The sequence below is a fragment of the Prochlorococcus marinus str. MIT 9201 genome (assembly GCF_000759955.1).
GTDB classification, from domain to species: Bacteria; Cyanobacteriota; Cyanobacteriia; order PCC-6307; family Cyanobiaceae; genus Prochlorococcus_A; species Prochlorococcus_A marinus_G.
In genome coordinates, this window is the sequence record NZ_JNAL01000016.1 from 1 (window position 1) to 57,671 (window position 57,671).

Below are 57,671 nucleotides of genomic sequence, written 5' to 3' on the forward strand. Positions count from 1 at the left end.
ATTTGGATGGTTCGCTGGTTTAACATTCGATGAAGTTGGTCCTGGATCATTAAGTCTTGGAATGGGTACCACAGCTAACTTCACTGATGATGATGACGAATACTACGTTTACGAAGCATCTTATGCTTATCCAATAAATGATGGCATGACTATCACACCTGGTATCTACACTGCAGAATCTTCTGCTGGTGATACAACTGGTGTAATTGTAAAAACATCATTTAGCTTCTAATAAAGTTAATTAGAAATTAAAACCTACACACACAAAAAAGACCTGTTTTATGCAGGTCTTTTTTTTTAAATTAAAATAATTTTATGGATATTTTTTAATTTGATATTTCAAATCACAGGTTATGCCACCAATTTTTAAGTGTTTAATTTGCAGGAAAGATATAGAAAGGTCAACTAAAACATTTTGGAAGAAGAAAGGACATTTATTATGTTCTACTTGCTTGGATGAGATAGAAAAAAAATCGAGTACAAAAAGAGATTAGTTTTAATGAGTGAAGACAAATGAGATTAAAGATTTGCTTGACAATAAAAAACCCTGCTATGTAGCAGGGCTTTAAAGTTCAAGCGAGTTTAAAAACTTGTTTTTAAAACCAACCAGGAATGATTTGACCTGTTGTTACATATGCACCAACAGCTGCTACGAAACCAAGCATAGCTGCCCAACCATTAAAACGTTCTGCTTCAGGAGTCATGATTTAATTGAATAATTTATATTAATGATTGTAACAGTAAATATGAAGGTTTGTAAAGCATTTTTTATTTTTTATTTGATCGTAATGAAAATCTAGGCTCTACGTAGAAATTAATTGCAGAAAGTGTTACATATTTGTATTAATGCTGGGTCTTAATTAATCATAAAACAATATTTTATTTTAATTATTGGGTTTTGAATGCAGTACTATAATTTTCAACAGATATTTAGAAGATTATTTGTTTCTTATATATTTTAAATTTTGCAGAAGGTGATATTGAGAATTATTTAAGTTATTTGAGCGATATATTTTAATTGTACCCTTACTAATTTTTCTAATTAACTCTTATTTGGTTAATTTATTAAATTGAGAAAACTAATTTCACAGATTTTTAAATAATTTATAGGTCATGAAATCTATGGATCAGTAGGATTTGTGTTTATAAAAAATTAGATATTTTGATTAAGAGATTTTAAAAATTGAACTCAATCTAAGGAATGTGGGTCGCCTGAGATTCGAACTCAGGACCAGCCGGTTAAAAGCCGGATGCTCTACCGCTGAGCTAGCGACCCATTTTGTAAAATTGAGTACATATGAAATTATCCCTTTTAAAGGAAAAAAAAACAACTTTTTATTATAAGTTGAACAATAGAAAAATAATTCTTAACTTATGAAATAAAAAATTAAAAATTCTCTCTATATATTCATTTGGAAGGTAAGATATTTGTTATTAAACATGAATTTTTAAAATGCTTAGAACTATCGTTGTATTCGCGCCAATAATAGCCGCTTTAGCTTGGGTTGTATTTAACATCCAAAAACCAGCGAGAGAGCAATTCAATAGAGATTTTTTGGGTAAGGATTAATCCAATTTGATAGATAAAGAAGTAATTGTAATAGGAGCAGGTCTTGCAGGCTCTGAAGCAGCTTGGCAAGTAGCAAATTCTGGAGTGCCTGTTAAGCTTGTTGAAATGCGGCCCTACAAATCAACTCCAGCTCATCACACCAGCGAATTTGGTGAATTGGTTTGTAGTAACAGTTTTGGGGCGCTATCTTCAGATAGAGCTGCAGGTCTATTACAAAAAGAACTAAGATCCTTCAATTCTTTGATCGTTCAAACAGCAGATAAATTTGCTGTTCCAGCTGGAGGTGCATTGGCGGTTGATAGATCTAAATTTAGTAACGCTTTGACTAAAACTTTATCTGAACATCCCTTAATCGAAATTAAGAGATTTGAACAACTGGATCTCCCAAGTAGGGAAAATATTACTATCCTTGCAACTGGTCCATTAACTGCAGATGAGTTATTTAATAAAATCCAAGATTTTACAGGTATAGATGCCTGTCATTTCTTTGATGCCGCTAGTCCAATAATTTATGGTGATAGTATTGATCACGAGATAGTCTTTAAGGCTAGCAGATATGATAAAGGAGATCCGGCATACCTTAATTGCCCTATGAATAAAAATGAGTACCTCGATTTAAGAAACGAATTAATAGAAGGAGAACAAGCTAATTTAAAAGACTTTGAAAAAGAATCTGCTAATTTCTTTGAGGCTTGTTTACCAATAGAAGAAATCGCTAGAAGAGGAGTTGACACAATGAGGTATGGCCCCTTGAAATCCATCGGGTTGTGGGATCCAAAATGGGGAGATTTATTTGATAGGGAAAATAGATTAAAAAAAAGACCTCATGCAATTGTTCAACTAAGAAAAGAAGATTTAGAAGGTAAATTACTAAATATGGTAGGTTTTCAAACTAATCTGAAATGGTCAGAGCAAAAAAGAATATTTAGGATGATTCCTGGTTTGGAAAAAGCTGAATTTGTACGTTTTGGAGTTATGCATAGAAATACTTTTTTAGAGTCTCCCAAATTACTTAAGCCGACATTGCAATTTATGAAAAGAGAAAATCTTTTCGCTGCTGGTCAAATTACAGGTACGGAAGGTTATGCTGCAGCTACCGCAGGGGGGTTGCTTGCAGGAATAAATGCATCTTTGTTAGCTCTGGGTAAAAAACCAGTAAGTTTCCCAGCTGAATCAATGATTGGTTCTTTAATGAATTTCATAAGTAATAGAAATCAAATATTGTCTAATCAGAAAAAAAATAAATTCCAACCAATGCCTGCTTCATTTGGTTTAGTTCCAGAACTAACTTATAAAATAAATGATAAGAAATTAAGGTACAAAGCTTATCAAGAAAGATCTACAGTAGCCTTGAATAGTTTTAAAAAACTATTAAATGCTTGTTTTCAAAAAGATCGATTACTTATCAAAATTAACTAAAATAAATTATTAATAGATTTAAAAATGAAATTTAATAAAGGAAATTTCGATGCAATTATTATTGGCTCAGGGATAGGAGGATTAGTAACAGCATCACAATTAGCTTCTAAGGGGGCTAGAGTTTTAGTGCTTGAGAAGTATATTATCCCAGGAGGAAGCGGGGGGTCGTTTAAGAGAAAGGGTTATACTTTCGATGTAGGTGCTTCAATGATATTTGGATTCGGAGATAAAGGTTATACCAATTTGTTAACTCGAGCATTAAAAGATGTAAATGAAAAATGCGAAACTATCCCTGATCCGGTGCAACTGGAATATCACCTCCCTAATAATTTTAATATTTCTGTTGATAAAAATTATGAGCAATTTATAAGTAAGTTATCAGCTAGTTTTCCAAAAGAAAAGAAAGGGATTAAGAAATTCTACGATACTTGTGCAAGTGTGTTTAAATGTTTAGATTCAATGCCTCTTTTATCAATAGAAGATCCAAGTTATCTTTTTAAAGTTTTTTTAAAATCTCCATTATCATGTTTAGGGTTAGCCAGATGGTTGCCAGTAAATGTAGGAGATGTAGCCAGAAAGTTCATAAAAGACCCAGAACTTTTGAATTTTATAGATATCGAATGTTTTTGTTGGTCAGTAATGCCAGCTCTTAAAACTCCTATGATTAATGCTGGAATGGTTTTCACAGATAGACATGTTGGCGGTATTAATTATCCAAAAGGTGGAGTGGGAACCATCGCAGAGAAATTAGTTTCCGGTATCGAAAAATTAGGAAGCAAAGTCCGTTACAAAGCCAATGTGAAAGAAATACTTTTAAAAGATAAGAAAGCAGTAGGAGTAAAGCTTTCAAATGGGGAAGAAATTCATTCAGATATTATTATATCTAATTCCACTAGATGGGATACATTTGGGCTCAAAGATAAAAATAAAGGTTTAATCGCAAATCAAAAAGTACCAAAGAGTGAATACAAGTGGTCAGAGACATATAAACCTTCTCCTTCATTTGTTTCGATTCACCTTGGCGTAGAAAAAAACCTAATAAGTAATAACTTCAATTGTCATCATATAATTGTTGAAAATTGGGATAAATTAGAAAATGAGAAGGGGGTGATTTTCGTCTCTATACCTACGTTGCTTGATCCCTCCTTAGCTCCAGAAGGTAAACATATCTTACATGCCTTTACCCCTTCTTCAATGAGTGAATGGGAAGGTCTATCAAGACAAGAATATCTACAAAAAAAAGAAAAATACTTTTCATTTCTAGTTGAAAAGATTTCAGTTATTTTGCCTAATCTTAAACAAAATATTGATCATAAAGAAATTGGTACTCCAAAAACTCATAAAAAGTTTCTAGGAAGATATGAAGGTAGTTATGGACCAATTCCTAGTCAAAAGTTGCTTGGGCTTTTGCCAATGCCTTTTAATACTACAAAAATTAAGAACCTTTACTGCGTAGGGGATTCATGCTTCCCAGGGCAAGGTCTTAATGCCGTAGCCTTTAGTGGATACGCTTGTGCTCATAAAATAGGTGCAAAGTTAAATATAAATAGTCCTAAATTACCAGAATAAAAAAGGTTTTTTATAGATGATAGGAAAATTTAAAACTATGTTTTTTGTAAAAAGTTCCTTAATCTCGTTATATCTTGCGCTTACAATTCCATTACCGTTTATATCAATTGATAAATTACTAATTCCTTCTATAGTTTTATTTATTTTAGGTCTTTACTTAATTATCAATTTCACAAATGACTATGTTGAAACTTGCAAAGATAAAATTTCATATAGAACTAGCTTTATTTCTAAAATACTAGGCAGAAAAAATTGGGAGGTTCCTTGGAATGATATTAAGCTAATTAAATCTTTACCCACTAGTCAAGGGAGCAAAGTTTATTACTTTAATACTATTGCAGGTGATAATTTTCTTTTGCCACAGAGGCTAGAAAATTTTGAAAAATTTTTATTAATTATTTCCAAAAATACTGGAATTAATGTTGATGAAATTTCATATATATCACCTCTTTGGACCTATAAGTTATTGACTTTACTTTCAACAATGATGATTATTTGTGAACTTTTTGCTTTTCTAATTTAAATATTATCAATGCTAAATCTATAGCCTTGTTGTCTAACAGTAGTTATACCTCCACCTTCTCCTAAGCCTGCCTGTTCTAATTTTCTTCGTAATGTTAAGACCTGAGTATCGACAGATCTTGGTCCTCCACTAAAAGGAGGCCAGGCCATCCTTAGAAGCTCTTGTCGACTTCTTACCATGCCAGGAGGCATCAAAAGAGCACAAAGCAAAGCAAACTCTCTTGGGCTTAGTTCTACGGGCTTTTCACTAAGAGTTACTTGTCTTAGAAGAAGATGCACCTCTAGAGGTCCTACCTCAACCTTTTCCTGTAATCCTATCCTTCCCCTTTTTAAGAGAGTCCTACATCTTGCGGCTAGTTCTTCAAGTCCAAATGGTTTTCTTAGAACATCATCAGCTCCTTCGTCTAATAAATTTACTAAAGCCTCAACACCTGATCTTGCTGTAAGAACAATGACTGAAGACCCTAATTGCTGAGCTAATCTCATAGCAGTATTTTGATCCAAGATTTCTGCACTTACTAAAAGGTCAGGTGATTGTTCTCTACACAAATCAACTGCCTCTGCAGCTGATCCAACAGCTGCTGCAAGGTGACCATCTTGACGAAGTCTTTGTACAAGGACGGTTCTAAGTGTTGGGTGAGGTTCAACAACAAGAACTCTTGAAGGAGTTTGAGAGTTCGTTGGCAATTGTGAACTGCCAGGAGTTGAAGCTAAGATTTGCTCAGTTGATTGCATTCTTAATTACTGTTTGGCCAGGCAATTTTTTGTCATCCTTAATAAGGTATAACAAATGCAAAAAAAAAATCAGAATCTATCGAATTATGACATCATTTGAAAATCCTAATGCGATTCGCCATTTCCAATCAATTTGCGATAGTTGCCAAGACCTTGTAACTCGTTTTCATACGCCTTCTGATCTTAAATTATATAGTGATGGTTATCTCCAAGCCTTAAGGAATTGCAATAGTTTAGAGCAAAGAGATCAGCAGAAATTAGAGAGCTTAATAGAAAGATGGATCTTGGATCCATCAAGTTTTATTGATCCGGAAGGTGAAGGGAAAAAGGGTTTTTTTGATAAAAAAAGGATTTAAAATATTAATTTTTATTAACTAAATCAGTATTTATACTTACTAAATGTTTTAAGACGCTAATTCAATATCTATTTTTTCTTTTAATGATCCAGAATTGTACATTTCTATAAGAATGTCTGATCCACCAAGAAATTCACCTTTTAAATAAACTTGAGGAATAGTTGGCCAATCTGAATATTCTTTGATACCTTCTCGAACTTCAAAATCGCTTAAAACGTCAAAAGAACCAAATTGTACCCCTAAGGAATTAAGTATTTGAACTACATTGTTCGAGAAACCGCATTGAGGCATCAATTTAGTCCCCTTCATAAATACCATAACTGGATTGGAGTCAATCAGTTTTTGTATTTTGTCTTTTGTAAAGTTGTCCATAATTTAATCTGGGGTTCCTGTTTTTAATGCAAGAGCATGAATGGCCTCTGAGGCTAATTCCTCCTTTAATGCGGAGTAAACTAATTGATGTTGTTTAACTAATGATAATCCATTGAATTCGGATGCGATTACAGTTACTTGTAAATGATCGTTACCTTTAAGGTTTTCTACTGAAACTTGGGAACTGGGTAATTTTTTAGTAATTAAATTAATAACTTCTTTCTTTGTAATCATAATTTATTTTTATTAACCTTTATAAGTTGTTTCAACAAATCCTAGTTCTATTAATGTCTTATAAGCTTCTTTCCCTTCAGGACTACTAGGAGACATTATTCTAATGATTTCGATAAGTAAAGGTACAGCTACCTCAGGCTTTTTATTTTTGACATAAAGAGAGGCTAATCTTTCATTTGATTCTGCCAAAATTTGCAATGTCTCCTTACCTTTTTTTTGCATCTCATTTGGAATTCTTGCATCAACTCCTTTGAAGGCTGTATTTAAATCAGCATAAAACGATGCAAGTTGCTTTGCTAATTTTCTTGCATCAAGATAAGAATCTTTGGCTTTGTCAAAGTCGCCATTTTTTATAAAGAGATCTCCTTGACTTAAATAGTACTTTACGTTTGTTATTGAAAGATTTTTCCCGTTAGTTGTGAGTACTTTATATTCTTCTGGATTTTTAACTTCAGCATGAACTAAATTTTTATAAGGAAAATTTCCAAAAAATATATAAATGATTGGAATTAATTTTAAGAATTTCATATTCATATTAAATTTATTAAAAATAATACTAACTTATTGAGGATTCATCTACCCACATTATTTAAGGCTATCTTTTCCTCTTGGTTCATTTTTTTATTTAGTAATCGATTAAATTCCTTAACGTTGATGTCCAAATAATCATTCATCACTATAGGTTTGCCAAAAGATAAACAAAATTCATCTCTAAATTTTGGAGATATTTTGCTATACGCAATTCCAATTGGAATTACGATAATTGAGTCTGTTTTTTTTGCAGCTAATCTCGCTAATCTATATAACCCTTCTTTGAGAACTAATTTTTTTCCATATTTATTAATTTTCCCTTCGGGAAAAACAACCAATTGTTCTCCTTTTTCTATTAGATCAATCGCATATTTCATAGTTGAAAGAGATGGAGATAATTGATTTATTGAAAAACATCCCAGCCTTTTTAAAAACCAACCTTGTATCCCCTTCATTTCCGATTTAGTAACCATAAATCTACAATCCTTTTTGGTTACCCTCCTACCCATTGCCATTGTGAGTACTAAGCCATCCCACCTTGATCTATGAGTTGGAGCCAAAATAATGGAGGAATTTATGGGAATGGAAAAATCTTTATATAAAATTTTCTTTTTACTAAAAAAAAATCTTAAAACAATGTCCTGTGTAACAAACATTGCAATTAATCCCAATAAAGGATTAATTGTGTAGCAAATATCAACCGATTTGTTCTTCAAATTTTATTATCTATATATTAATAATTTAAGTGTTTGTAATTTTTTATTAGCTATTATTGGGCGGTTACTAGATTGTCTAGAAAGTAAGATTTTGAAATCATGACTACTTTAGGAGTTAACATTGATCATATTGCCAATGTAAGGCAAGCAAGAAAAACTATAGAGCCAGATCCTGTACAATTTGCTTTCTTAGCAGAATTAGGAGGAGCGGACTCTATTACAGTTCATTTAAGGGAAGATAGAAGACATATACAAGATAGAGATGTATTCCTTTTGAAAGAAACTATAAAAACAAAACTCAATCTAGAGATGGCTGCAACACCAGAAATGTTAGAAATTGCTAAAAAACTTCTTCCAGATTATGTTACTCTCGTCCCTGAGAAACGAGAGGAAGTTACTACTGAAGGTGGGTTAGATGTGAAAAATAATGTTGAATTTCTTAAGGATTTTGTTGAGAATTTAGGTGATTCGAATATAGAAGTAAGTGCATTTATTGATCCCCTTAGTGATATGATCAATTATTCCAAAGAAATTGGGTTTAAATTTATAGAATTACATACTGGTAAATATGCTGAATTATCTGGTAATGATCAATATAAAGAGCTGCAAAGGATTAAAGAGTCTACACATTTAGCAAATGACCTTGGATTAGTTGTTAATGCTGGTCACGGACTTAATTACAATAATGTTAAAAAAATTGCATCAATTAACAATATGAACGAGTTAAACATAGGTCATAGTATTGTTGCAAGGGCTTTAGCAATAGGATTAGAAAAGTCTGTACGTGAAATGAAGTCCCTTATTACATCAAATTAAATCACAAATGACTACATATTTTTTTATCGCGGCAAGTGAAAAGTTTTTAACAGTTGAAGAACCAATTGAGGAAATTTTGAAAGAGAGGATGAGAAACTATAAAGAAAATAATAAAGAAATAGATTTCTGGCTTTTAAAAAATCCGTTATTTTTGCAAACCACCCAATTTGTTGATCTAAAAGCAAAGATTCCATCCCCACCAGCAGCTATTTTATCGACGGATAAAAAATTTATAACTTTCTTGAAGCTGCGTTTAGAATTTGTTGCTGTTGGGGAATTCGAATTTCCTAATGCAGAAATAACTGATCCATTTAAAGTTGAGTAATATAACCAACAAGTAAATTGCTCAATCTATATAAGTCCAACAAAATTGAAGTAATTAGTGGGCTATTGGCAGAAGAATTGAAAATATCTCCTCCTCTCATAACTGAGAATTTAGAAATAGCTGTTCCTAATTATTTTTTGGGCAAGTGGTTGAATGAACAAGTAACTATAAAAAATGAAATAAGTGCTCTTTATGAATTTAAGACTATATCAAGTTACACCGAATCATTATTGACAAATTTTTTCCCAGGAATTGATATGGGTCTATGGAATTTTGAGTCAATTAAATGGGGCATTATTGATTCATTAGAAGAATTAAATAGCTTTAAAGAATCATTTCCGCTTAGAAATTGGCTTAATAAATATTTGGATAATAAAAAGACAATTGATGGAGACCTATATAATCTGACAAAAAAGATCACGAATAATTTTATTAATTATTTAATTTTTAGACCTGAAATGATTTCTGAATGGAATAGATCTGAAATTAATTCACGAAATCTATTTAAGAATTTAAATTCAGATCAGTTTTGGCAACCTATTTTATATAAATTATTAGAAAAAAAGATATCTGAAAAGCCTTCATGTTTATACATGATTGAAGTAATAAAGAATTTAAGAAAAATTAAAAACCTTCAAATTAAATTACCAAATCAAATTTATATTATTTCAGATAATAATTTATCCAAACTGCATATTAATTTTTATTCAGAACTTTCAAAATTTACTAAGGTAAATTTATACTTATTATCTGCAGGAGATGATTTTTGGAATAGAGTTAATTGTCTTGAAGGCGAGTTGGAATTTGATAATTATGAAAGTAAATCTAATTCAAACAATTTAAAAATAGAGAATATATTTGGCAAATTTGGAGCAAATTTTCAGAAATTAATTGAGGAAAATATTTATAAAGAAGGTATAAATTTAAAAAATAATTTAATATATATTGATCCAACAATTAATTTTCATGAGAAGAAAGATATTCCTCTTCTTAATCAAATACAAAAAAGACTAATTGATAATAATAACAATGATTTTATAATAAATAAAAGTGATGATTCAATATTACTTTGTGAGCATTTTAATCAGAATAGTCAATTAGAATACATAAGAAATAAAATTATAGAAATAATAAATTCGTGCGAGAATATTAAATATAGTGATATTGCTGTTTTATCTCCACAAACTAATCAAATCAAGCCTTATCTAAGGTATATCTTTAATAATGAATTAATTAATGGTGAGAAGATACCTTATTTTTTTATTGATAATAATAATTATGATTCTCCAGACATTTATAAATTTTTAATTGATATTACTGAAATAGCAAATGAGAAAATTACACTTGAAAAAATAGATTATATTCTTTCAAAAAAAGTAACTCAGAATATTTTTGATTTTGATAGTTCTGAGAAGGATGAAATTATTTTTTTACTTACCCAAGTAGGTTTTCATTGGGGATTAGATGCTAATGAAAGATTAGGCGAAGAAAAAAATACTTTGGAGTGGTGTATAAATAGAATTACTTTAGGCCTGATTTATGAAAAAGAAGTCAATTTGGGTACTTTTAATTTAAAACCATTTAGCTTAAAAAATATAAGTTTAGATTTGAATAAATGGGTTAAATTATTACTTGATTTTAAAAAATATATTAATTTGCTAAGAGGATCTTTTTCTTACGCAAGTTGGGTTGAAAAGATAAAGTTTATATTAAAAAGCATTGCTGATTCTAATGCAAATTTTAATTTAGAGATAAGTGAAATAAATAGAATTCTTGATAATCACTTAATATCTTTAATACCTGATGATCTTATTTTGTTAAATGTTTTTAGAGAGATATTAATTTCTTGCATAAATAAAGCTAGATATCAAAGTAAATCACGTATCAACAAGATCCTTGTAAGTGATATTGAAAATTCCAGACATATTCCACATAAGGTTATCTTCTTAATAGATATGAATAGTGTTTATTATCCAAAATTATCAAAGAATGAAAATATTAATTTATTAAATAATAAATATCATCTTGGCGATCCATCAGTTTTTGAAAGAGAGAAATATATATTTCTTGAGTTGTTAATTTCTTGTAGAGATAAATTTATAGTTACTTGGGTAAAGAATGATAAAAACAATAAAAAATTAGATGTTTCTTTCCCTATAAAAGAGTTAATTTCTTTTTTTGATAGTTTTTTAAAACAAGCCGAAAGAGATCTAATAATTAAATATTTTGATTTAAATAAAAAAGAAATAATTGATCTTGATAGCTCTGAGATAATTAAAAGTAATTATTCTTTAGTAGAAGATATAGATTGGCATCAAAAAAAATCTGATATTAAAAATTTTAAATTATCAGAACTGATTTATTGGTTCAAGACTCCACAAAAATATTGGCTAAATAAAAAAAATATTTCTCCTAAGGAAATATTTATTCATCATCCAGATGAGGAGTATGTAAGTAATCTTCAGAAGTCGCAACTTATTACAAAAATAATGCAGGAATTAGAGATTGATAACCATAATGTTATTGATGATTTAAAAAATTTGAATATTAATGCTCAGTTGATTGAAAATGGTATTATTATGCCCAAAAATAGTATTTTTATAAAAGAAAAAGAAATCAAAGATTTATTAGAAAGTCTATCTATAAGTTTGAGTCAATATAAAAAGATTAATAGAATTTATGTTAAATCAAATGCAAATAAAGAAGAATATTTCATCGCTGATGACACAGTAATTGAATTAATTCATTCGAAACTAAGTTTAAGTCGTTTGACAGAGGCATGGATAAAATCACTCTTCATTTCTTCTTTAAAACAAAATATAAAAAAGACTAAAGTAATTTTTAGAACAGAAAATTATTATAAATCGCAAATTATTCAATCACCCGGATCAATTGCTTCAAAATTAATTTTGGAGGAATACATAAATATTTTTAATAATTATTCTGAAAAATGTTTTCCTCTTCCTCCAGAAAGTGCTTATAAATATGTAGAAGCAAAAATAAAATCAAAAAATGAGAAAAAAGCTTTTATGGATAGATGGATTGGCAATAAATCTTTTTCGAAAGGTGAAAGAGATAATATCGAGATGAAATTATGTTTTGGAAATGAAAAAGAACCAGATTTCTTTTTGAGAAATAATAATTTTGATAAATTATCTTTCAGATTATATGGTCCTCTTATTAATGCATTAAAGAAATAAATAATGAATAAATTTCAGTTAAAAATTTTTTTAAAGGCTGTTTATGAAATAATTCTTGTTTTTTTACAGTTCTTTATTATTTTTCTACATTTTTTTCAATGGGAATTTATTCCACAAAAACAAATAATTCAAGTTAGTACTTTATCTTATTTAGTAGGTTTTTTAATTATCATAATGGCTTTCATAATATTGTTAGTTGCAATTAAAGACTTAGGTACAAATTTATCCCCTTTCCCAAGACCTATAAATAATAGCAATCTTGTAACTTCAGGTATTTATCGATTTACACGACATCCTATGTACTATTCTTTAATATTAATTTCCTTTGGAGTTTTTATAACCAAGCTATCTATTTATTATTTATTTTTATCAATAAGTCTGGTTTTAATAATTAAATTTAAGATTGTTTTAGAAGAGAAATATTTAAACAATAAATTTAAGAATTACTTACTTTATAAAAATAAGGTCAAAAATTAATTCAATAAAGATATGGATATTAATCAAATTAATTTAGATAACAAATTTAAATTAGTAGAAGCAAGTGCCGGAACTGGCAAAAGTTTCACTTTGGCTCACCTAGTTTTAAGAAATGTTTTGGAGAAAAAAATTAAACCAGATGAGATACTCTTATTAAGTTTTACAAAAAATACGTGTTCTGAATTAAGAGATAAAATAATTTTGAGATTTCAAGATTTAAAATTATATTTGCAAAATAATGATGAAAGTAAGATAGATAATACCCTTAAGGATTGGTATCTAAAATTTGAGGAAAATGAAAAATCTAAGAAAAAAATTATATCCGAAATTGATAATTTTGTTAATGAAATTTACAAGTTACAAGTAACTACATTCCATTCTTTTTGCAAAAATATTATTGATGAATATAGTATTGAAATAGGTGTAACTCAAGATCCATATATTGAGAATAATATAGATAGTTTATATAAAGATGTAATAGATAATTTGTGGATTGATGATTTTCTGAATCTTAATCATGAGATTATTTCTGCAGTTAATAAAAAAAAAATAAGTTCTAGATTTGGAAGTAGGATCAATAAGTCATTTTTTGTTGAAATATTAAAAAATATAGATCAAGAAAATATCTGTAAATTTCAAATAAATAATAAATATAAGATTATTGATTTAAATAATTATTTTAATGAATTTTTTTATTTAAATTGGAACGAATTTTGTGATGAATGGAATAAGAAAGGTGAGGAATTATTTCTACAACTCATAGAGTTGGGAAAATTAATTAAGATGAATGGTGGCAAAAGTCAAATATATGCAGCAAATCCAAGAAATAATAAGTTTAATCAAATAATTTGTTGGATTGAAGAGATTAATAAAAGGCTTAATTCTAAAAATATGATTGATTTTATATATGATATTTCTAAAGATGATCTTCTATCTAAATATTTTTACAATGAAAATATATCTAAAGAAATTAATAAACATAATCTAAAATTAGATTTTAGTAAATTTAATTTATTACAAGATAAAATTTATAATATAAAAGAAGGTTTTTATACCGAATTTGTAAGAATATTTACTCAATTAGCTTATATAAAATTAATTGACTTAAAGAAAAGTTTTTCTATTTTCAACTTCAATGATCTTATAAAGACAGTAGAAAATACATTTTTAGATTCAGAAATTAGTAATAGTATTACTCTATCTAAAATTCAAAAAAGATTTAAATGTGTCCTAGTAGATGAGTTTCAAGATACAGATTATACTCAGTGGAATTTAATAAAAAAGTTCTTTAATACAAAAAATCATTTTTTACTTTGTGTAGGTGATCCAAAACAAGCGATCTACAAATTTAGAGGTGGAGATATTGAAACTTACTTAGATGCAAGATCTAATGCAATCGATGTTTTTAGTCTTACAGATAACTATAGATCCTCAAAAAAGTTAATCGATGTTCTTAATGAACTTTATAAGAATGGACTTAAACAATCAAACCTAAACTATAGGAAATTAAGATCTAGAATTAATGAAGATATTAATACTAAATTTAAATTTAAAAATGTATTTGAAATTGTAGAATTTTCAAAAAAAGAGACTGATATAGAAGATCTGGTAACTCATTATATAGTTAACTTTATTTTAAATAATAAAGAAATTGCTATTAATAAAATTGCGATTCTTACATTAAATAATTCGCAATGCTTAGATTTTAAAAAAAAATTAAATCAGTTTAACCTGCCATGCAAAATTCAAAATAAACAAAATATTTTTGATACAGAAGCAAGTTATCTACTATTTTTATTCATTGAATGTTTATTAAATCCGAGGTTTTTAAAAAATATAACTTTGCTTGCTACTTCAAAGTTTATAGAAATAGAATTAGAAGAATTATGTGATGATGGTATAAGTAATAATTTAGAAATCTTAATTAATAAATGCATTACTTGGTCACAGGAACTAAGAGAAAAAGGTTTCTTAAACATTGTTAATGAACTCCTTATAAATTACAAGTCATCCTCGATTATTCAAGATTCAGATTTAAATTCAAATTTATTCCAACTTTCAGAAATTGTTGAAATAGAATTAATAAATAATGATTATAATATCAATAAAGTTTTCAACTGGTATAAAAATCAGCTAGATCATATTTTAAGAATTTGTACTGGAGAAGAATTTTTAACGAAAGATTATAATCTTCAAAATGGAATAAATCTTTCTACCATTCATAGTAGTAAGGGCCTCGAATTTGATGTTGTACTATGTCCATATCTCTCAACTATTTCGAATAAGTCAAACAAAATTAAAGGACCTATTTGGAAATCAAATATTGATAGAAACATATATATTAATATTTCGAATAATTACGCAAAGGTTGAAAAATTTAAATTAATAGAAGAGGAAGATTTATTTAAAGAGAGTGAGAGGTTAATTTATGTAGCACTTACAAGGAGCAAATATAAACTTATTGTTTTTAATGATTTAGAAGATACAAATAATATTTTAAATAATGATTTACTAAATAATTTAGAAAATATCAATATTTATAAGTCTACTTTTGAAGTCAGAATAGAAAAAGAGAAAATAAAAGAAATTTTTGCTAAGTTCCAAATCAACCGATTGAATAATAAGCTTTGGATAATTGATAACTTTAATAAAAAAATATCTAAAGAATTTAATTCTGATCAATTTATTTCTTATTCAAGTTATTCTTCTTGGATAAGTAAAGATAAAAATATTGATCTAGTCATTAATCAATATAAGGATTATGAAGATAATATATCAATTATCGAAGAGTCTAATCTTAGGAAATCAGAGAATTATCCTAATTATTTTTCTTATCCAAATCCCTTAAGTGAATTTCCTAAAGGAACTATTGCCGGGACTTGCCTGCACAAAATAATAGAAAGATTTAAATTTGGAAACGACAATAGTCAAGAATTAATTGATTTAATTATTGAGGAATTGAACTTTCATCAAATCGATACTTCTTTAGCTTTTAAAGTAAAAGATGCGATTTTAAGAATTATAAATATACCTTTAGGAAGTGAATTAAAAAATAAGAAACTAGTTGATATTCCAAATGAAAACTTAATTAAGGAGCTTAAATATGATTTAACTCTATCTTATGAAGGTAGAAATATTAATTCTAATGATATATCAAAATGCTTTTTTTTAGATCAGGAATATGAATTTGGTGAAGAATATGCAGACAAAATAAATGATCTTCAAATTTTGAATAAAGGCTTTCATTCAGGATGTATTGATTGTGTTTTCCCTTTAGGTAATAAATTAGAAGATAGTAAATGGTGGGTAATTGATTGGAAAAGTAATTTTATTTCTGGCAGTGATAATAGTGATTGTTTACCAAGAAACTATAACTATGAAAATATGAGAAATGAAATGATTAAACATCATTATCCATTGCAATCTCATCTTTATTTATTAGCATTGCATAGATTATTAAAGTGGCGACTTAAAAATTATCAACCACATAAACATCTAGGAGGATATATTTATTTTTTTTTAAAGGGATTGCCAGATTTTGAATTATTTGAAAAATCTAAGTCAAAAGATATATCTCCAGGTATTTTTGTTGGCAAAGCACCTTTAAAGAGAATTAATTATTTGGATAACCTTTTTTAAAATGACTAAAACCACTACTGATATTCAAAAGTTCCAATATGATCATGTATTTACTTTAATCTTAGATATTTTCAAATTCAACAAAAAAAAATATGGAAATTTCGTAAAAGATGTAATAAGAATTTTATTAGAGTTTGAAAAAAATGGTGAAACTATTATTGATGTTGATAATAGTTTAATAATCTTTGAATTATTAGAAGATGGCTGGCCCAATAAACATATAGATGTTCTTAAAAAAATAGGCTTGATAGGTTCCCTTAATTCGCCATTCGTATTAGTAAATAGAAAACTATCCCTATCAAAATGGTCAAAAAAGATAGAGAAAGTTGTTAATTCATTTTTAAAAAAAATAGATACCGATAATTTAATGAACTCTATAATTTATAAAGATGATAATAAAATTAATCATATTAAAAATATATTTAAATATTCAAATTTAGTTTTCCTTCAAGGAGGACCAGGCACGGGTAAAACTACTTTAATAATAAAATTAGTTCTAGAACTTCTTCGAATTGATAACTTTTTAAATATTGGGTTGTCTGCTCCAACAGGTAAAGCTACAGCTCGTCTAAAAGAAGCTCTTAATGATAAAAAAAATATTTCCTTTAGCAAATTTCTAGATCAAATAGAATTTCAAACTTTACATAGATGGATTTTAAATTCTCAAAATAAATCTCTTAAGTTGAAATTTAAACTAAAAGAGCTTGATATTTTCATAATTGATGAAATGTCAATGGTTAATATAGATTTGATTGAATCAGTTTTAAATTTGCTACCAAAGGATTGTAAAATCATTTTAGTTGGTGATAAAAATCAATTGTCTCCAGTAAATAACTGTTCTATCTGGAATTATTTGTTTGAATATGGTGAAAATAGTTCAATTAAATCTTGTGTAGTAAATTTAGAAAAAACTTATAGAAATATTGGAGATATAGCGTTAATTAGTAGCTTAATATTTAATAATGATTATTCTATACTTAATCAAAAGATAAAAGAATTAGAAAAAGATAATAATTCAAAAGAAATTACTATTTCAAAAAGTAGAGAAAAAGATATTCCAAAAGATCTATTTTTATCAATTACAAGTCATCTAGAACAGTTAAATCTTTCAACTTCAAATTTAAGTAAAAAAAAATATATATTTAATGAGGGTATTGATAATTTATTGCTTAATGAAAAAGATTTAGTAGATAAGATATTTCTGGATTTACAAAGCCACTTGATTTTATGCGAAAAAAATTCCGGAATATGGAGTGTTGAATATTTGAATGAAATTGTTTTTGGTCAAAAAAAACCATATGACCTTAAAACTCTTAACGAGGGTGTTCCGATTATGTGTACAAAAAATAATAATGAACTTGGATTGTCAAATGGGGATATCGGAGTACTTATAGGTTTCAAAAATAAAAGAAAATATCTTTTTAGAAAATTTAATGATAATAACGAAGAAATTGTCGTATTAATTGATCCATCTAATTTAGAAAATGTTGTGCCAGCAATAGCCATTACTATTCATAAATCTCAAGGAAGCGAATCTGAAAAAGTAAGCATTTTGTGGTCACAAAAGTATAGAAGAAATCAATACGCTTTAAAAGAAAAAAAAGATAATGAAAATATCTTTTGCAGAGATAATTTTGAAAGAAGGTTATTTTATACTGCTGTTACAAGAGCGAAAAAATTTCTAGATATTTATTATTTAAATTAAATTTTTTTTTGAGAAATTAGTAAGATCTTGACCACAAGATGTTAGATTAATAACTCGGCTCTGTAAGGCTAGTCAACAATTTAAGTCAATTTAGATATTTGTTGAATGCCTAATCAGAAGATTATTAGGCATTTAAAATGGCTTTAAAAAAAGATAGAAACTCGCTTGATAGTGAGCAGGAAAAATCTCAGAATGAAGATAACTCCCCGCTTGAGTTAAAAAACTTAGAGAATAAAAAAGAAATTGAATCTAAACCATTGCAAGTATCAAAAGGTAATGATAATGCGAATGGATTTCTTGATTTTGGATTTAATCAATCAATCTTAAATTCATTAAGAAATAAAGGATATAAGAATCCAACTCCCATACAAAAAGCTGCAATTCCTGAACTAATGTTAGGCAGAGATTTACTAGGCCAAGCCCAAACAGGAACAGGAAAGACTGCAGCTTTCGCATTACCATTAATAGAAAAACTTGCAGATAATAAAGAATTAAATGCCAAGGTTTTAGTTATGACTCCTACAAGAGAATTAGCAACTCAAGTGGCAGAATCTTTTAAAAGTTATAGTTCTGAATCTAGTAATTTTAAGACGGTTGCAATATATGGAGGAACCGACTATAGAAATCAAATTTCTGCATTGAAAAGAAAAGTTGACGTAGTAGTTGGGACCCCTGGCCGAATAATGGATCATATAAGACAGGGGACTTTTAAAATTAAAGATATAAATTGTCTTGTTTTAGATGAGGCAGATGAAATGTTAAATATGGGTTTTCTTGAAGATATTGAATGGATAATAGATCAACTTCCGGAAAATAAGCAGATGGTATTGTTTTCAGCAACAATACCTAGTGAGATAAGAAATATAGCAAAAAAATATCTAAATGATCCCGCCGAAATATTAATCAAAAGTGTCAAAAAAGAAACCCAATTAATTTCGCAGAAATTTCTGTATGTACAAAGGCATCATAAGTTAGATGCTTTAAAAAGAATATTAGAACTTAATAACGAGGGAGTAATTATTTTTGTGAGGACAAAACTACTTACTACTTCAATAGCTGAAGCTTTAGAGAATTCTGGTCATACTGTGGCAGTACTTAATGGAGATATACCTCAAAATCAAAGAGAAAATACTGTAGATAGATTAAAAAAAGGATTTATTAATATCCTTGTTGCTACCGATGTCGCAGCTAGAGGATTAGATGTTGAGAGGATAAAACTTGTTGTTAATTACGATTTTCCTTTTGATAAGGAAACATATACTCATAGAATTGGAAGAACTGGAAGGGCAGGCAGATCAGGAGAAGCAATTTTATTCGTTAATCAAAGAGAAAAACATTTTCTGCGGAATTTAGAAAACTCAACAAGAACTAAGATTGAAGAAATTAACATACCAAGTAATGAAATAATAAACAATAAGAGGATGGACAAACTTATAGAGAATGTTAATGAGAGTTCTTTAGCTAAAGATGAAAATGAAGAAAATAAAGCTTTGATTGTTGATGTACTAGATAATTTAAAAGAAAAATACTCTATGGACGACTCAAATATTGCAATGGCGGCGATAAATTTAGTTATAGGTAATAAATCATTTTTTGTAAATGAAGATGATTCTTGGATTAATAAACAAAATCATACTGATCGAATTAGATCAAATAGAAATAGTAATAATCGTATGAGAAATTCAAATAGAAGAAATAATTATCAAAATGATTCTTTTGAAACCTACAAATTTAACTTTGGTAAATTTGATGGGGTTAGAGTTGCAAATATTATATCCTCAATCTGTAATTCAACTAATATAAATGGAAGATCCATAGGTAAGATACAGATTTTTAATGATTACAGTTTGGTAGATTTACCTAGAGATCTGCATAGAGAAACTAAGAATAAATTAAAAAAAATTAAAGTCAGAAACTAGGTATAGATAATGAAAGCTAGCAAATATAAATTCTTTATTTTTGTGAATCTGATAATCTTATTCAACTCTTTTAATAGTTATTTTTTAGCTCAAACGAAACAAAATTCAATTATAAAATTATTTTGTCTCCAGAGTGTCAAAGAGGAGATGATTAGAGCAGAAATGGTATATAGTGAAGAAATTGCGAATGAAACTTGTGATTGTTACTACGAAGAATTTACACAAACTGCAAGTCATCAAGACGCAAAAACAAAATGTAAATTAGAAACTAAAGAAAATTTAAATAATAATAGAAAAATTTAATTGTTATTCTATGAGGTCTAAGAACAATCAAAATCCAATAATTAGACTTTATTTAAATCTTATTGAAGAAAGAAGGTTACTATTTTTTGCTTTTCTTAGTTCCATAATTAATAAAATATTAGATTTAGCTCCTCCTGTAATAATTGGTCTTGCAGTTGATATCGTTGTAAATGAACAGAATTCATGGATTGCTGGTTTTGGGATTAAAGAAGTTCCAGCACAATTAATTTTTCTTGCATTTGCTTCAGGAATAGTTTGGTCTGGTGAATCCTCCTTTGAATATCTGTATTCGATTTTATGGAGAAATTTGGCTCAGCTATCGCAACATAAATTAAGAATAAGAGCTTATGAGCATATCCAGGAATTAGATATGGATTTTTTTGAAAATGATAATACTGGAAGGCTATTATCTATTTTGAATGATGATATAAATCAACTCGAGAGATTTTTAGACCAAGGGGCTAATCAGATTATTCAGTTATTTATAACGGTCTTAATGATTGGGGGCACTATGATTTTTGTCGCTCCTAAAATTGCTTTATTTGCATTCTTTCCTATTCCAATCATATTTTTAGGGTCAATTAAATTTCAAAGGAAGCTTGCTCCAAAATATAGAGATGTTAGAAATAAAGCTGGACTTCTGGCATCAAGACTTAATAATAATTTAAGTGGAATTCTAACGATAAAAAGTTTTACTAAAGAAAAATGGGAACTAAATAGATTAAATAAAGAAAGTCTCGATTATCAAAAAAGTAATAAGGCTGCAATAAAATTATCTTCTGCTTTTATCCCTCTTATAAGATTTGCAATCTTATTTGCATTTATAGCGATTCTATTAATTGGTGGTTTCCAAACTTGGAATAAGACGCTTGATGTAGGAACTTATAGTTTTTTAGTCTTTATTACTCAAAGACTATTATGGCCTTTAACTACTTTGGGGCATGTTTTAGATGATTTTCAGAGATCTATGGCTTCAATTGATAGAGTAATTGATCTAATAGATACGCCTATAAAAATAAAAGATGGAAAAATAAAAATTGAACCTAAAGATATCAAAGGAGAGATTATTTTTAATAATATAAATTTTAATTATCCTGGACGAGATTTAACTTTAAAAAACATAAATTTTAAAATTGAAAACAACTCAACATTAGGAATTGTTGGTTTAACAGGTTCTGGGAAAAGTACAATAATAAAACTACTCCTTAGGATTTATGACAGTAAAAATGGGTCAATAACCTTGGATGGAATTTCTATTAAAGAAATAAATTTGAGAGATTTAAGAAAGTGTATATCTTTAGTAAGTCAAGAAACTTATTTATTTCATGGTAGTGTACAAGAAAATATTGCTTATGGATCAATTAACCCTAGTTTAAAAAACATCATTAAAGCTTCAAAGATTGCGGAAGCTCATAAATTCATTGAACAATTACCAGATGGCTATAAAACTATAGTAGGTGAAAGGGGGCAAAGGCTTTCAGGCGGTCAACGTCAAAGAATTGCTTTAGCTCGAGCCGTTTTAAAGGATGCTCCAATATTGATATTAGATGAGGCTACAGCCTCAGTCGATAATGAAACAGAGGCTTTAATTCAAAAATCATTATCTAAAATCACAAAAGAAAGAACCACTATAGTGATAGCTCATAGATTAAGCACTATAAAAAATGCGGATAATATCATAGTTATTGATAAGGGTAAAATGGTTGAAAGTGGAAAACATGAAAATCTATTGGTTCAGAACGGAATATATGCAGAATTATGGAATGTTCAAGTAGGTATTTAGTATGAAATTTATAAAACTATATTAGGAAGTTAAATGATTCAATTACATTACTAAAAATTCCATCAACTTTATTCCATCTCTCTTCATTTGTTCCTACAGCAAAAGTATAAAGTGTTCCTCTATCAATTACGACAGTAGCTAGTTCGTGTCTGGCCTGTTCATTTAAATTTAGTTGGTACTCTAAATCATAAAAAATATGATTAGATGCCTCCCTCTTATTAGAATTTATAAGTTTTACATCTCTGCCTGAACCTTTGGGAGCAATGACTTTATCAATTAATGTTTGACCTACTTCACTTGGGCTTCCCAGTTGCTCTAGTTGAACTTCTTTATTTACATCAGAAATTACTAAACTTAATGTCTCATTACTATTGATTAAATCATGATAAATAATTTCAGGTCCTCCATCGACTTTTACTCTGGTCCATCCTGTTGGATATAAAAAGGCATATCTTCCATCAGGGCTTTGATAAGCTTCTAATCCTGCATTGAGACCTCCACTACAAGCGCTAAGTGTTAAACATAAAAAAATCAAAAATAAATATTTAAAAGGATTAAATTTGATATTTTTCATTTTGTTTGAAATTACTAACTAAAAACATAATAAGACATTAAAAGCAAACAATTATGGCAATTCAGGATTTTGCGTCTAAATTATTTCTAGAAATAGTTTAATTTTGATTACCTTTACAAAACCGCTTTCAAAATTAATTGGTCATTTTGAGAAATTCCCAGGGATTGGTCCAAGAACTGCTCAAAGGTTAGCTTTATTTATTTTAAAACAACCTGAAAGCACAATAAGGGATTTTTCAAAGGCTCTGTTAGAAGCTCACAGTAATGTTGGCCGTTGTAAAAAATGCTTCAATTTGACTTCAGAAGATGAATGTGAAATTTGTAGAAATACTGAAAGAAATCAAAATCTAATCTGCGTAGTAGCAGAAACCAAAGATTTGCTTGCTTTGGAGCGCGCCAGAGAATTTAAAGGTGTTTACCATGTTATTGGCGGTTTAATATCCCCAATGGATTCTGTTGGCCCCGAACTCTTAGAAATAAGAAGCTTGGTAGAAAGAGTTAGTAAGTCTGAAATAGATGAGATCATATTGGCATTAACCCCAAGTGTTGAAGGAGATACAACAAGTCTTTATATTGGAAAATTGTTAGCCCCTTTTACTAAAGTCACGAGGATTGCATATGGGCTCCCAATGGGCAGTGAACTTGAATATGTGGATGAAGTTACACTCGCAAGGGCCTTAGAAGGCAGAACAAAACTAAATTAGACAATGCGAGACAATAATCTAATCAAGAAAGAAAAAATCTTAAGACTTCCCTCTTGGATCAAATTTCCTATTAGTAAAGCTTCAGAATTCGAAAAAATACAGACACTCATCAAAAAATCAAATATTCATACTATTTGTGAAGAAGCAAGATGTCCAAATAGAGCAGAATGTTATGCCTCAGGAACAGCCACCTTCTTACTGGGTGGATCAATATGTTCTCGTTCATGTGCTTTTTGTCAGGTAAATAAAGGTAGACCTAGTTCTATCAATATTGATGAATGTACTCAAGTCGCTGAAGCAGTAAAAGTACTAAATTTGAAATATGTTGTTTTGACATCTGTAGCTAGAGACGATCTCCCTGATCATGGTGCAAATTTATTTATATCTACAATTGATGAGATTAGAAAAATTGATTCAACAATTAAAATTGAAGTTTTAACTCCTGATTTATGGGGTGGAGGCAAAAATCTTGATGAAACAAATAACCTTCAGACTGAGAGATTGAAGATGATTTTAGAAAAAGATCCAATATGCTTTAATCATAATCTTGAAACTGTTGAAAGACTGCAAAAAGAAGTAAGGAGGGGTGCAAATTACAAAAAATCCCTTAGTTTACTAAAAAAGTCAAAGGATATTGCCCCTCATATTCAAACTAAATCAGGCATTATGTTAGGACTTGGGGAAACATTAGATGAAATAAAAAATACAATTTTTGATCTTAAAAAAATAGATTGTGATCAAATTACAATTGGCCAATATTTAAGGCCTTCATTCAATCATTTAGCAGTTAAGAAATATTGGGATCCATCAGAGTTTGAATATTTATATCGCTTCTCTAAGGAATTAGGATTCAAAAAAGTATCTTCTGGGCCTTTAGTTAGAAGTAGTTATCACGCGGGTTAACTTTCTTCAATAAAAGAGAGTTTTTTTTCAAGTTTTTTCAATATGGAAATACATTCCCCGTTCATAAGTGTACCTGCACCTCCCCAAACCAATCTTAATAAAAGATCTACTGGGCTAGAACCAACTTCTTTAACAATTTTGAATCCTATTAACTTGAAATATCTTACAAGTTTTTTACTATATCCTTCACTATCAAAAATAGCTAAAAGTCTTACTTTGTTGCTTGATTTTTTTTCAATTGCCCAAGCCATAGTTGTTGCCCATATTAATTCCGAAACAAAAGCAGGAGATTTACTAAGGATTCTTAATGTATCAAGCTGAATACCTTGTTTATGTAAATAAGTCCAACCTTTCAATTCGGCCCAAATTTTAATTATGTTATCTTTTTGTTCTGCTATAACGATTCTAAAGAAACATAATCCGAGAGTTTCTCTGACTTGAATTTTAATTAATAATCCAATGGTAACCGCTAATTTTTCTAATTCTTCAACTTTCATGATTTTGAAAATTAGTCCTTATAAATTTTATGATTTTCCACTTTTAATCTATCGATTTGTTTTTGTCTTTCTTCAAACCTTTTTCTATCATCATCACTGAATTGGTCTATGCAGAAATGACATTGGATACCCTTTCTATATTCTTTTCTTTCTTGATCTTGAATTGAAACTGGCATTCCACATGCATGACAAATTGAGTAGGAGCCTTTTTCTAATTCTTGATCTAAAGCAACTCTTTTATCAAAAACATAACACTCACCTTCAAATAAGCTTTTCTCTTTTGGTATATCATGAAGGTATTGGAGGATGCCCCCTTGTAGGTGATAAATATTTTTATAACCTTTCTTTTTCAGCAAACTAGTAGCTTTTTCACATCTTATGCCTCCTGTACAAAACATTGCTATGTTTGGAGACTGTTTCTTTTCTATATGGGTATCTAGATGATCATCTACCCACTTGGGGAATTCGCTAAAGTTTCTTGTATTTGGGTTTATAGAGTTATGAAATGTACCTATAGAAACCTCATAATGATTTCTAGTATCAATGACTATTGTATTTTGATTTTTAATTAACTTATTCCAATCAGCTGAGTCAATATAAGTCCCATTTTTTTCTGAAGGGTTTATTTCAGAAACACCCATGGTAACTATTTCTTTCTTGATTTTTATTTTTAATTTTTTGAAGACTTTCTTTTTTGAAAAATTTACTTTCATATTTAAATTTCTATTATCTGTATATTTATTAATTAAATTGATAACAATATCAATGACATTTTTCTCAGCACAAATAGTTCCATTAATACCCTCGCTCGCAAAAATTAATAGACCTGAAAGATCGGTTTCATTTTCGATTTCTAATAATTTATTTTTTAGATCAATAATTAAGTTTTCTTGAAATGGGAAGAAAGAGTAAAGAGAAACTATTTTATAATTTTTGCCTTTCATAAAGAAGATAATGTTTTTTCACGAGTTTCAAAAGCTCTGTTAAATGATACTCCTACCTCTTTAAGGAGTTTTCTGTCTGATTGAAAAGATGGATTTGAAGTTGTGAGTAACTCATCTCCATAAAAAATTGAATTTGCCCCACATTGAAAACATAAAATTTGGGCTTCTTTTGAAAGCTTTTCTCGCCCTGCACTTAATCTTATTTTACTTTTAGGCATAAGAATTCTTGCTGTAGCTATCATCCGTATCATTTCAATAGAATCAATTTCTTGATTATCTTCCAAACCAGTACCTTCAATAGCTACTAATGAGTTTATAGGAACACTTTCAGGGTGTGGATTCATGTTTGAAAGCACTTTCAAAAGAGATGCTCTATCGCCATTAGTTTCCCCCAAACCTATTATCCCTCCACAACAAACATTTATTCCTGCATTCCTTACTCTTTTGATAGTATCTAGTCTGTCTTGATAAGTTCTTGTCGTAATAATATTTTTATAATGCTCAGGACTAGTATCAAGATTGTGGTTATACGCGGTTAAACCTGCATCAGCCAGTCTGCAGGCTTGTTCTTCTGTAAGCATTCCAGCAGTAACGCATGCTTCCATCCCTAATTCTCTTACACCGCTAACCATCTCTAACATTGCATTAAAAGATTTCCCATCTCTAATTTCTCTCCACGCCCAACCCATACAAAACCTATCTGCGCCCTCATTTTTTGCTATTTGAGCTCTTGCTAAAACCTCTTCAACTTGAAATTGTGGATGGCTTTTGATTTCGCTTGCACTATAAATTGATTGGCTACAGTACGAACAATTTTCCTCACATCCACCAGTTTTTACGCTGAACAATGAGGCTAATTGAATGTCGTATTTGTTAAATTTCCTGTGAATGGTTTGTGATTCCCACATCAAATCAATAAGAGGCATATTAAGTATTTTCAATATCTCCTCTTTATCCCAATCAAACCTAATTTCTTTTAATAACTGATTATTTGAATTAGCCATTTTTATTAGGAAAAATATTGAGAATCTTCAAAAGATTCATTTGGTAATGATTCTATACCGCCGAAACGTCTATTTCTTGATTGGTAATCAATTATTGCTTTAAGAAATTCATGCTCATTGAAATCTGGCCAAAGTACGTCAGATATATAAATTTCTGAATATGCTAATTGCCATAATAAAAAATTACTTATCCTTTTTTCGCCACTAGTTCTTATTAGTAATTCAGGATCCTTAATCCCTCCAGTTAATAGCTCTGAATTAAATAGTTCTTCATTAATTTCACTGGGTTTTATTTCCCCAGCCGAAGATTTATATGCTAATTCTTTTGCAACTTTTACTATTTCTTGTCTACCTCCATAATTAACACAAACATTGAATAAAAATTTATTGTTGTTTTTAGTAAGTGATTCTGAACTAGAGATTATTTCTTTTAAATTTTTTGGGAAAGGAGTTAAATCTCCAATAAATTTTATTTTTATTGAATCTTCATGTATCTCTTTAATTTCGTTTTTTAAAACTTCGCTAAAAAGATTTATAAGAAAATCAACTTCTTTTGTTGGTCTTGTCCAATTCTCAGTTGAAAAAGCATAAACAGTAATTACTTTGCAACCTAAATTTTTTGCCGCTTTGAGAATTTTTTTTAATACACTAACTCCCTGTTTATGTCCAAAAGATCTGGGAAAACCTTTTCTAGTCGCCCATCTCCCGTTGCCGTCCATAATTATTGCTACATGTTTGGGCAATTTTTGCTTATCTATTTTCATTAATAAGTCACTAATTTTATCGTCTATTACTTTTTCTAAAGTCATTAGTTAATCCTTTTTGTTAATAAAAATTTCTGATTTTTCTGACTCTTTTTTATTAATATCACTGATGATATTATCACCTGAGTCTGTCTTTTGGGATAAGACATTTTTACTCAATGATGCTTTATTTGTTCCCATAGAGTTTTGATTGCCAATAAATTTTGCAAGAAGTTCTTGTAACCTGCTGCTGGTTATTGGCCTTTCGAGTTTGCCTTGGCTTGCTAATGATAACGTGCCTGTCTCCTCAGAAACAACAATACAAATACATCTGTCAAATCTTTCTGTAATTCCTAATGCAGCTAAATGCCTTGTTCCGTATCTACTGATTCCTTGCCTAGATAGGGGTAGTATAACACCAGCAGATATTATTTTGTTCCCTTTCACTAGAACCGCTCCATCATGTAATGGGGTGTCTGTTGCGAAAAGATTTATTAAAAGGTCAGTTGATAATTGTGCCTCAATATTTGTACCTGAATATAAAAAATCTTCGGGTCTTAAATCACTCCCTAAATCTACAACCACTAAGGCACCTCTTCTATTTTGAGAGAGTTTACCTGCTGCATCAACTAACTGGGTAATAGTAGTTGAGGTTGCTCTAAATTCCTTTGGAGGATTTCCTAGTAATACAGCTAACCTCCCAGTTCCCAGTAATTCCATTAATCTTCTTAACTCACCCTGCCAGAGGATCGCTAAAGAGAGAGAACAAGCAAGGACCACAGCATCAATTAATTTAGATGTTAATGGAAGGTATGCAAATCTTTGAATGAACCATGCGGTTGAAACTAAAAACAAATATCCTCGTAGAAGCCATAACGTACGTTGTTCTTTAACTCTTGAGAATAATAAAAGTCCGAAACCAACGGCAAACAATACATCTAATAAAAGCTTTAAATTTATGATCCCCCAGAAATTCACACTAAAAACAAAATTAATTTAAATGTACCTAATTTTGTTTAATAAAGCGATCAGGTAAAACATCATATTTTAAAAGGTCAGATGGACTTTCTCTTTTTTGAATAATTTCTGCATCTCCATCACAAACTACAAGAGCTGCGGGTCTTGGAATTCTATTGTAATTAGAACTCATTGAATTATTGTAAGCACCAGTACCAAAAACACATATAAGATCTCCTGTTTTGCAATTCGCTAATTCTATTTCCTTAAACAATACGTCTCCTGATTCGCAGTGCTTGCCGGCGATAGTATATTTTTTTTTCGAATTAATATTAAAAGGGTTACTTACCAAACATGCGGAATAATTTGATTGATATGTGATTGGTCTTGGATTATCACTCATCCCCCCATCAACAGAAAAATATGTTCTGATTCCTGGAATTTCTTTGAAGGCCCCAATTTTGTAAATTGTTATTCCTGCTGTTGAAACGATGGATCTTCCAGGCTCACACATCAATGTAGGTAAATCTAAGTTGTGTTTTTTACAAGCTTTGACAATTGATGTGGAGATTGTTTCTACCCATTCATAAATAGAAGGGGGGTCGTCATTTTCTGTATATTTGATGCCTAAACCACCACCTACATTCAATTTTTGGATATTATGACCAAATTTTTTTGCTTGTAAAATAACATTTATCATTATTTCCCCTAAATCCTTATGCGGTTCTAATTCAAAAATCTGGGAACCAATATGAGCATGTATTCCTTTTAATTTTAGATGTTTTGTGTTGCTGATTCTGTCAAATAAAGTGTCTAAATATTCAATTCCGAAACCAAACTTGCTGTCAAATGATCCAGTTCTTATGTATTCATGTGTATGGCATTCTAAACCAGGAGTAAAGCGAATCATGATTTCTAAATCACGATTAAATGAATTTGAGATTTTATCTAATCTTTCTAAGTCATAATCATTATCTACAATTACTTTAATGTTATTTCTAACTGCAAACTCTATTTCTTTGTCTGACTTATTGTTGCCATGAAAAACAATTTTTTCGTTTGGGACCCCACCTTTAAGAGCAGTTAATAGTTCTCCCTCCGAAACCGCATCAAGTCCTAACCCTTCTGAGGAAACAAGATTACTCATGAAAATAGAACTATTTGCCTTTGAAGCATATATGGGCATAGATTTCCCTGGGTAATATTTTTCCAATGCTTTTTTGTATGCTCTACAAGAATTTCTTAGGGTGATTTCATCTAAAATATAAAGAGGGGAATCGTATTTTTTAACCAATTCCTCAATTGAACATCCGCCAATTGATAACTTCCCATCACTTCCAATTGATGTAGTAATAGGTACGATATTTTTATTGGGACTTTCTAAGTCAATTTTTTGTTTTAAAAAAGATTGTTGTTGTTCCATGGAAGAACTTTATATAAAGCTATGCTAAAACAGTCATATTTTATAATGACTCTAAATTTAGATTTTTGAATAAATATACATAATAAGATGATATCCATCAAACAAATATATGAGAAAGATATTGATTTATGTTATGAATTAGATTCAAATACGATTTCTCTTTGGAACAAAAAACAGTGGGCTAATGAATTTAAAAAAGAAGGTGTAAAAGTCTTTGGAATATTACTATCGAATTTGATAATAGGAATATGCGTTTTACATGTGGTTCTTGATGAGGCCCAAATAAACTTTTTTGCGATAAACAATAATCATAGAAAAAAAGGTTTTGGAGCTTACCTTATGAGATACTTAATAAAAGAATGTGAAAAATTAAACATATCAAAATTAATTTTAGAAGTCTCTCATACTAACTTTTCAGCTGAGAAATTTTACAGTAGCTTTGATTTTTCTACTGTGGGAATAAGAAAAGGATATTATAAAGACGGTTCAGATGCTCTCTTAAAAGAAAAAAATTTAACAACTAAATAATTTTAAAATTTAATGTGCGGATAACCAGAATCCTTGAAATTACTGTAATTTACTGCTATATCATTAAAAAAGTTAAATTTAATTCAATAAAATATATTTTTGGGTATTCACAAAAGCTCATTCTGAACACAAAATTGACATATTACTGGTAGGTTATTAGTAGGGTTTTAATCTTCTGATGTTTGAAAGATTTACAGAAAAAGCTATAAAAGTCATTATGCTTGCTCAAGAGGAAGCAAGAAGACTTGGTCATAATTTCGTTGGAACTGAACAAATTTTATTAGGTTTAATTGGAGAGGGAACAGGCGTTGCTGCAAAGGTTCTTAAGTCACTTGGTGTCAATCTAAAAGATTCAAGAATAGAGGTAGAAAAGATAATTGGTAGAGGTTCGGGTTTTGTAGCTGTAGAGATACCTTTTACTCCTAGGGCAAAACGTGTTTTAGAATTATCCTTAGAAGAGGCTCGTCAATTAGGTCACAATTACATAGGTACTGAGCATCTATTATTAGGTTTAATAAGAGAGGGTGAGGGCGTTGCTGCAAGAGTCCTTGAAAATCTTAGTATCGATCTTACAAAAGTAAGAACTCAAGTTATAAGGATGCTAGGCGAAACAGCCGAAGTAGGTAGTGGAGCTAATGCAAGTAAGAGTAATTTAAAAACTGCTACCCTTGACGAATTTGGAACAAATTTAACAAAGCTAGCAAGTGAATCCAAGCTTGATCCAGTAGTCGGACGTTATGATGAAATAGATAGGGTTGTTCAAATATTGGGGAGGAGGACTAAAAATAATCCTGTGCTTATTGGAGAACCTGGTGTTGGTAAGACAGCCATAGCAGAGGGTCTAGCACAAAGAATACAGCTCGGAGATATTCCAGATATTCTTGAAGATAAAAGAGTTTTAACTCTCGATATAGGACTTTTGGTAGCTGGAACAAAATATAGAGGAGAATTTGAAGAAAGATTAAAAAAGATAATGGAAGAAATTAAATCTGCAGGTAATGTTATTCTTGTCATAGATGAAGTACATACATTAATCGGTGCTGGTGCTGCTGAAGGAGCTATAGACGCTGCAAATATTCTTAAACCAGCTTTAGCACGAGGAGAACTCCAATGTATTGGAGCAACAACTCTAGATGAATATAGAAAACATATTGAAAGAGATGCTGCACTAGAGAGAAGATTCCAGCCTGTTATGGTCGGTGAACCATCTATTGAAGATACAATCGAAATCTTAAAAGGTCTTCGAGAACGTTATGAACAACATCATCGTCTTAAAATTACTGATGACGCACTAGAGGCTGCAGCTCATCTTGGTGATCGCTATATATCTGATAGATTTTTGCCCGATAAGGCTATAGACCTTATTGATGAGGCAGGAAGTCGAGTTCGTCTAATAAACTCTAAACTTCCACCAGAGGCAAAGCAAATAGATAAAGAACTAAGAGAGGTTCAAAAACAAAAGGAAGAATCCGTCAGGGACCAAAACTTCGATCAAGCTGGTCAATTAAGAGAAAAAGAAATTGAGTTATCTGCAAAAATCAAAGAGGTACTTGAGAATAAAAAAGAATCTACAGCTGAGGATGAATCCATTAATAATGCAATTTCTCTAAAAAATGATTCAAAACTTTTACAAGCTCCAACTGTTAGTGAAGAGGATGTAGCCCATATTGTTGCATCTTGGACAGGTGTACCTGTGCAAAAATTAACTGAAACTGAATCAGTGAAGTTACTAAATATGGAGGAAACACTTCATCAAAGGTTAATTGGACAAGATGAAGCAGTTAAAGCTGTTTCTAAAGCTATAAGAAGAGCAAGAGTTGGGTTAAAGAATCCAAATAGACCTATTGCAAGTTTCATATTTTCTGGTCCCACTGGTGTAGGTAAAACTGAATTAACAAAATCTTTAGCCTCATATTTCTTTGGTAGTGAAGAAGCAATGATCAGATTAGATATGTCAGAATTTATGGAAAGACATACTGTTAGTAAACTAATAGGTTCACCTCCAGGTTATGTCGGTTTTAATGAAGGTGGTCAACTTACTGAGGCGGTCAGAAGACGACCTTACACTGTTGTTTTATTTGATGAAGTAGAAAAAGCTCATCCTGATGTGTTCAATTTGTTATTGCAACTTCTTGAAGACGGTAGATTAACTGACTCCAAAGGTAGAACTGTAGATTTTAAGAATACATTGTTAATAATGACTTCTAATATTGGTTCAAAAGTGATTGAGAAAGGTGGAGGCGGATTAGGATTTGAGTTTTCTGGGGATTCTGTTGAAGATAGTCAATATAATAGAATTAAATCTTTAGTTAATGAAGAACTAAAGCAATACTTTAGACCTGAATTTTTAAATAGACTTGATGAAATAATTGTATTCAGACAACTATCTAAAAATGAGGTCAAAGAAATTGCTGAGATAATGTTACAAGAAGTTTTTGCGAGATTACAAGATAAGGGTATTAAATTAAGCGTAACTGATGCCTTTAAAGAAAGACTTGTTGAAGAAGGCTACAACCCCTCTTATGGAGCAAGACCCTTAAGAAGGGCAGTTATGCGTTTGTTAGAAGATAGTTTGGCTGAAGAAGTTCTTTCTGGAAGAATCAAAGATGGAGACAAGGCTGTAGTTGATATAGATGATAATAAAAAAGTTACAATAAACATTTCTTCCGAAGAATCATCTCAGGAATTAGCAAGTGCTAATTTCTAATATTTAATTTTAATATGCAGTCAATCTCTCCGGAAACAATATTTAGGGGAAATTATGCTTGGGAAAAATCTTTACCTCAAATTACTACATTAACTAAAAGCCCATTAATTCTAGGTAGAGGTATTCAAACGAATAATCTGAGAAATAAAATTTTTATTGATTTAAAGAGTCAAAACCTTAATGTTAATTCTGCTAATTTAGAATTTGATTGTTGTTATGAAGATATTTCGAGAGTAAAGAACATCATTTATAAGAATAATCATGATTCTGTTATCGCGGCTGGAGGGGGTAAAGTTCTTGATGCTGGCAAATACTTGGCAGATTGTCTAAATATCCCTTGTATTACAATTCCTCTTAGCGCCTCAACATGTGCAGGGTGGACAGCCTTATCGAATATTTATACAAAAGATGGCCAATTTATAAAAGATGTGGCGTTAAGATCATGTCCAAAAATCTTGGTATATGATCATAAATTTATTCAAACAGCGCCATTAAGAACACTTGCAAGTGGTATTGCGGATGCTTTGGCAAAATGGTATGAATCCTCAGTAACAAGTTCAACAATAAATGATGGTCTTGTACAACAAGCTATTCAGATATCAAGAGTTTTAAGAGATCAACTTCTAATCGATGGTGAAAAGGCATTTAATGGTGAATTTGAGAATAATCCTTCTTGGCGAAATACTATAGAAGCTTGTGGACTTACAGCAGGATTAGTTGGCGGTATTGGTGGAGAAAAGTGTAGAACAGCTGCAGCTCATGCTATTCATAATGCAATTACTCAGATAATTACCCCAAATAAATTCTTACATGGCGAGATTGTTGGGGTTGGATTATTATTGCAACTAAGATTAGAAGAAACGAAAAATAATAATAATTTAGCTGATCAATCAATTAACCAATTATTAGTACTAATGAAACAATTAAATTTGCCTACTACTATTGCACAACTTGGAATAAATGTTTTCGAAAATGAAAATTTAGAAAAAATTGCTGACTTTACTTGTAGAGATAACTCTGAAATTCACTTCTTGCCTTTTGAAATTAGTAAACAAGATATAGTTGAAGTTATTGCAAATTTTGAACAACAAAAAATCAAAATATAATTTTTTTTGACTAAATCTAATTTCGAACAATTTAATGATGTAAATGTTGAATTTTTTGAGAAAGCCAAATTATCTCTATTAGATCCATTAGGCCTTTATTTAGCAAATGATGTTAAGTGGATCAAACTCAATGAAAACTGGAATTCTTTAAAATTCCCTGTAGTTATTGGAGGAAAAGGTCAACCTATACTCCTCTTACATGGCTTTGACAGCAGTTTTTTGGAGTTTAGGAGAATATATCAATCATTAAAAAGAAATTTCCAAGTTATAATTCCTGATTTGTTAGGTTTTGGTTTTAGTCCTAGGTGTGCAACAAATGAATACAATCCCTCGAAAATAATTTCATATTTAGTTGATCTCCTTAAGATCTTACAAATAACAAACAATCTTAAGATTATTGGCGCCTCTATGGGGGGGTCGGCAGCTTTAAAACTTGCTTTTGAAATCTCTGATTCTATTGATAAAATTATTCTTCTATCTCCTGCCGGATTGTTCGGCGAACCTAAGAGAATCCCTTTTCCCCTTAACCAAATAGGAGCCTCATTTCTTGGATTGCCACAGGTTAGAAAAAGTCTTTGCAGGCAAGCATTTGCTTTTCCAGATGAATGTGTTGGAGAAATGGAAGAGCAAATTGCTTCAATTCATTTAGGTTGCGATGGATGGAGGAATTCACTTGCATCATTTGCAAAAAGTGGAGGTTTTGCAGGAACACATAAATATATCCAAAATATCCCAATAAAAGCATTATGTGGAGAAAATGATCGTATTCTGGGAAAAAAAGAGATTGAAAATATAAGAAAAATTGAAAATTTAAATTTTGTAGGGTTACAAAATTGTGGTCATCTTCCTCATATAGATTTACCATCATTATCGAGTAAAATTATTCAAGATTATTTTTTGGGATAAGAAATTTAAAAATCAATTTAGATACTTGAGAATTATAAAAATGTAATACAAAACAGATGGGGTAAAAATATAGCTGTCAATTCTGTCAAGGATACCTCCATGCCCAGGTAAAAAAGTTCCGGAATCTTTTATTTTTGCATCTCTCTTCATCATTGATTCAATTAAATCTCCAACTAATGCCATAAGAGAAATTAAAATTCCATATAAAATTCCAACAAATAATGGATTTTCCCAATTCATTAAAAATGCGAAAAATATTGCTAATAAAATTGAACAGGATATCCCTCCAATTAAACCTTCTATTGTTTTGCTAGGAGATATTGGAGAAAGAGATTTTTTACCAAATGACTTCCCAATGAAATAAGAACCAATATCACTAGCTACAATTAAAAAACAAGAAGTTAAAGTTAAATGAAGACCTGTTGTATTTGATAAGTTTTCAAACGAAATCAAACCTTGATTTGAACTTATTATCACTGACTCTAACCCCCTTAACTTAATCCAGTAACTAGGCAAAAAACCTAAATAAAATAATCCAAAAATAGAAGCTGCAATATCTGAAATTGTTCCGGGTTTTGGTTGTAAAAGTAACCAGGTGCATATCCCAACTGAACAGATAGGCAAAATTGAATTTGATATTTCTCCTTCAAGTAAACCTATGGTCTCAAGATAAGTAGAAATTATAATAATGAAAGATGAAAATAATGTGGTTTTTGTAGCTGGTTTTATTCCTTTAAATTCTGCCATTCTAAAAAATTCTAATAATGCTAAATAAGTAAGCAAAACTATCGCTAATGTAAAAAACCATCCCCCCAACAAAACAACAATTAAACCAAATATTCCTATAAATAATCCACTTCTAAATCTCATATTAAATTTCTATGATTGTAAGACTCTTATATTAAAATTTACCAGATCTTTGTTGCACAAACTTTGATTATTTATCCAATTAAACCTATCGATGTCAATTTTTTCTCCAGGAACTACTAGAGGTATACCAGGGGGATAAGGGCAAATGATATCGCCTGATATTTTATTTAATGATTGAGAGAAAGAAATACTTTGAGTCTCATTTCTCCAAGCAATCCCAATTTCAATCTCGGGTTCTTGAACTAATTTAAAGGGCGATTGGAATACTTCTAAACTTTTTAATTTTTTAGAATTTAATAGTAATTTATTCCATAACTTTTCAAATAAATTAAGAAAATCTTTCTGATTCGCAAATCCTAAGCAAAAAGTTAGAGTCATCATTTCTGGTAATTCAGCAATAAGGCCATTTTTATAAAAAAATTTATCAGCAGTAAAACCGTCAATTCCAACCTTAGAGGTATTTAATACTATTTTTAAGGGATCTTGTGTTTCTATTAGAGGAATATTCTTTTGGATTAATTTTTGTAAATACTTTTTGCCTCTAAAATTCTCTTTTGATATTTTGATAAACTATTTTTATTTTGCCAGTCTTTAATAGACTCTTCACAAGAAGAAAGTAATAGGGAACTTGGACTAGTAGTTTGCAATAAATTGATACTATTGATTAAATTATGCTCATTTACTAAATTCCCTTTGTACCAAAGTGCAGCCGTTTGAGTTAGGCCATTCAGCGACTTATGCAATGAGTGAATGACTAAGTCAGCGTTTGATACTAACGCAGATTTTGGTAGGTTAAGGTTTTCACAAAAAAGGAAATAAGAACCATGCGCTTCATCAACCAAAACAGGTAAATTTTTTCGATGACAAAGATCTATTAAAGGCTCTAAATCTCCTGCATAACCTTGATAAGTTGGATTTACAAGAATTACCCCTACAATCTTTTTTTCATTAAAATTTATTTTTTTAAATACATTTTCCAACCATATTTTTGTTATTGGTTTGTAATGACCAGTTTCTGATGATAAATCAAGGTCAAAGAATATTGGATGTATGTTCTGCATGGCACAGATTTTTATAACACTTATATGAACATTTCTTGGCATCAGAATAGCTTCGCCAGGTTTTGCCATTGCAATTACCGCTGACTGTATTAATCCTGAAGCTCCATTAACTCCAAAAAAGCATCCTTTCGCCCCAAATTTCATAGAGAATTCTCTTTGAGTTTTGGCAATTAATCCGCTTTGGGATAGAGGTGAACCTATCTCTGGAAGTTCCGGCAAGTCCCAATACCCAGGTTGTTTTTTTAATAATTTCACTAATTTCCTAGGTAAAGCTGCCCCTCTGTTATGAGCGGGAAAGAAAAGTGACTTTAAAAACTTTTTAGATAGAAAAGATGAAATGCTCATAAAGTGTTATTGACATATATAGAATGGAATACTAGGAATCCTTCTTTGATTTTTTTAAAATTTAATGACAAGGTCTTATTCGCAATACTCAGCAAAAGGTGACTTGATTTGGTTGATTTTGAGGCCATGGATTTTCATCCCGAGGGTTTTATATATCCTATTAACTTTTATTTTTCTTTTTTTAAGAATACTTTTTCAAGGTAACAGTAAAAATAAGAATGTACAAAAAGATCTCTCAAAATATCTTTTTGATGTAATAACAGATTTAGGACCTTGTTTTATAAAATTAGGACAGGCTCTTTCAACTAGACCTGATCTTGTAAGACAAGATTGGCTGACAGAACTTACCAACTTGCAAGATAATCTTCCAGCATTTGATCACAAAATTGCTCTAAAAATTATTGAAGAGGAACTTGGCGGGCCACCAAATGAATTATTTGATGAGTTCCCTGAGAATCCTATTGCCTCAGCAAGCCTAGGACAAGTCTATAAAGCAAAAACAAAAAATAATACTTATGTAGCTGTAAAAGTGCAAAGGCCAAATTTATACTTTCTTATTAGAAGGGATGTTGTGATACTAAGGTTCTTATCAACTTTCTTGTCACCATTTTTACCCTTAAATATTGGTGTTGGAATTGGAGAAATAATTGATGAATTCGGCAAGGCGCTATTTGATGAAATAGACTACGAAAAAGAAGGTAAGAATGCTTTAAAGTTTGCAGAATTATTCAAAGATAACCCAAATGTTTTCATCCCTAATTTAGAAAAACAGTTTTCCTCTAAGAGGATTATTACAACCTCTTGGATCGATGGAGTCAAGTTAAGAGATAGGGCTTTATTGGAGGAAAATAATTTAATTCCTGCTTCTTTTATAAAAACTTGTGTAATCAGTGGTCTTCAACAATTATTTGAATATGGATATTTCCATGCTGACCCCCATCCTGGGAATATGTTTGCTCTCAAAGGAGGTAATGCAGATTGTGGAAATTTAGCTTATGTAGATTTCGGAATGATGGATACAATTACCAATTCAGATAGACTTACTCTCATTAAAGCCATTGTTCATATAATAAACGAACAATATTATCTCCTTGCGAAAGATTTTCAGAAATTAGGTTTTTTAACCAAAGAACAAGATCTTCAAAAACTTGTTGAACCATTAAAAGAAGTCTTAGGAGGATCTTTTGGCGCTGAGGTCGGCAATTTTAATCTGAAGAATGTAACTGATAAATTTTCAGAACTAATGTATTCTTATCCATTTAGAGTTCCAAGCAGGTTTGCTTTAATAATAAGAGCTGTTGTTAGTCAAGAAGGTTTAGCATTAAGATTAGATCCTGAATTTAAAATATTAAAAATTGCTTACCCCTACATAGCAAAAAAACTACTTACTGACAATTCTGAAGAAATTTTAGAAATCCTTTTAGAAGTTGTTTTTGATAATAAAGGACGTATACAAGTAGAAAAAGTTGAAAGTTTATTAAACATTCTATTTAAAGATTCTGAAAATATTAATTCTGACCTCATACCTGTTGCCAATGCAGGATTGAAATTATTTGTAAGCAAAAAAGGATCTGAAGTTCGGAAAAATCTTCTACTAAGCCTGATCAAAGATGATAAATTAGAACTTACTGATGCAAAAAAACTAATTGGTATAATTAGGGATACATTTAGCCCCTTGAATATCGCAAAAAGTGCAGTTCAAAATATTATCTCTACAGTTTAATTTTTATATTTGCTTCTGATAAATTTACTTATGATTTTTAAATGACTAAGATTAACATAGACAACTTAATTTAAATTGAGTTGTCAAACAATTAATAAAATTTAAAGTATTGAATGAATATTTTTAAAAATCTTTTTTCATTAAAAAAAAAATCTTTGATTCATAATAAAGTAAATGATGCATTAGTTGATCAGTATGGAGAAATCGCAAAGTTAGTAAGAGAAGCGAGGATCCAAAAAAATTTAACAATTCAAGAATTGTCACGTATCTCAAAGATTCCTGAACAAACGATAATTTCTATTGAAAAAAACAATCAAAATATTAGACCAAAGTATCCATTTATAAGATCAATATTATTCAAATTAGAGGAATGCTTAGGATTAAAAAAAAATACATTAGGAAAATTAACAATTAGAGAAGGAGAAACTTCTAAGAAAGAAAAAAATGATTTTATTGTCAACAAATTTGATCTTATGAATACTTGGCAAGGAAGCCTATTGTATTTTTTTATACTAATCTTAACTGTGTTTTTATTAAAAAGATATTTTATTTTAAATGTAAATGTTATAGAGATCCAAAATATTGAAAACAAAATCATTGATAAATAAACGTCAACAAGTCTCTAATTTCTAGTTCTCCCAAAATTATTTCCTAGCTCACTAAATCTCCTAACATTGCCTTCTATTTCTCCTAAAGGTCTTTCTAACTTCCATTTCCAGTTGTTTTTTGTAGTACCAGGTATGTTTAATCTGCTTGAATCATCAAGAGATAAAATATCTTGGATTGGAGCAATAAAGAGATTAGCACTTGTATCCATGCCTATTTTTATTAAACTCCATGAAGGATTTTCAGAGAATTTATACTCATCTTTTATTCGTTTTTTTGCATTATTTTCTAGACATTCCCACCATGAGAAGGAAGTTGAGTTGTCATGAGTACCTGTATAAATAACCCAATTTTCTCCTTCAATATTCTTGGGTAAATATGGATTATCTTCGTTTCCATCAAATGCAAATTGCAATATTTTCATTCCAGGTAGTTTAAAATATTTCCTTAATTTTTTTACATCAGGTGTTATTACTCCCAGATCCTCCGCGATTATAGGCAGGAAGTCATTACCTAAATCAATTTTTAGTTTATTTAATAGTGTTTTCCCAGGAGAATTTATCCATCTACCAGAAATTGCTGTTTTAGAACTGCCATTGACTCTCCAATAACCAGCTAAACCCCTAAAATGATCTAATCTTAATAGATCCACAAGTTCAAATTGTCTTTTAAATCTTTTTCTCCACCAATCGAAATTAGTCCTCTTATGTTTTGACCAAAAGTAAGTTGGAGTCCCCCATAATTGTCCTGTTGATGAAAAATAATCAGGAGGTACACCACTTTGAAAGATTAAATCTCCATTTTTAAAAATTGAAAATAGTGATTTATTACTCCATACATCTGCACTGTCCCTAGAAACATAAAAGGGCAAATCACCTATAAGTTTAATATCTCTTGATTTCGCAAAGTTTTTAATTGATCTCCATTGCTTATCTAAATGCCACTGTATTAATTTTTGAATAAGTATCGCTTCACTTTTTAACTTAATCCATGAATTTAAAAAATTGTCATTTTTAATTTTAAATTCTTGAGGCCATTGCCACCATGGCAACATGTTAAATTCCTCACGGATAACAATAAATGTCGCATAATCCTCAACCCAAGAATTCTTACTAACCCATTTGTGAAAATCTAGTTTTCTATCATCAGATTGGTAACTCCAACCCTGCAAAAGGAGGCGACCTAATTTTTTTGATGAATCGTTCGCAACTTCGAAATCAAAATGACTCTTATTTTTCTGTTTTAATTCTTCTTTTTTAGAAATGAAAATAAAACTTCTCTCTATTAAATCATCCATGTCTAGAAACCATGGGTTCAATGCAAAACTAGATGGTGAACTATATGGAGATCCAGTAGAATCTGTAGGTGTAAGAGGTAAAAATTGCCAATATTCAATCCCATACTTATGAAGCATTTTTATCCACTCTTTAGCCTCTTTCCCAAAAGTTCCACATACTCTTCCTCCCGGTATGGATGTTGGATGCATAAGTATGCCTAATGATTTTTTCGGAAGAACTTTATTTGTAGGCATGTTTTAATTATATTTAAATTATTTACAATTAAATTGTTATTAATACCCTAAAATCAAAGATATACAAATTTTTTTTAATTGACAAATATTGTTCTGGTGGTTTTTGAATAAATTAAAAATAAATTCTGATTTCAAGTAATTTTTTTATATTTTGTTCAACAGATGTGACTTTTGAAAAGATCTAGTCATTATTTTTTGCTAAATTCACATAAACGACTACGATAAAGATATAGTTTTATATTGCTAATTTCGTGACAAGTTTTATCACGGCAGTGCAGAATAAAGAATCGAATTTTAATCTAACTAATAGTAGGTTAAGGCTTGTAAGTGGGACAACAAATCCTAAACTCGCAGAAGAAATTGCATCATACTTAGGCATTAAAAATGTACCTTTAATATCCAAAAGGTTCGCTGATGGAGAACTTTATGTACAGATTCAGCAATCTATTAGAGGTTGCGATGTGTTCCTAATACAACCTACATCTGCGCCTGTAAACGATAGCCTGATGGAACTTATGATTATGGTTGATGCTTGCAAGAGGGCATCTGCAAGACAAATAACGGCCGTAATCCCCTATTTTGGATATGCAAGGGCAGATAGAAAGACTTCTGGAAGAGAGTCGATAACTGCAAAACTTACTGCTAATTTACTAGAAAAATCTGGAGTTGATAGAGTTCTAGCTATGGATTTACATTCAGCTCAAATACAAGGTTATTTTGATATCCCATGCGATCATATTTACGGTTCACCTGTATTAATTGATTATTTAGAATCCTTAAATTTAGAGGAAGTTGTAGTTGTATCTCCTGATGTAGGGGGAGTGGCAAGAGCAAGAGCATTTGCAAAATTAATGAATGATGCTCCATTGGCAATAATTGATAAAAGAAGATCAGCTCATAATATCGCTGAAAGTTTAACAGTTATTGGAGAAGTTAAAGGCAAAACTGCTATCCTAATAGACGATATGATAGATACAGGCGGCACAATTTGTTCTGGAGCTAATTTATTAAAAAAGGAGGGTGCTAATAGGATATTCGCATGCGCTTCACATGCTGTTTTTTCTCCTCCCTCTTGTGAAAGATTAAGTACTAAGGATTTATTCGAACAAGTTATCGTAACAAATAGCATACCAGTTCTTGTTAAAGATAATTTTCCGCAGTTAAAAGTCCTTTCTGTCGCAAATATGCTAGGTGAAGCTATTTGGAGAATACACGAAGAAAGTTCAGTGAGTTCAATGTTCAGATAAAATCAAATTATTTTTTGGTTTTCTTAGTAAGTTGCTTTAATCTCTTTTCGTAATCATTTTTTATATTCTTTGGAATATTCTCGGGACATATATTAAGAGCACTTCCAACAATTTGGAATGTTCCTGCGTTGTATAATCTTTTTTCATCAAGTTTTTCTTTCCCTAACTCTTTTATGGCTCCGCCATGTTTGCCAACTATTACATTTGCAAAAGTTGCACTTGCAATTCCAAGACCTTTTTTGAAATCCACTTCTGCCTTAGAAGCTATACAAAGATATGATGCGCCCATTTGTCGATATAAAAAAAGATCTTCTTCAGTTGCGGCAATTAAATTTTTTTCTGCTTTAATTTGTTGATTTTTTGTATTAATCTCAAAAAATGCAAAAGATAAAAAAAGGCTAAAACTTAACAATTTAAGAATTTTTTTTGAAAAAAAATTGATACCCATTAACTGTTTATATTTACTTTAAGATAACATTTTAGTTTTAATATTAATAATACAAAAGGACTTACTTAATAATTTTTATTTCATGATGATTTTCTACTATTTTTAACTCATTTTTGTTCCATGAATATATAACCCTGAATCTATAATTATCAGAATCCACAAGTCTTGTATGTTCAAGAATATACCAATCATTATAAGAGGATTCAAAAATCATTTCGTGTTCATCGACTTGCTTAATATTTGATATCCCTTCAACATTACTTAAATAAAAATTCCCCCTAAAAAGTTGATGACCTTTTAAATAGGCCTTCATTTCACCTTGTTCTTTAAACTGTGGATTTTCATGAAAGAAATTATATTTTTTTTCTGGATACCATGTGAATTTATAGTGCGATTCCCACTCGGAATCGCTCTTAAGACTTTCTATATTAATATTCATGCACAAATGATAAGTTTTTTGTCCTTTTTCAAGAAAATAGGTTCTATTAGATTTCCACAAGCCAATATTTCTAGAAAACCATCTTTTTAAATTACTATTTAAACTTATTTCTGGAGCATAATTTTTGCCGAAATTTATTTTTTTATTTTGATTAATATCAACCATTTATAAATAAGTCCTTCTTATTTAATAGCTGATTTGTAGAATAAAAATAAATATCTTAATGTGTTTATAAGGATTAACAGCTTTTCAACACTTCAGAGGAAATCATTTGAATGATAAAAAAGAGTTAAAATTAATACTTGTGGCAGCTAGAAATCAACTTTCTAGTAGTGATATTAAGTCCTTGATAGCTTATTTAGAATCAGATGATTGTGAATTTGAGATATCTCTTCAGATTTCTGAGCCTTCAGAACAGCCTGAACTATTAGAGTTACATAGATTAGTTGCTATTCCTGCTCTAATAAAGGTTTCCCCAGCTCCAAAGCAAATATTTGCAGGAAGTAATATTTTCTCTCAGTTGCAGAAATGGTTACCAAGGTGGACACAAGAAGGATTAACAAAAAACCTTGGGATTAATTTGCAACCTTCCAAAATTGATTCAATAAGAACTCAAAAAGAATTTCTTTTAGAAGATGAACTGCTTGTTTTGAGACAAGAAAATGAGACCTTGACAAAAAGAATAGAATCCCAGGAAAGATTATTAAGAATGGTCGCTCATGAGTTGAGAACCCCATTAACTGCAGCTACTTTGGCTGTTCAAAGTCAAAAACTTGGACAAATTGACATAGCAAAATTACAAGAGGTTATTAAAAGACGTCTTGAAGAAATTGAACTATTGTCTCAGGATCTTTTGGAAGTTGGAACAACTAAATGGGAAGCGTTATTTAATCCTCAGAAAATCGAATTAGGTAATATCAGTGCTGAAGTAATACTCGAATTAGAAAAATTTTGGCGATTGAGAAATATTGAAATTGATACTGATATTCCATCTGATTTGCCAAGTGTGTTCGCAGATCAAAGAAGAATGAGGCAAGTATTTTTAAATTTAATTGAAAATGCGATTAAATTTTCTAACGATTCTGGATCAATAAAAATTACAATGATTCACAAGACAAATCAATGGGTTGAAATAACAATTTGTGACAAAGGTGCAGGTATTCCTTTGAGTGAACAAAAAAGAATTTTTCTTGATAGAGTTAGGCTCCCACAAACTTCTGAAGGAACTTCAGGATTTGGGATAGGGTTATCTGTATGCAGGAGAATAGTTGAAGTCCACGGAGGAAGAATATGGGTTGTATCTGAAATTGGTGAAGGTTCCTGCTTCCATTTCACAGTTCCTGTTTGGCAAGGACAAAATAAAGAGCAACAATACTTGACGAAAGGCTAGCTTTACTCTTAGTTTTTAATAAAGCTGTCATGCTTTTCCTGGCCCCATCGTCTAGAGGCCTAGGACACCTCCCTTTCACGGAGGCGACAGGGGTTCGAATCCCCTTGGGGCTATTAATTAAAGATTTATAATATTTTTAAAGATTTTGCTTGCCTATCTACGGCAATTAAATTTTCTGAAAGATCCTTTTTGAGTCTTTTCTCTATCATCCCTATTGGCATCCACTGACAACCTTGGACAGTAAGATCATAAATTAATGAATTTTTTGAAGTATTTTTAATATTTTGTATTTTCCAGCTACCTTCAAATTTCCTGAAATCTCCTTTTATCAAATTAAATTTTAAAAGGCCAAGTTCTTTTTCTTCAAATAAACTGATGGTTACTTCGGCTGAAAATTTCATGCCAAGGAAATCCTGAGCCCCAACTTGTTTTAGATGTACATTATTGTCTTTTTGGTATATTTTTTTGCTTGACAATAGATTTGGTATGTAGAGATTTAGTCGATCATAATCTGTTAAAACATTCCACAAAGAATCCAAACTTGCAGAAGTAGTAAGTTGAGCAGCAAGTCTTCTTGTTCCTCCAGAAAACTTTTCCATAGTTTGCTCAATTGTCCTGTAATCATTTCCTTTTGAATGATTTACTGATCCTTGAGGATTATTCATAAATGAATTTTTTAATTAAATAAAAAATTATTTCTGTGTAACTATACAGATAAAAACAATAAATACTGAAAAATAAAAATAATTTCTTTTATTTATTCCGATCTCAAAACGTAACCATTTTTGTGAAATCAATACAAATTAAACTACAAATTGATAATCTCTTATATAAATAAGTTTACAAAATGGTTTACTCTCAAGCAAAAGTTATCGCTGGTGGATTAGCTCATATCCCTATTGTGATCGGTATTTTTTACTTCATCATGACTTTCTTTAATAAAAGAGCTATAGAATATGCTGAGGCAAATAAGCCAAAAAAGGTTGAAAAAAAAGTTGAGAAACCACAAATAAATGCGAAAAGTTCAGAGCCGACAAAAGTTGAAGCAAAAGTAGAGGTTCAAAAACCCACTTCAGATAGTTCCGAAATAAAAACAGAATCACCAAAAAATGATGAAATTACTAATATTGAGAAAAAACCTATGAAGAAAAAGCACTCTGATGTTCCAGTTAATATTTATAGACCAAAGACACCTTATGAAGGAACAGTAATAGAAAATTATAGTCTTCTAAAAGAGGGAGCTATTGGTAGAGTAAACCATATTACTTTTGATTTAAAAGATAGTGACCCTTTTTTAAATTATGTTGAGGGTCAAAGTATAGGTATTATGCCTGCTGGGGAAGATGCTAATGGTAAGCCCCATAAGTTAAGACTATATTCAATCGCAAGCACCAGGCATGGAGATAATTTTGAGGGTAATACTGTCTCATTATGTGTAAGACAGCTTCAATACGAAAAAGATGGAGAAACAATTAATGGTGTCTGCTCCACATACTTATGCGATATTAAACCTGGAGATAAAGTAAAAATAACGGGTCCTGTAGGTAAAGAAATGCTTCTCCCTGACGAAGAAGATGCAAACGTTGTTATGTTGGCCACTGGAACTGGAATAGCACCAATGAGGGCTTATTTAAGAAGAATGTTTGAAGCTACTGAAAAAGAAAAAAATAAATGGAATTTTAAAGGTAAAGCTTGGCTCTTTATGGGGGCCCCAAAATCAGCTAATTTGTTATACGAAGAAGATCTTCAAAGATATCTCACTGATTATCCAGATAATTTCAAATATACAAAAGCTATTAGTCGTGAGCAGCAAAATGCAAAAGGAGGAAGAATGTATATTCAAGACAGAGTTTTAGAATCTGCGAACGAACTTTTCAATATGATTGAAAATGAGAAAACACATATATATCTTTGTGGATTAAAGGGTATGGAACCTGGAATTGATGAAGCTATGACAAAGGCGGCTGAAGAAAAAGGTTTAAACTGGTCAGAATTAAGGCCTCAACTAAAAAAAGCAGGAAGATGGCACGTAGAAACTTACTAAATATTTGATAATTAAATTTTGCTTTTTTTTACTAAATACTTTTTGGTTTAGACACAATACATAGCAAATTTTATAAAAAAAGAGGATTTTAAAAAAAGAATACAAAAAATATGCCTTCAACTTTAAGTAATCCTCTAAGATTAGGTTTACGGCAGGAAAGAGTCATATCTCCACAATGCTTAGTAATTTTTGGAGCGAGTGGAGACCTTACTCATAGAAAATTAATACCAGCCTTATTTGAACTTTATTTGCAAAGAAGAATTCCTAGTGAATTTGGAATAGTTGGTTGTGCGAGAAGACCTTGGAATGATAATGAATTCAGAGACAAGATGAAGTTAAAGCTATCCGATCAAATAACAGGGAAAGAAAGGGAGTGGGAACAATTTTCTAATTATCTTTTTTACGAACCAGTTGACTTACAACAAGGTGATCATGTTGTAAGGCTTTCTAAAAGATTAAATGAAATTGATAAAACACAAGCTACTCATGGGAATAGAACATTTTATTTATCAGTATCTCCGAATTTCTATGCAAGTGGATGTAAAGCTCTAAAAGCAGCTGGCCTTTTAGATGACCCTAAGAAAAGTCGATTAGTGATTGAAAAACCTTTTGGAAGAGATTATTCAAGTGCAAAAAAATTGAATAAGATCGTTCAAAGTTGTGCTGAAGAAAGTCAGATTTATAGGATTGATCATTATTTAGGTAAAGAGACTGTTCAAAATATTCTTGTTTTGAGGTTTGCTAACACTATTTTTGAACCAATCTGGAACAGAAATTATATATCAAGTGTTCAAATCACTTCATCTGAAACAGTAGGTGTGGAAGATAGAGCAGGTTATTACGAAAGCTCTGGTGCTCTAAGAGATATGCTTCAAAACCATATGACTCAAATGCTTGCTGTTACTGCTATGGAACCTCCTGGAAAGTTTGAACCAGAAGCAATAAGAAATGAAAAAGCTAAGGTTCTTCAAGCTTCAAAACTTGCTGACGAAAATGAACCGTGGAATTGTTGCATTAGAGGACAATATGGAGAGGGAGGAAATATCTCAAATCGACTCAAAGGATATAGGCAGGAAGATGGAGTCAATTGTAATAGCACAACAGAAACTTATATTGCTGCAAAAGTTTTCGTTGATAATTGGCGTTGGCAAGGAGTTCCTTTTTATTTGAGAACAGGGAAAAGACTACCTAAAAGACTTGGAGAAATAGTCTTAACCTTTAAAGACGTTCCAGTGCATTTATTTGAATCAACAATAATAAATCCTGCCCCAAATCAACTTATCCTTAGAATCCAGCCAAATGAAGGGGCTACTTTCAAATTTGAGGTAAAATCTCCTGGTTCTGGAATGAAATCAAGACCTGTTGAGATGGAATTCTCTTATGATGAATCATTTGGAGAACCCTCAGATGAAGGCTATGTAAGGTTATTAGCTGATGCAATGCTTTCTGACCCAACTTTATTTACTCGAAGTGATGAAGTTGAGGCAGCCTGGAAACTTTATACGCCATTAATAGAATTGATGGATAATTCTCCTTGGAAGTTACCTATTTATAACTATGAATCTATGACATGGGGACCTCCTGAGTCTGATCAATTGCTTTCAAAAGATAATATCTTCTGGCGCAGACCTTAAAAATGAAACCTCAATTAACCCTCCAAACACCATTAGAGCTTCCTTATCAGGAAATATCCAATTACCTTAAGAAGTTATGGATTTCAGAAGATAAAGATAATACTGGCGCCAATACTTTTACATTAATGGTATGGCAACCTGCTTGGCTCGAACAATGTTTGGTTCAAAAAGGATTAGTAAATGGACCAATTACTGGAAATTTAACTGCTGAGATAATTGAAGTTGCTCAAAAATTTATATTAGATCAAGGACTCCCTATCACTACTTCACTTAATAGTGAAGAATTATTGAATTTATTGAAGGAAAATTTATCTAATAATGACTTTGAAGATTTTAGAGGACAATTTTTTGAATCATCAATAAGTACATTGAATCCAAGAAGATTAATAACTCTAGCGCCAACATTAAATAGAAATTCAGATATCAAAACTTTTGTATCCGCTTACTGTCCATTAAGTGATACTCCAGCTATGCAACCTATATGTGGGGATTTAGTGGTTATTAGTGGGGACTCAGCAACAATATCCGATAAAGGTTTAAAAATAATTGATGAATTATCTATTGATGAATTACCTTCATGGTTGTGGTGGAATGGAAGCTTGGATGAATCGCCTGAAATCTTCGAATATTTTACTAATTATGGCATAAGATTAATAATTGATACTGCTCTTGGATCGCCTAACAGATGCTTAAAAGTTTTAGATCAATTAAATAATTCAAATAAAGCTATTAATGATTTGAATTGGGTTAGGTTAAAAAATTGGAGGGAATCATTGGCAATGATTTTTGATCCGCCTTCGAGAAGACCCATTTTAGATCATATTACTGATATTGATATTGATATCGCAGGGGATCATATGATTCAAGCTTTGTTTTTGATTTCATGGATTAGCGATAAACTTGGTTGGTCTTTTCTTAGAGTTGAAAGGGGTACAGAGTCAACAAAAATAGAGTTTGAGAGAATTAATGGCGAAATAATTTCTGTATCAATTAATCCCTTAACTTTGGGGAATCCAAGTATTCATTTAGGACAAGTTATTGGATTGAGGTTGATTTCAAAAATTAGTGAGGTACAAAAAAATAACACTTGTGTAATACTTGGCTGTGAATCAGTTGAATGTATGAGACTTGAAGCAGGGGGAATGGCTAATATGGAATTAATAGAACAAGTTGTTCCAAATTCTTTTTCTACATCAGAGTATGATGTTAGTAAATTATTGGGAAGTAGTAGAGGAAATACAAGTCCTCTTTTTGAAAATTCTATTAAAATAGCTCTTCAAATATTTAATGGTTTTAACAACTAATAAATGCCTTGTGTAATATCTTCTCCTTCAACAGATAGTGGGAAAACTACACTATCGCTTTTGATATCTTGTTGGGCGTTCTCAAGAGGTATAAAGATACAAACTTTCAAAGTTGGCCCAGATTATCTTGATCAACAACAACTTAGTTCAATTGGCCAACCTATTTGCAGAAATTTAGATATTTTTTTAAGTGGTGAGGAATGGGTTCAAGAAAGTTTTTTTAAACATTCTTTGAAATATGAATTCTCATTAATTGAAGGAGCAATGGGTCTATTTGATGGATTAGGTTCAACAACTTATTCCAGCACAGCAAATATCTCCAAACTGCTTAATGCTCCAGTAATTTTTATTGTTAATGCTAGAGGTCAAGTAGCTTCTCTTTTGGCGACTGTTCGAGGTTTTAGAGATTTTGATAGTGAGTTGTTAATAGCAGGAGTTATATTTAACAATGTTAATTCAGATAGACATAAAAAATTAATCAAAGAAGTTTTTGAAAATGAAGATATTGAAATTTTTGGTTTTTTACCATCTGATTCAAAAATAACTTTAAACAAAGCTAATTTAGGTTTAATATCTCCACTGGATAATGGTAATGAAATTGATGTTGAATATTTTGCAAATTTCGCTGAAAGAAATCTTGATGTATTCTCTCTTATTAAATTCCTGAAATCACCTCAAAAGAAAATATTTAATTCTGTAAGTATTGAAGATTTTAAAGTAGACAAAAGTAAACCTATCGCAATTGTAGAAGACAAAATCTTTCATTTTCAATACCCTGAAACTAAGGAGTTTTTGAGCCAAATTGGCATACCATTAATTTCATGGAGTATTTATGAAGATGAAGAAATACCTAATGAGGCTTCATCTTTAATTATTCCTGGGGGATTCCCTGAAAAATATGCTGATCATATAAGTCACTCTACAAAGAGTTTAAATTCGTTAAGGAAATTCCGCAAAAATGGATTTATATATGCAGAGTGTGGAGGGATGATGATTTTAGGGGACTTTATAAAAGATGAAAATGGCCATAATCATAAAATGAGTGGTATCCTGCCTTTTAGATCAAAAAAAAGTAAACTTTCCGTAGGTTATAGATACATTGAGGGTTTAAAAAATACTCCGATCATTAAACAAAATCAATTAACTAGAGGACATGAGTTTCATTATTGGGAAATTGAAAATAATTTATCTGAACTTGATTTAAGTAAAACTGAGTATAAGAAGAAACTTTCTTCTCCATGGAAAATTAAATCTTGGGAAACCGAATACAAAAATGAAGGTTTTTTTGATGAAAAATTACATGCAAGTTGGATTCACCTACATTTGCCAAGTTCTCCAGAAGTCGTAAAAAACTTTATTGATGCAACTCAAATTAGTTTTTCAAAAGAATCTTAATTTATTATCAAATTGAATATTTTGAGAGGAGAACCTAAAAAAAACATTCCAGGTAACGTGATTAATGGGCCTAAAAAACTACCCACCATAACTTGAATTTTTGTATGTCCCAGGGTTTCTTTTAAAAGCAATTCAGATTGAGGGTCTAGTTTTTTTGATAGTTTATTGATTTCTGCAGCTTGAATCCCAGCTGCTTTTCGAACACCACTAGCGTCATACATAACTATTAGTGCCAGTGCGACTGATAATGCAAATATTGAACTATCAAATCCCAATTCATAACCTATACCAGATGTAGCACCAGTTATTAAGGCGGAATGACTTGATGGCATCCCCCCTGTCTCAAACATAATTCCAAATCTTAGCTCTCCAGTTGAAAAGAAATTGAATACAATTTTAAAAAATTGAGCTAGTAAACAAGATAATAAGCTCCAGAAAAGAACTGCATTATTGAAAAAGGTAAAAAACTCAGACATAACTAAAACTATTTATCGGTCTCTATTCGTAATGAAGTCAGCTAGGGAGATTAAATGCTTTGCATCTTTACCCCAAGGTTCAATTGCCTTTTTTGCTTGCGCTACTAAATCAAAAGCTCTTTTCTTTGATTCTTCCATACCAAGTAATTTTGGATAAGTAGTCTTGTCAGCTAAAAGATCTTTACCGGCAGTTTTACCAAGCTTTTCACTACTAGAAGTCAAATCAAGAATATCGTCGATAATCTGAAAAGCTAATCCAATTCCCTCTGCATATGTTGTCAATGCTTTTAATAAATTTTTGTTAGCTCCCGCAATCATTGCGCCTGTTCTTACGCAAGCTTTAAGTAAAGCGCCAGTCTTATGAAGATGAATATACTCTAGTGTTTCGAGATCAACTTCTTTCCCTTCGCATTCTAAATCAACAACTTGTCCCCCTACTAGACCCGGTGCACCAGCAACTAAGGAAAGTTCACCAATAACATTTAATAGTCTAGTTGGATCGACTCCTGGACTTCTTAATGAGACCATTTCAAAGGCTCTAGTTAATAGTGCATCGCCAGCAAGAATAGCAATTGCATCTCCGTATACCTTATGATTTGTTGGCCTTCCTCTTCTTAAGTCGTCATTATCCATAGCTGGCAAATCATCATGAATTAGGGACATTGTATGAATCATTTCTATTGCTACTGCAGTAGGGACAGCTAGTGAGGGCTCTCCCCCAGCCAGTGCACAAGATGATAAACATAAAATTGGTCGTATTCTTTTCCCACCAGCCAAAAGAGAATATCTCATTGACTCTCTAAGTATTTCTGGGTTCTCAGGGCCTAGTGAGAAATCAAGCGCTTCTTCAACGATCTTTTTTGTTTTTTTTAGATATTTTTCAAAATCAGAAATATCATTTATAACTTCAGTCATTTTTACATTTTATAAAAATTTTTTTTCATCTTGGAGTTTATGGCAGAAGGTCATTAAGTGAAGATGATAAACCAAATTGTTTTTGCCAGCTAAAAATAGTATTTACCAGTAACATTGTTACTGTCATTGGCCCAACACCTCCTGGAACTGGTGTGTAGGCAAACACTTTAGGAATGACATCCTCTAATAATACATCCCCACACAATCTGGATTTATTTTCATTAGAACTTTTTAATCTATGTATCCCAACATCTATAATCACTGAACCATCTTTCACAAAACTAGAATCTATGAGATTAGGTTTTCCTGCTGCGGCAATTAATATATCAGCTTCTTTACAAATTTTTTTTAAATTTAATGTTTTTGAATGAGTCATTGTGACTGTTCCATTGAGGTTTAACAACATAAGAGAGAGGGGCTTCCCAACAAGTAAACTTCTTCCAATAACAACAATTTTCTTTCCTTCTATTTTAATATTTTGACATCTTAATAAATTAATAATTCCTGCTGGTGTGCAAGATCTCATCGCAGGCTCATTTTTCACTAATTTACCGATGTTTATCTCATTTAATCCATCTACATCTTTGCTTGGATTGATATGACTTATAAGGCTTTGCTCATCAAAATTCTTTGGGATAGGGAGTTGGAGCAACATTCCATCTATATCCTTGTCAAAGTTTAATTTGTTTATTAGTTGTTCAACTTCTTTCTGCTCTACATTATTTTTCAGATGAAATATAAAGCTCTTTATTCCAACCCTTGAACATGCTTTTTCCTTATTATTAACGTAAACACCACTCGCAGGGTCTTCTCCTATTCTTATCACAGCTAAACCAGGAGCTCTTTTTGCGATTCTTTTATTACTTGATATATATTCATTTAACCTTTCCTCAATTTCAAGAGATAACTTTTTACCATCTAACTTTAATGACATTTAGAAAAACATCTCCTTTTTTCATCTAGCATGCCTATAATTCTAAATTAAAGAAATAGATTTATTTATATTCTGTGCAAAACATTACAACTATTTTAAAAAAATTACTTTTCTTGTGGAAGAGGAGTCAAGTTCCCATAAAACAACCAACTAAAATTTCAAAAATTGATAATCTCATAATTTTTTTAATATGCATTTTAATTTCAATAGTCTCTTCTTATAAACTGCTTCTTATCTCCCCTTTAAATATTCCAGATATTTTCTCTTGGCTTTTGACTTTTGCTGAAGCACTTATTAGTTCGGGGCTTTTGGTACTAGTTTCAAGAAAAGAAAATCCCTCAATTTCCTCAAGACAGATTTTCTTGATCATTACTCTTCTATTAGCAGTACAGGTTTCGAAATTAGCCTTAGCTTCAACCATAAGTCCATTATCTTTGATAATTCCTCCCGCGTTAATAATATCTCAAGGAATGGGAAGTGTAACGGCTTTGGCTTGGGTATCTACTGCAAGTTTTATTTGGCCTGACCCAGCAGTTGCTAACAACAACAACTTATTTTTTATTTTATTAGTTTGCGCTTCAGTGGTGTCTCTACTTGGAGGAAGAATAAGAAGTAGAGCTCAATTACTCCAACTATCAATTTTTGTACCCATTGGGTCGTTTTTGAGTCAATGGATATTAATAGGTAAAGATGAAATTTTAGTCACTGAAAAACAACAATTAGTTTTTACTAATGGCAAAATTTTTTCAGATTCCTTGCTATTGGCAATAGTAATGCTTTTTACAATTTTATTTATTCCGATTTTTGAATCGATATTCGGATTATTAACTAAAGCAAGACTACTAGAATTGGCTGATAAAGAGAAACCTCTAATTAGGAGACTGTCTCTTGAAGCGCCTGGGACTTTTGAACATACATTACTTATATGTGGTTTAGCAGAGGAAGCAACAAGAATGATTGGTGGTGATATTGATCTAATTAAAACTGGAGCGTTATATCATGACGTTGGTAAATTACATGCACCTAATTGGTTTATCGAAAACCAGGATGGTTCAAAAAATCCTCATGACGAATTAGATGATCCGATTAAAAGTGCAGAAGTATTACAGGCCCACGTAGATGAAGGATTGAAATTTGCAAGAATCAATAGACTACCTAAGCCGATATCTAACTTTATCCCTGAACATCAAGGTACCTTAAAAATGGGATATTTTTTCCAAAAAGCTAAAGAAAAAAATCTCGATATTAATGAATATTATTTTAGATATAAAGGCCCTATTCCTCAATCAAAAGAAACAGCTATTTTAATGCTTGCAGATGGATGTGAAGCAGCACTAAGAGCTATGAACATCAATGCATCTGATAAAGAAGCTTTGGAGACAATATCTAAAATTATCTACTCGCGTCAAAGAGATGGGCAATTAGATGATAGTAATTTATCAAAAGGAGAAATTTTTTTAGTAAAAAGGGCATTCTTGAATGTTTGGAAAAGAATTAGACATAGAAGAATTCAGTATCCAACTAGCAAGAATAATACTTTTTCTTAATCTTCAATTTTATAACCTAATACTTCTTCTATGTTTTGGGTTACACCAATATAAAAGTGCTAGTGTGCTTAATAGTGTTGTTAGAAGAGTAAAACCACCAATTCCAAAAATGTCTTGAAGAGTTATGAGCCTTACAACTGAATAAGGACCCATACCTGAAATTACCATTGATAAAGATACTAGAGTTAAAGTTACTCCCCATTTTCTCTCAGCTAAAAGAGCTGCTGAAGAAACTATTCCAACAATGGCAGCAGGCCATCCAAGACTTATAGCAAGAGTAATATTTGCAACTTTTAGTGGGGGGCCGTAACTTATTATTAAAGCAATTATTGGAAGTGCAATTATGTTGCCGATTAAGCCAACCCACGAAAGTGACCAATATCCAAGTAACCTTTCTCTCATTATTTGCTACTTTAACTATTAGTTTAATCTACAATATTACGAACCAATTATTAGTGGTACTTAATAATCCAAAGAATTAATTTAATTTGTAGGGTTGGATTGAAATGCTTTTTGTGGATTTTCTAAATTATCAAGCTGTGGGTGAATTGAATTTTTTTTCTCTGAGAATATAAGCCTGTTTAAGGCATTAACGTAAGCATTTGCAGCTGCAACTACGACATCCGTATCAGCAGAATGGCCGGAATATATTTTACTATCTCTTCTTATTCTTATTGTTACTTCTCCTAGAGCATCAATACCTTCCGTCACTGACTTTACAGAAAATTCTATTAATTCATTGGGAACTTTAGCTAATTTATTTAGTGCTTCACATACAGCATCGACAGGTCCAGTCCCTAAAGCTACCGCAGTATCCTCAGTATTATCTTCCGTATTTAAAAGCGTAATGGTAGCTGTAGGTTTAGATGCATTGCCGCAACTAACTTGTACAAGACTTAATTGGAATTTGGCTTCTGGAAGTTGTACTTGTTCACTTACGATTGCTTCTAAGTCTCTATCGGTAATTTCTCTTTTCCTATCAGCTAAATCCTTAAAACGAGCAAAAGCATCATTTAAATCTTCTCTGTTCAAGTCATATCCCATCTCTTCTAATCTCGCTCTTACCGCACTTCTTCCACTAAGTTTTCCCAATGATATTTTATTGTCACTCAAGCCAACAGTTTTTGCATCGATAATTTCGTAAGTTAGTCTATTTTTTAAAACCCCATCTTGATGGATGCCTGACTCATGAGCGAAAGCATTAGCTCCAACTATTGCTTTATTAGGTTGTACATTCATACCTGTTAGGTTTGAAACTAACCTAGAAGTTTTTGTTATTTCTTCTGTTCTTATAGCCGTAAGAGGGGTTGGTGAATCTGAATTTCTATCAAAAAATCTATTAAAAAAACTTTTCCTGACATGTAATGCCATTACTAATTCTTCTAAAGAGGCATTTCCTGCTCTTTCTCCTATGCCATTAATTGTGCACTCTAACTGTCTGGCTCCATATTTTACTGCCTCCAGAAAATTAGCGACTGCTAAACCTAAATCATTATGACCATGCACGGATATTACGGCCTCATTAATATTTGGAACATTTTTACTAATTCCAGCAACTAATTTACCGAATTCACAGGGTGTTGTGAACCCTACAGTATCAGGGATATTTATCGTCGTTGCTCCTGCCGAAATTGCAAGTTGAATGACTTCGTATAGAAATTCAGGATCACTCCTTGAGGCGTCTTCACAAGAGAACTCAACGTCGTCTACAAATGATTTTGCATAATTAACCATCTCTGGAACAATTGAAAGAACATCTTTTCTAGATTTTCTAAGTTTATGTTTAAGATGTATATCACTTGTTGCTATAAAAGTATGTATTCTTTTTTTAGGAGCGGGACTTACAGCTTCGAAACATGCTTTTATATCATCTTTGGAGGCTCTAGCAAGACCACATATAATAGGTCCATTTTCTTTCCCTACAGTATTGGAAATTTTATTAACAGCCTTAAAATCTCCTGGACTTGCAAATGGGAATCCAGCTTCAATAACATCTACCCCTAATCTTGCTAATTGATGAGCAATAGCAAGCTTTTCTTCAAGATTTAAACTGGCACCAGGAGATTGCTCTCCATCTCGAAGAGTCGTATCAAAGATCAAAATTCTTCCAGGATCTTTTGACATTAAAGGTCATTACTTAAACTTATATTAAGCTAATAAAAAAAAATTGACTAGATTTTTGTTTAATTAAAACTTGCTATAGGTTTATTACTTAACAATATTGGTTAAAGTTTTAAAAAAAAAACGTAATATTTTATTTATTAAAGTATTGTTTTAAGAATAAAAATTCTTTTTTAAAAAGTTTATTTTGATTTTTTAGAGAATATCAGGCAAAAATTATAAAGATATGAATGAGATAAACTCAAAAAAAAATGTTTTAGGCCAGTTAGCAATAGTTTTACATGCCCATCTGCCTTATGTCAGAAAAAATGAAAAAAATTCTTTGGAGGAGGATTGGTTATTTCAAGCAATTTTGGAATGCTACATACCATTACTTCAAGCAATAGAATCTTCCAAAAAAGAAAATCCATCAAATACAAAACTCACTATTAGTTTGTCTCCAACATTATTATCAC

At 30.7% G+C, this 57,671-nt stretch carries 53 protein-coding genes, 2 tRNA genes and 2 pseudogenes (1 of these 57 running past the window's edge); 32 read left to right on the plus strand and 25 right to left on the minus strand.

Features of this window, described 5'->3' with window-relative positions; all coding sequences use genetic code 11:
- Positions 1–232, plus strand: a pseudogene (locus EU95_RS10000) (porin); the annotation flags it as partial.
- Between the two features lie 364 nt (positions 233–596).
- On the opposite strand, the gene EU95_RS0109100 reads toward EU95_RS10000, so the two are convergent.
- Together EU95_RS0109100 and EU95_RS02570 are read right to left on the minus strand one after the other, a co-directional pair.
- On the minus strand, positions 597–704 hold the full coding sequence (locus tag EU95_RS0109100; RefSeq protein ID WP_011132751.1) for a high light inducible protein: 108 nt from the start codon (positions 702–704) through the stop codon (positions 597–599).
- A 500-nt stretch (positions 705–1,204) separates the two neighbouring features.
- Positions 1,205–1,276 (minus strand) — tRNA-Lys (locus EU95_RS02570).
- 177 nt (positions 1,277–1,453) lie between these two features.
- On the opposite strand from EU95_RS02570, the gene EU95_RS02565 reads away from it, so the two are divergent.
- Genes EU95_RS02565 through EU95_RS02550 form a run of 4 tightly spaced genes read left to right on the plus strand, consistent with a single transcriptional unit; the run spans position 1,454 to position 5,081 of the window.
- Entirely contained in the window at positions 1,454–1,570 is a 117-nt protein-coding gene (locus EU95_RS02565) for a photosystem II protein Y (protein ID WP_002807463.1), read from the plus strand.
- A gap of 6 nt (positions 1,571–1,576) precedes the next feature.
- Positions 1,577–2,989 (plus strand): methylenetetrahydrofolate--tRNA-(uracil(54)-C(5))-methyltransferase (FADH(2)-oxidizing) TrmFO, encoded by a 1,413-nt coding sequence (gene trmFO, locus EU95_RS02560; RefSeq protein ID WP_032522577.1) that lies wholly within the window; start codon positions 1,577–1,579, stop codon positions 2,987–2,989.
- Between the two features lie 24 nt (positions 2,990–3,013).
- Positions 3,014–4,558 (plus strand): carotenoid isomerase, encoded by a 1,545-nt coding sequence (gene crtH / locus EU95_RS02555; RefSeq protein WP_032522578.1) that lies wholly within the window; start codon positions 3,014–3,016, stop codon positions 4,556–4,558.
- Positions 4,559–4,574: 16 nt separating this feature from the next.
- Positions 4,575–5,081 (plus strand): hypothetical protein, encoded by a 507-nt coding sequence (locus EU95_RS02550; protein ID WP_032522579.1) that lies wholly within the window; start codon positions 4,575–4,577, stop codon positions 5,079–5,081.
- Here EU95_RS02550 and EU95_RS02545 read toward each other — a convergent pair.
- Positions 5,078–5,815: a response regulator transcription factor gene (locus EU95_RS02545; protein WP_032522580.1), complete on the minus strand. Its 738-nt coding sequence runs from the start codon at positions 5,813–5,815 to the stop codon at positions 5,078–5,080. The genes EU95_RS02550 and EU95_RS02545 overlap by 4 nt on opposite strands.
- Positions 5,816–5,901: 86 nt before the next feature.
- Between EU95_RS02545 and EU95_RS02540 the strand changes: the two genes are divergently transcribed.
- Complete coding sequence (locus EU95_RS02540) at positions 5,902–6,171, plus strand: DUF6761 family protein (RefSeq protein WP_032522655.1); 270 nt, start codon at positions 5,902–5,904, stop codon at positions 6,169–6,171.
- Between the two features lie 48 nt (positions 6,172–6,219).
- Here the strand turns inward: EU95_RS02540 and grxD are convergent, their stop codons facing one another.
- From grxD to EU95_RS0109105, 4 genes are read right to left on the minus strand one after another with little or no spacing between them, the layout of a single operon-like run.
- Positions 6,220–6,543, minus strand: a complete 324-nt coding sequence (gene grxD, locus EU95_RS02535; protein ID WP_032522581.1) for a Grx4 family monothiol glutaredoxin — start codon at positions 6,541–6,543, stop codon at positions 6,220–6,222.
- A 3-nt stretch (positions 6,544–6,546) separates the two neighbouring features.
- Positions 6,547–6,777, minus strand: coding sequence for a BolA family protein (locus tag EU95_RS02530; protein ID WP_032522582.1), 231 nt, complete (start codon positions 6,775–6,777; stop codon positions 6,547–6,549).
- Between the two features lie 12 nt (positions 6,778–6,789).
- Positions 6,790–7,305 carry a hypothetical protein gene (locus EU95_RS02525; RefSeq protein WP_032522583.1) on the minus strand — a complete coding sequence of 172 codons (516 nt, stop codon included), beginning with the start codon at positions 7,303–7,305 and terminating at the stop codon, positions 6,790–6,792.
- 44 nt (positions 7,306–7,349) lie between these two features.
- Complete coding sequence (locus EU95_RS0109105) at positions 7,350–7,964, minus strand: lysophospholipid acyltransferase family protein (RefSeq protein WP_032522656.1); 615 nt, start codon at positions 7,962–7,964, stop codon at positions 7,350–7,352.
- 159 nt (positions 7,965–8,123) lie between these two features.
- Here EU95_RS0109105 and EU95_RS0109110 point away from each other — a divergent pair, with 159 nt between their 5' ends.
- The 9 genes from EU95_RS0109110 (at position 8,124) to EU95_RS02490 (ending at position 22,191) form a co-directional block, all read left to right on the plus strand.
- Positions 8,124–8,840: a pyridoxine 5'-phosphate synthase gene (locus EU95_RS0109110; RefSeq protein WP_032522584.1), complete on the plus strand. Its 717-nt coding sequence runs from the start codon at positions 8,124–8,126 to the stop codon at positions 8,838–8,840.
- Positions 8,841–8,847: 7 nt separating this feature from the next.
- Positions 8,848–9,165: an MgPME-cyclase complex family protein gene (locus EU95_RS02520; RefSeq protein ID WP_032522585.1), complete on the plus strand. Its 318-nt coding sequence runs from the start codon at positions 8,848–8,850 to the stop codon at positions 9,163–9,165.
- A 65-nt stretch (positions 9,166–9,230) separates the two neighbouring features.
- Positions 9,231–12,365 carry an exodeoxyribonuclease V subunit gamma gene (locus tag EU95_RS02515; protein WP_241466733.1) on the plus strand — a complete coding sequence of 1,045 codons (3,135 nt, stop codon included), beginning with the start codon at positions 9,231–9,233 and terminating at the stop codon, positions 12,363–12,365.
- Positions 12,366–12,368: 3 nt separating this feature from the next.
- On the plus strand, positions 12,369–12,842 hold the full coding sequence (locus tag EU95_RS10290; protein ID WP_032522587.1) for a methyltransferase family protein: 474 nt from the start codon (positions 12,369–12,371) through the stop codon (positions 12,840–12,842).
- 12 nt (positions 12,843–12,854) lie between these two features.
- Positions 12,855–16,481: a UvrD-helicase domain-containing protein gene (locus EU95_RS02505; protein ID WP_032522588.1), complete on the plus strand. Its 3,627-nt coding sequence runs from the start codon at positions 12,855–12,857 to the stop codon at positions 16,479–16,481.
- Between the two features lies 1 nt (position 16,482).
- Positions 16,483–18,186 (plus strand): AAA family ATPase, encoded by a 1,704-nt coding sequence (locus EU95_RS02500; RefSeq protein WP_032522589.1) that lies wholly within the window; start codon positions 16,483–16,485, stop codon positions 18,184–18,186.
- Positions 18,187–18,323: 137 nt separating this feature from the next.
- Positions 18,324–20,105 carry a DEAD/DEAH box helicase gene (locus tag EU95_RS02495; RefSeq protein ID WP_032522590.1) on the plus strand — a complete coding sequence of 594 codons (1,782 nt, stop codon included), beginning with the start codon at positions 18,324–18,326 and terminating at the stop codon, positions 20,103–20,105.
- 147 nt (positions 20,106–20,252) lie between these two features.
- A complete protein-coding gene (locus tag EU95_RS10170; RefSeq protein ID WP_241466734.1) occupies positions 20,253–20,408 on the plus strand; it encodes a hypothetical protein in 156 nt (51 codons plus the stop codon).
- A 10-nt stretch (positions 20,409–20,418) separates the two neighbouring features.
- On the plus strand, positions 20,419–22,191 hold the full coding sequence (locus EU95_RS02490) for an ABC transporter ATP-binding protein (protein WP_032522592.1): 1,773 nt from the start codon (positions 20,419–20,421) through the stop codon (positions 22,189–22,191).
- Between the two features lie 16 nt (positions 22,192–22,207).
- Here the strand turns inward: EU95_RS02490 and psbP are convergent, their stop codons facing one another.
- On the minus strand, positions 22,208–22,765 hold the full coding sequence (psbP, locus tag EU95_RS02485) for a photosystem II reaction center PsbP (RefSeq protein WP_032522593.1): 558 nt from the start codon (positions 22,763–22,765) through the stop codon (positions 22,208–22,210).
- 103 nt (positions 22,766–22,868) lie between these two features.
- Here psbP and recR point away from each other — a divergent pair, with 103 nt between their 5' ends.
- Both recR and lipA read left to right on the plus strand, forming a co-directional pair.
- Positions 22,869–23,468: a recombination mediator RecR gene (gene recR, locus EU95_RS02480; RefSeq protein ID WP_032522594.1), complete on the plus strand. Its 600-nt coding sequence runs from the start codon at positions 22,869–22,871 to the stop codon at positions 23,466–23,468.
- 3 nt (positions 23,469–23,471) lie between these two features.
- Positions 23,472–24,371 (plus strand): lipoyl synthase, encoded by a 900-nt coding sequence (lipA, locus tag EU95_RS02475; RefSeq protein ID WP_032522595.1) that lies wholly within the window; start codon positions 23,472–23,474, stop codon positions 24,369–24,371.
- Here the strand turns inward: lipA and EU95_RS02470 are convergent.
- Genes EU95_RS02470 through lysA form a run of 6 tightly spaced genes read right to left on the minus strand, consistent with a single transcriptional unit; the run spans position 24,368 to position 29,939 of the window.
- A complete protein-coding gene (locus tag EU95_RS02470) occupies positions 24,368–24,868 on the minus strand; it encodes a hypothetical protein (protein WP_032522596.1) in 501 nt (166 codons plus the stop codon). The two genes, lipA and EU95_RS02470, sit on opposite strands and share 4 nt — an antisense overlap.
- Before the next feature lie 11 nt (positions 24,869–24,879).
- Positions 24,880–25,812, minus strand: coding sequence for a rhodanese-related sulfurtransferase (locus EU95_RS02465; protein ID WP_032522597.1), 933 nt, complete (start codon positions 25,810–25,812; stop codon positions 24,880–24,882).
- The gene (gene bioB, locus EU95_RS02460; RefSeq protein WP_032522598.1) at positions 25,809–26,816 is read right to left on the minus strand and encodes a biotin synthase BioB; all 1,008 of its coding nucleotides are present in this window, start codon (positions 26,814–26,816) and stop codon (positions 25,809–25,811) included. Before bioB ends, EU95_RS02465 begins: the two co-directional genes overlap by 4 nt.
- 5 nt (positions 26,817–26,821) lie before the next feature.
- Positions 26,822–27,625: an isoprenyl transferase gene (locus EU95_RS02455; RefSeq protein WP_032522599.1), complete on the minus strand. Its 804-nt coding sequence runs from the start codon at positions 27,623–27,625 to the stop codon at positions 26,822–26,824.
- A gap of 3 nt (positions 27,626–27,628) precedes the next feature.
- The gene (gene cdaA / locus EU95_RS0109120; protein WP_032522600.1) at positions 27,629–28,537 is read right to left on the minus strand and encodes a diadenylate cyclase CdaA; all 909 of its coding nucleotides are present in this window, start codon (positions 28,535–28,537) and stop codon (positions 27,629–27,631) included.
- 28 nt (positions 28,538–28,565) lie between these two features.
- On the minus strand, positions 28,566–29,939 hold the full coding sequence (gene lysA / locus EU95_RS02450) for a diaminopimelate decarboxylase (protein WP_032522601.1): 1,374 nt from the start codon (positions 29,937–29,939) through the stop codon (positions 28,566–28,568).
- 87 nt (positions 29,940–30,026) lie between these two features.
- Between lysA and EU95_RS02445 the strand changes: the two genes are divergently transcribed.
- The 4 genes from EU95_RS02445 (at position 30,027) to EU95_RS02430 (ending at position 35,186) form a co-directional block, all read left to right on the plus strand.
- Positions 30,027–30,467 (plus strand): GNAT family N-acetyltransferase, encoded by a 441-nt coding sequence (locus EU95_RS02445; RefSeq protein WP_032522602.1) that lies wholly within the window; start codon positions 30,027–30,029, stop codon positions 30,465–30,467.
- 178 nt (positions 30,468–30,645) lie between these two features.
- The gene (locus EU95_RS02440) at positions 30,646–33,174 is read left to right on the plus strand and encodes an ATP-dependent Clp protease ATP-binding subunit (protein ID WP_032522603.1); all 2,529 of its coding nucleotides are present in this window, start codon (positions 30,646–30,648) and stop codon (positions 33,172–33,174) included.
- 14 nt (positions 33,175–33,188) lie between these two features.
- Entirely contained in the window at positions 33,189–34,280 is a 1,092-nt protein-coding gene (locus EU95_RS02435; RefSeq protein ID WP_032522604.1) for an iron-containing alcohol dehydrogenase, read from the plus strand.
- Between the two features lie 6 nt (positions 34,281–34,286).
- A complete protein-coding gene (locus EU95_RS02430; RefSeq protein ID WP_032522605.1) occupies positions 34,287–35,186 on the plus strand; it encodes an alpha/beta fold hydrolase in 900 nt (299 codons plus the stop codon).
- 12 nt (positions 35,187–35,198) lie between these two features.
- Here EU95_RS02430 and EU95_RS02425 read toward each other — a convergent pair whose 3' ends face one another.
- Both EU95_RS02425 and EU95_RS10325 read right to left on the minus strand, forming a co-directional pair.
- Positions 35,199–36,056, minus strand: a complete 858-nt coding sequence (locus tag EU95_RS02425) for a phosphatidate cytidylyltransferase (protein WP_032522606.1) — start codon at positions 36,054–36,056, stop codon at positions 35,199–35,201.
- A gap of 9 nt (positions 36,057–36,065) precedes the next feature.
- Positions 36,066–37,462, minus strand: a pseudogene (locus EU95_RS10325) (aminotransferase class I/II-fold pyridoxal phosphate-dependent enzyme).
- Between the two features lie 64 nt (positions 37,463–37,526).
- Here EU95_RS10325 and EU95_RS02420 point away from each other — a divergent pair.
- Together EU95_RS02420 and EU95_RS02415 are read left to right on the plus strand one after the other, a co-directional pair.
- The gene (locus EU95_RS02420) at positions 37,527–39,185 is read left to right on the plus strand and encodes an ABC1 kinase family protein (RefSeq protein ID WP_032522607.1); all 1,659 of its coding nucleotides are present in this window, start codon (positions 37,527–37,529) and stop codon (positions 39,183–39,185) included.
- 113 nt (positions 39,186–39,298) lie between these two features.
- Positions 39,299–39,793 carry a helix-turn-helix domain-containing protein gene (locus tag EU95_RS02415; RefSeq protein WP_032522608.1) on the plus strand — a complete coding sequence of 165 codons (495 nt, stop codon included), beginning with the start codon at positions 39,299–39,301 and terminating at the stop codon, positions 39,791–39,793.
- A 14-nt stretch (positions 39,794–39,807) separates the two neighbouring features.
- Here the strand turns inward: EU95_RS02415 and malQ are convergent, their stop codons facing one another.
- On the minus strand, positions 39,808–41,322 hold the full coding sequence (malQ, locus tag EU95_RS02410) for a 4-alpha-glucanotransferase (protein WP_032522609.1): 1,515 nt from the start codon (positions 41,320–41,322) through the stop codon (positions 39,808–39,810).
- 251 nt (positions 41,323–41,573) lie between these two features.
- Here malQ and EU95_RS02405 point away from each other — a divergent pair, with 251 nt between their 5' ends.
- Entirely contained in the window at positions 41,574–42,569 is a 996-nt protein-coding gene (locus EU95_RS02405; protein ID WP_032522610.1) for a ribose-phosphate pyrophosphokinase, read from the plus strand.
- A 7-nt stretch (positions 42,570–42,576) separates the two neighbouring features.
- Here EU95_RS02405 and EU95_RS02400 read toward each other — a convergent pair whose 3' ends face one another.
- Positions 42,577–43,017 (minus strand): hypothetical protein, encoded by a 441-nt coding sequence (locus tag EU95_RS02400; protein ID WP_032522611.1) that lies wholly within the window; start codon positions 43,015–43,017, stop codon positions 42,577–42,579.
- A 61-nt stretch (positions 43,018–43,078) separates the two neighbouring features.
- Positions 43,079–43,621 (minus strand): hypothetical protein, encoded by a 543-nt coding sequence (locus tag EU95_RS02395; RefSeq protein ID WP_032522612.1) that lies wholly within the window; start codon positions 43,619–43,621, stop codon positions 43,079–43,081.
- Between the two features lie 106 nt (positions 43,622–43,727).
- Here EU95_RS02395 and EU95_RS02390 point away from each other — a divergent pair, with 106 nt between their 5' ends.
- Positions 43,728–44,846, plus strand: coding sequence for a histidine kinase (locus tag EU95_RS02390; protein ID WP_032522613.1), 1,119 nt, complete (start codon positions 43,728–43,730; stop codon positions 44,844–44,846).
- A gap of 40 nt (positions 44,847–44,886) precedes the next feature.
- Positions 44,887–44,959, plus strand: a tRNA-Glu gene (locus EU95_RS02385).
- Positions 44,960–44,971: 12 nt separating this feature from the next.
- Here EU95_RS02385 and EU95_RS02380 read toward each other — a convergent pair.
- A complete protein-coding gene (locus EU95_RS02380; RefSeq protein WP_032522614.1) occupies positions 44,972–45,511 on the minus strand; it encodes an SRPBCC family protein in 540 nt (179 codons plus the stop codon).
- A 182-nt stretch (positions 45,512–45,693) separates the two neighbouring features.
- On the opposite strand from EU95_RS02380, the gene EU95_RS02375 reads away from it, so the two are divergent.
- The 4 genes from EU95_RS02375 to EU95_RS02360 all read left to right on the plus strand — a co-directional run bounded on the left by EU95_RS02375 (position 45,694) and on the right by EU95_RS02360 (position 51,223).
- Positions 45,694–46,890 carry an FAD-binding oxidoreductase gene (locus EU95_RS02375; protein ID WP_032522615.1) on the plus strand — a complete coding sequence of 399 codons (1,197 nt, stop codon included), beginning with the start codon at positions 45,694–45,696 and terminating at the stop codon, positions 46,888–46,890.
- A 110-nt stretch (positions 46,891–47,000) separates the two neighbouring features.
- The gene (gene zwf, locus EU95_RS02370) at positions 47,001–48,524 is read left to right on the plus strand and encodes a glucose-6-phosphate dehydrogenase (protein ID WP_032522616.1); all 1,524 of its coding nucleotides are present in this window, start codon (positions 47,001–47,003) and stop codon (positions 48,522–48,524) included.
- 2 nt (positions 48,525–48,526) lie between these two features.
- Entirely contained in the window at positions 48,527–49,828 is a 1,302-nt protein-coding gene (locus EU95_RS02365) for a glucose-6-phosphate dehydrogenase assembly protein OpcA (RefSeq protein ID WP_032522617.1), read from the plus strand.
- Between the two features lie 3 nt (positions 49,829–49,831).
- Positions 49,832–51,223 (plus strand): cobyrinate a,c-diamide synthase, encoded by a 1,392-nt coding sequence (locus EU95_RS02360; protein ID WP_032522618.1) that lies wholly within the window; start codon positions 49,832–49,834, stop codon positions 51,221–51,223.
- Here EU95_RS02360 and EU95_RS02355 read toward each other — a convergent pair.
- From EU95_RS02355 to folD, 3 genes are read right to left on the minus strand one after another with little or no spacing between them, the layout of a single operon-like run.
- Entirely contained in the window at positions 51,220–51,699 is a 480-nt protein-coding gene (locus tag EU95_RS02355) for a divergent PAP2 family protein (protein WP_032522619.1), read from the minus strand. The two genes, EU95_RS02360 and EU95_RS02355, sit on opposite strands and share 4 nt — an antisense overlap.
- A gap of 12 nt (positions 51,700–51,711) precedes the next feature.
- Positions 51,712–52,614, minus strand: coding sequence for a polyprenyl synthetase family protein (locus EU95_RS02350; RefSeq protein WP_032522620.1), 903 nt, complete (start codon positions 52,612–52,614; stop codon positions 51,712–51,714).
- Between the two features lie 37 nt (positions 52,615–52,651).
- Positions 52,652–53,548, minus strand: a complete 897-nt coding sequence (gene folD, locus EU95_RS02345; RefSeq protein WP_032522621.1) for a bifunctional methylenetetrahydrofolate dehydrogenase/methenyltetrahydrofolate cyclohydrolase FolD — start codon at positions 53,546–53,548, stop codon at positions 52,652–52,654.
- Positions 53,549–53,622: 74 nt separating this feature from the next.
- On the opposite strand from folD, the gene EU95_RS02340 reads away from it, so the two are divergent.
- On the plus strand, positions 53,623–55,095 hold the full coding sequence (locus EU95_RS02340; RefSeq protein ID WP_032522622.1) for an HDIG domain-containing metalloprotein: 1,473 nt from the start codon (positions 53,623–53,625) through the stop codon (positions 55,093–55,095).
- 9 nt (positions 55,096–55,104) lie between these two features.
- On the opposite strand, the gene EU95_RS02335 is transcribed toward EU95_RS02340, so the two are convergent.
- Together EU95_RS02335 and EU95_RS02330 are read right to left on the minus strand one after the other, a co-directional pair.
- The gene (locus EU95_RS02335; RefSeq protein ID WP_032522623.1) at positions 55,105–55,497 is read right to left on the minus strand and encodes a hypothetical protein; all 393 of its coding nucleotides are present in this window, start codon (positions 55,495–55,497) and stop codon (positions 55,105–55,107) included.
- 81 nt (positions 55,498–55,578) lie between these two features.
- Positions 55,579–57,219, minus strand: a complete 1,641-nt coding sequence (locus tag EU95_RS02330; protein WP_032522624.1) for a 2-isopropylmalate synthase — start codon at positions 57,217–57,219, stop codon at positions 55,579–55,581.
- A 223-nt stretch (positions 57,220–57,442) separates the two neighbouring features.
- Here EU95_RS02330 and EU95_RS02325 point away from each other — a divergent pair, with 223 nt between their 5' ends.
- Positions 57,443–57,671, plus strand: partial view of a glycoside hydrolase family 57 protein gene (locus tag EU95_RS02325; protein ID WP_032522625.1) — the beginning only. Its footprint extends 1,355 nt past the window's final position; the window shows 229 of its 1,584 coding nt (coding positions 1–229); it begins with the start codon at positions 57,443–57,445; its stop codon lies beyond the right edge, outside the window.

What these genes read in the sequence shown, in the direction of transcription:
- EU95_RS0109100 (WP_011132751.1), bottom strand. Translation starts at nt 704, where the DNA reads ATGACTCCTGAAGCAGAACGTTTTAATGGTTGGGCAGCTATGCTTGGT.
- EU95_RS02565 (WP_002807463.1), top strand. Translation starts at nt 1,454, where the DNA reads ATGCTTAGAACTATCGTTGTATTCGCGCCAATAATAGCCGCTTTAGCT.
- crtH (WP_032522578.1), top strand. Translation starts at nt 3,014, where the DNA reads ATGAAATTTAATAAAGGAAATTTCGATGCAATTATTATTGGCTCAGGG.
- EU95_RS02550 (WP_032522579.1), top strand. Translation starts at nt 4,575, where the DNA reads ATGATAGGAAAATTTAAAACTATGTTTTTTGTAAAAAGTTCCTTAATC.
- EU95_RS02545 (WP_032522580.1), bottom strand. Translation starts at nt 5,815, where the DNA reads ATGCAATCAACTGAGCAAATCTTAGCTTCAACTCCTGGCAGTTCACAA.
- EU95_RS02540 (WP_032522655.1), top strand. Translation starts at nt 5,902, where the DNA reads ATGACATCATTTGAAAATCCTAATGCGATTCGCCATTTCCAATCAATT.
- grxD (WP_032522581.1), bottom strand. Translation starts at nt 6,543, where the DNA reads ATGGACAACTTTACAAAAGACAAAATACAAAAACTGATTGACTCCAAT.
- EU95_RS02530 (WP_032522582.1), bottom strand. Translation starts at nt 6,777, where the DNA reads ATGATTACAAAGAAAGAAGTTATTAATTTAATTACTAAAAAATTACCC.
- EU95_RS02525 (WP_032522583.1), bottom strand. Translation starts at nt 7,305, where the DNA reads ATGAAATTCTTAAAATTAATTCCAATCATTTATATATTTTTTGGAAAT.
- EU95_RS0109105 (WP_032522656.1), bottom strand. Translation starts at nt 7,964, where the DNA reads ATGTTTGTTACACAGGACATTGTTTTAAGATTTTTTTTTAGTAAAAAG.
- EU95_RS0109110 (WP_032522584.1), top strand. Translation starts at nt 8,124, where the DNA reads ATGACTACTTTAGGAGTTAACATTGATCATATTGCCAATGTAAGGCAA.
- EU95_RS02520 (WP_032522585.1), top strand. Translation starts at nt 8,848, where the DNA reads ATGACTACATATTTTTTTATCGCGGCAAGTGAAAAGTTTTTAACAGTT.
- EU95_RS10290 (WP_032522587.1), top strand. Translation starts at nt 12,369, where the DNA reads ATGAATAAATTTCAGTTAAAAATTTTTTTAAAGGCTGTTTATGAAATA.
- EU95_RS02505 (WP_032522588.1), top strand. Translation starts at nt 12,855, where the DNA reads ATGGATATTAATCAAATTAATTTAGATAACAAATTTAAATTAGTAGAA.
- EU95_RS02500 (WP_032522589.1), top strand. Translation starts at nt 16,483, where the DNA reads ATGACTAAAACCACTACTGATATTCAAAAGTTCCAATATGATCATGTA.
- EU95_RS02495 (WP_032522590.1), top strand. Translation starts at nt 18,324, where the DNA reads ATGGCTTTAAAAAAAGATAGAAACTCGCTTGATAGTGAGCAGGAAAAA.
- EU95_RS10170 (WP_241466734.1), top strand. Translation starts at nt 20,253, where the DNA reads ATGATTAGAGCAGAAATGGTATATAGTGAAGAAATTGCGAATGAAACT.
- EU95_RS02490 (WP_032522592.1), top strand. Translation starts at nt 20,419, where the DNA reads ATGAGGTCTAAGAACAATCAAAATCCAATAATTAGACTTTATTTAAAT.
- psbP (WP_032522593.1), bottom strand. Translation starts at nt 22,765, where the DNA reads ATGAAAAATATCAAATTTAATCCTTTTAAATATTTATTTTTGATTTTT.
- lipA (WP_032522595.1), top strand. Translation starts at nt 23,472, where the DNA reads ATGCGAGACAATAATCTAATCAAGAAAGAAAAAATCTTAAGACTTCCC.
- EU95_RS02470 (WP_032522596.1), bottom strand. Translation starts at nt 24,868, where the DNA reads ATGAAAGTTGAAGAATTAGAAAAATTAGCGGTTACCATTGGATTATTA.
- EU95_RS02465 (WP_032522597.1), bottom strand. Translation starts at nt 25,812, where the DNA reads ATGAAAGGCAAAAATTATAAAATAGTTTCTCTTTACTCTTTCTTCCCA.
- bioB (WP_032522598.1), bottom strand. Translation starts at nt 26,816, where the DNA reads ATGGCTAATTCAAATAATCAGTTATTAAAAGAAATTAGGTTTGATTGG.
- EU95_RS02455 (WP_032522599.1), bottom strand. Translation starts at nt 27,625, where the DNA reads ATGACTTTAGAAAAAGTAATAGACGATAAAATTAGTGACTTATTAATG.
- lysA (WP_032522601.1), bottom strand. Translation starts at nt 29,939, where the DNA reads ATGGAACAACAACAATCTTTTTTAAAACAAAAAATTGACTTAGAAAGT.
- EU95_RS02445 (WP_032522602.1), top strand. Translation starts at nt 30,027, where the DNA reads ATGATATCCATCAAACAAATATATGAGAAAGATATTGATTTATGTTAT.
- EU95_RS02440 (WP_032522603.1), top strand. Translation starts at nt 30,646, where the DNA reads ATGTTTGAAAGATTTACAGAAAAAGCTATAAAAGTCATTATGCTTGCT.
- EU95_RS02435 (WP_032522604.1), top strand. Translation starts at nt 33,189, where the DNA reads ATGCAGTCAATCTCTCCGGAAACAATATTTAGGGGAAATTATGCTTGG.
- EU95_RS02425 (WP_032522606.1), bottom strand. Translation starts at nt 36,056, where the DNA reads ATGAGATTTAGAAGTGGATTATTTATAGGAATATTTGGTTTAATTGTT.
- EU95_RS02420 (WP_032522607.1), top strand. Translation starts at nt 37,527, where the DNA reads ATGACAAGGTCTTATTCGCAATACTCAGCAAAAGGTGACTTGATTTGG.
- EU95_RS02415 (WP_032522608.1), top strand. Translation starts at nt 39,299, where the DNA reads ATGAATATTTTTAAAAATCTTTTTTCATTAAAAAAAAAATCTTTGATT.
- malQ (WP_032522609.1), bottom strand. Translation starts at nt 41,322, where the DNA reads ATGCCTACAAATAAAGTTCTTCCGAAAAAATCATTAGGCATACTTATG.
- EU95_RS02400 (WP_032522611.1), bottom strand. Translation starts at nt 43,017, where the DNA reads ATGGGTATCAATTTTTTTTCAAAAAAAATTCTTAAATTGTTAAGTTTT.
- EU95_RS02395 (WP_032522612.1), bottom strand. Translation starts at nt 43,621, where the DNA reads ATGGTTGATATTAATCAAAATAAAAAAATAAATTTCGGCAAAAATTAT.
- EU95_RS02380 (WP_032522614.1), bottom strand. Translation starts at nt 45,511, where the DNA reads ATGAATAATCCTCAAGGATCAGTAAATCATTCAAAAGGAAATGATTAC.
- EU95_RS02375 (WP_032522615.1), top strand. Translation starts at nt 45,694, where the DNA reads ATGGTTTACTCTCAAGCAAAAGTTATCGCTGGTGGATTAGCTCATATC.
- zwf (WP_032522616.1), top strand. Translation starts at nt 47,001, where the DNA reads ATGCCTTCAACTTTAAGTAATCCTCTAAGATTAGGTTTACGGCAGGAA.
- EU95_RS02365 (WP_032522617.1), top strand. Translation starts at nt 48,527, where the DNA reads ATGAAACCTCAATTAACCCTCCAAACACCATTAGAGCTTCCTTATCAG.
- EU95_RS02360 (WP_032522618.1), top strand. Translation starts at nt 49,832, where the DNA reads ATGCCTTGTGTAATATCTTCTCCTTCAACAGATAGTGGGAAAACTACA.
- EU95_RS02355 (WP_032522619.1), bottom strand. Translation starts at nt 51,699, where the DNA reads ATGTCTGAGTTTTTTACCTTTTTCAATAATGCAGTTCTTTTCTGGAGC.
- EU95_RS02350 (WP_032522620.1), bottom strand. Translation starts at nt 52,614, where the DNA reads ATGACTGAAGTTATAAATGATATTTCTGATTTTGAAAAATATCTAAAA.
- folD (WP_032522621.1), bottom strand. Translation starts at nt 53,548, where the DNA reads ATGTCATTAAAGTTAGATGGTAAAAAGTTATCTCTTGAAATTGAGGAA.
- EU95_RS02335 (WP_032522623.1), bottom strand. Translation starts at nt 55,497, where the DNA reads ATGAGAGAAAGGTTACTTGGATATTGGTCACTTTCGTGGGTTGGCTTA.
- EU95_RS02330 (WP_032522624.1), bottom strand. Translation starts at nt 57,219, where the DNA reads ATGTCAAAAGATCCTGGAAGAATTTTGATCTTTGATACGACTCTTCGA.